Source organism: Neobacillus sp. C211, from assembly GCF_051842875.1.
GTDB lineage: Bacteria > Bacillota > Bacilli > Bacillales > Cytobacillaceae > Neobacillus.
Map to the genome: position 1 here is coordinate 115,343 of NZ_JBPXRO010000004.1, position 57,671 is coordinate 173,013.

Below are 57,671 nucleotides of genomic sequence, written 5' to 3' on the forward strand. Positions count from 1 at the left end.
CCTTACTGACACAAATCAAAGTCACTTTTTTGAAATGTTGGATGGTTATTGGAGGTTCCAGTAATATATTAAAACCATTATATAATAAATTACAGATTGAGATTGAATATGCTCCTTTTATATTGGCTTGCAAAATACCCGATACGGTTCACCGTAACGTATCTAAATCGATTTGGTGGGGAAGAGTAAGAGTCTCTTCCCACATCCTAACTATTATGTTTTAAGTGATTCCCTGGAATTCTCGGACCTGATGAAGGATAGCAGAGTTGAATAAGACGACATAAAAAAGATGATTTCATCATATTTATCATTAATGAGAGGTTAAAGAGGTGAATACATGTTACGCAATGTTGGCAGAAGACTCATCTGGTTTTTAATCGGAAGTACGATTTTTGCTACATTTATCGGATTTACCCTGTTTAAGGCTGGCCTCATATCATTTCCAGGTATTCCTAAATCCCAAAGTGCAATGAATAATAAACATCCTAATCGAAATAGAAGAGTTGGCAGAATTCGAGTTACTTAGAGATATGATATCGTTAGCTTCAATAGTGTGTGTCTATGTAGTATTTCCTTGTAGTATAAAATGCTGCACATTTTTCTTACTGTAACATTATTTCGGAAAAAACAAGTCAAACATTCGAAGACTGCCAGATTTTTAAAGTTCATAAGAGGTTTGGGCTTCTTGCATCGCATGTGCGAAAAGCCCAAACCTTTAATATATTTGTATCTTTACTCCTGTGATACAAAAACGTGAGTAAGAAAGTAATAGGCACAGTTATTTGGAAAGCCTTCAAAACCGTATCTATGCTCGTTGTTCTTCCCTTGGTTTTGGTTTTTCCGTAGCCTAGTCTTCTTAAGGTGCTTCCCCGGCAGTCAAATCCAAAACGAATTCATTAGGGATGCAGCGTGACCTCCCAGATGAACTCTGAAGCAAATCACAAATCTTTGGTGGATGCGGCGATTGAGCCACAAATTCCAATAGATTCTTGTGCACTTTTTCATACGAATATTTTTTGCAAGACCATATGCCAGCCATCCAGCTTCTTTTGATCGAAATGAAACTTTTCATAATAGACTTCAATTAGTTCCATTAAATTATAAATCTCTTTTTGATTCATCAAAGTTAAAATCCTCCTCAGACATTCTCTTCTTTCTTTCCTGTTGATTGAGATAAGATTCAAATTTTGTTCCAAACAACGTCTCCAGCCTTAGAAACTTATTCCAAGCAAACTTCCATTCAGCTGTCTTTAAATCAATGACTTTTTTAAATTCCTCAAAGGTAAAACCTTCTCTATTTCTCGCATGAATCATTTCCCTCGTTTTAATAGAACCTGGTTTAAAGTTCTTTCCTGTTATCTCATTCAAATAGTTGATAATTTCAGCATATGGTATCTCCTTTTTTACGGAAGAACTGACAGTTGTTACCTTCGTATTATTAGCCTCTTCCTCCGGTGTATTCTCCTCAATAGGCTTAGCTGGACGTTCCAAAATGCTATCCTCTAGCTCTTTCACTTTTTCATAGTCAATGCTGTACCATTTTGAGATTACTGAACACTAGAAAATACAAGGCGGTAAAAACTTGATATAACAGCATTTCCGGAAAATATTACAAATTTGTGACAACATTGGTTTTTTTTTCAATTTTAAGTAATAGTTTAGTAGAATTGAAACATAATAATTAATACTACCAGTTTGTAAGCTTCTGACTACAAGAGACATAATTATTTGCTGCTTAATTCACAAGAACCGGGAGGAGAAAAACGTATGGATGCTAATATTGGAAAGTGCCCGTTTCACGGCGGCGCTGCTAGTAACAATTCTAGGGGTACGTCTAATCGAGACTGGTGGCCAAACCAGTTGAACTTGAACATTCTCCATCAGCATGACAGAAAATCTAACCCTATGGGAGAAGACTTTGATTATGCAGAAGAATTTAAAAAGTTAGACTACTATGCCCTTAAACAGGATCTTCGCGATTTAATGACAAACAGTCAAGATTGGTGGCCAGCTGATTATGGACATTATGGTCCATTCTTTATCCGTATGGCTTGGCACTCCGCAGGTACATATCGTACTGGAGACGGCCGTGGTGGTGGTGGTACTGGCACACAGCGTTTTGCTCCACTTAACAGTTGGCCTGACAACGGTAACCTCGATAAAGCTCGTCGACTACTTTGGCCGATTAAGCAAAAGTATGGCAACAAGATTTCTTGGGCTGACTTATTTATTCTTACAGGTAATGTCGCTATTGAATCAATGGGTGGAAAGACATTTGGTTTTGGTGGAGGACGCGCAGATGTTTGGCATCCAGAAGAAGACATTTACTGGGGTACTGAATCAGAATGGTTAGGTGATAAGCGTTACACAGGTGATCGTGAGCTTGAGAACCCACTTGCAGCCGTTCAGATGGGCCTTATCTATGTTAACCCAGAAGGTCCAAATGGTAATCCAGATCCGATTGCAAGTGGTCGTGACATACGCGAAACCTTTGCACGTATGGGAATGAACGATGAAGAAACAGTAGCATTAATAGCCGGCGGCCATACTTTTGGTAAGGCACATGGTGCAGGAGATGCTGCTCATGTTGGTCCAGAACCGGAAGCTGCTCCAACTGAAGCACAGGGCTTAGGTTGGTTAAGCACACACGGCAGCGGTAAAGGGCGTGACACCATCACGAGCGGTATTGAAGGTGCTTGGACTACTAATCCAACACAGTGGGATAATGGTTACTTTGATTTATTATTTGGATATCAATGGTGGCTTACAAAGAGTCCTGCTGGTGCATATCAGTGGCTTGCTGTAAATCCTGATGAGAAGGATCTTGCACCGGATGCAGAAGATCCATCCGTTCGTGTTCCGACTATGATGACTACCGCTGATATGGCATTGCGATATGATCCAGAATACGAAAAGATATCTCGTCGTTTCCATAAGAATCCAGAAGAGTTTGCTGATGCATTTGCTCGTGCATGGTTTAAACTAACACACCGTGACATGGGGCCTCGTTCAAGATATCTAGGCCCAGAAGTTCCAAAAGAATTACTTATCTGGCAAGATCCTATACCGGCTGTTGAGTATGAGTTAACAGATACAGAAGTTGAAAAGATCAAATTTATGATCCTGGACTCAGGACTTACTATCAACGAACTAGTCACAACTGCATGGGCCTCAGCAAGTACCTACCGCGGCTCAGATATGCGTGGCGGTGCTAATGGTGCTCGTATCCGTCTTGCTCCACAGAAGGATTGGGAAGTAAATCAGCCTGAACAACTTACAAAAGTACTTACTGTACTAGAAAGCATTCAAAGTCATCTAGGAAAGAAAGTAAGCATGGCTGACTTGATTGTACTTGGAGGTAGTGCTGCAATAGAAAAAGCTGCAAAAGATGCAGGCTTTGATGTATCTGTTCCTTTCGCTCCAGGACGTGGCGATGCAACCCAAGAGCAAACTGAATTAGAAAGTTTTGCAGTGCTAGAACCTATCGCAGATGGTTTCCGCAACTATCAGAAGGACCAGTATCGTGTAAGTTCGGCAGAGCTGCTAGTTGACAAGGCACAACTTCTAGGCCTTACTGCACCAGAAATGACTGCTCTTATTGGCGGTATGCGTGTTTTGGGTACTAACTACGGTGGCACCAATCATGGGGTTTTCACTGATCGTGTAGGGACACTTACTAACGACTTTTTTGTTAACTTACTTGACATGGGGGTAGCGTGGACGCCTGTTGGCGGTGACGTATTTGAAGGACGTGATCGCAAGACAGGAGTAGTAGTACGTACAGCAACTAGTGTTGACCTAGTGTTTGGTTCAAACTCCGTTCTACGTGCCATAGCAGAAGTTTATGCTCAAGATGATAACAATGAGAAGTTTGTGCGTGATTTTATAGCCGCCTGGGTCAAGGTTATGAATGCTGATCGTTTCGACCTTAGGTTGAAGAAAGCTCAACTATTAGGCTTTTCAAAGTAACAATGCCCGGGACTTTACGTAAAGGAAGAAGTAGCAAAGGTAAATAACAGAAATGAATAATATAAAAAAATCTAATTAGAGTAAAAAAATAGGCTCATTCCTTTGAACACAAAGGGTTGGGCCTGTTTGGAGATATTATTACGTTTGAACGGACTTTTACAGTAAGGGATGTTGAATTATTTACAGAGATATCAGGTGATGAAGGAATACAACAAAAACCATCCTATATTGAATGGTTTTTATCTTTATCATAATTTGATGATGTACTTGAGTGTGTTAATATGCGGTCTAATACTTTTTCAGTAAATGGCATAAAGTAATTAAGTATTAGCCCCCCTAAACAAACGGTTAATATAGTCCCAACGCCAATTGGTCCATTTAAAAACATTGCCATTATTAAGAATACGAGGTAAATGAACGTTTTCGAAAAAAATATATTTGTTCTAGTTAATTCTTGTATGATTAAGGTTAATCGGTCAACTGGAATCGGTGCAATATTTGTGTGTAAATATGTTGCGGTTCCTAATCCTATAACAACTAAGCCGATTCCAAAACAAACAACTTTGCTGTACCATAGTTCAGGTGTTATCAAATTGTGCAATAAAAAAAGCCACATATCAATACCAATACCCGTTATAAATGCTGTTAACAACCCCAAAACTTCTGGTCTTTGTCTTTTTAAAAATGAATTACAACCTATCAATAGTAAAGCTAATATTATTTCCCAACTTCCCACAGTAAGCCCCACATTTATGGACAGTCCTACCAAAAGTGCATCAAAAGGTGAAGTTCCAAGGTCTGATTGAATAGTGAAAGAAATACCAAGGGTTAATATTAAAATTCCTAATACATAAAAAACATATTTCACTTTACTCGACCTCTTTATCAATATTTACTAGACAATTCTTTGAGCATTAGAATATGTGGGATACCATCTTCCATAAAGATATTAGATGAAGTACGATAACCAAGTTTTTTATAAAAACCTTCCGCCTGTGTTTGTCCATGTAATTTAACCTGCGAGGCTCCCCGTTCTTCCGCGATTTCTTCTAACGCTTTAATAATGATTTTTCCAAGTCCAAATTTACGATAAGGTTCGAGGATGCAGATTCTTTCCAATTTACCTACTCCATCAATAAACCTTATCCTTCCCGTTCCGACTGGATGTTCATTGTAATGGACTAATATGTGTTCGCAAAGTCCATTCAGTGTATCAAATTGATCAAATTCATCTTCTAGTGGTACGCCTTGTTCTTTCACAAATACTTCTTTCCTTATTGCAAATGCTACCCTTAAATTTTCATCAATTGTTGCTCTTTTTGCATTCATTTTTATCAGTCCTTTTAAATTAAATTATCTATCATCATTTTGTTGCAAATGCAATAAAATTAGGTTAAATTTAATTTATATCACTTTTATAGTAAATGCAACAAAAAGTATGGGTTAAGGAGTTAATTATGAAGGAAATTCTTCGTGAAATAGGAATGATAGCAAGGGCATTAGATTCTATAAGTAATATAGAATTTAAAGAATATGACCTTACAAAAGGGCAGTATTTGTACCTGGTGCGAATATGTGAAAACCCAGGAATCATTCAAGAAAAGTTAGCTGAGATGATAAAAGTAGATCGAACAACAGCAGCTCGTGCTATAAAAAAACTTGAAATTAATGGCTTTATTGAAAAGAAAGAAGATCAACATAACAAAAAAATAAAAAAACTCTTTCCAACAGAGAAAGGGAAAAATGTTTTTCCTTTTATAAAAAGAGAAAATGATTATTCCAATATCGTTGCATTAGAGGGATTTTGTGAAAAAGAAGTAGAAACCATTTTCAACCTTCTTCAAAGAGTAAGAAAAAATATAGAAAAAGACTGGGAATTTGTAAAAAAGGGAAACAAGAGAAATTATTGATTATATGAAGGAGCGACATATTTAAATGACTATAAATATAAAAAAGTGTACCGTTGAAGATTCACACAAACTTCAAGAAATTAGTTATGAAACATTTAATGAGACATTTAAGCATCAGAATTCACCCGAAAATATGAATGCCTATCTGGAAAGGGCATTTAACTTAAAACAATTAGAAAAAGAATTATCCAATATTTCTTCGCAATTCTTTTTTGTTTATTTTAATAATGAAGTCGCTGGATATTTAAAGGTCAATACCAATGATGCTCAGTCTGAAGAAATGGGTGATGAATCACTTGAAATCGAGAGGATTTATATAAAGAACAAATTTCAAAAACATGGGCTTGGTAAATATCTGCTAAATAAAGCTATGGAAATTGCGATGGAACGTAATAAAAAGAAAATTTGGCTAGGCGTATGGGAAAAAAATGAAAATGCTATTACTTTTTATAAGAAAATGGGGTTTGTTCAAACTGGAGCCCACTCTTTTTATATGGGTGATGAAGAACAAATGGACTTTATAATGACCAAAACACTCATATAACTTTTTTTGAAAGGTGGATTATTATGTATATTCCAAAATTTTTTAAGGTCACAAATGTTGATGAAATTTGGGATTTTGTTCAAAAACACTCTTTTGGAACGATTGTCACAACAGAACAAGGGAAACCAATTGCCACTCATTTGCCTTTGGGGTTAAATAAAAAAGGTGATGATTACTATATTACTGGGCATTTGGCTTATGGAAATCCTCAGTGGAGAACATTTGAAACCTGTGAAGATGGGCTTGTTATGTTTCAGGGACCGAACGCTTACATTTCTTCTTCTTGGTATGGTCATGAAGAAGTACCAACATGGAATTATCAAGCCGTCCACATATATGGTAAAGCAAGCATTTTAGAGAAAGATGAATTAATAGAAGAATTAACAATAATGCTGGAAAAATATGAAGAAAATCGTGAAAATCCAGTTTTATGGGATAAACTTTCTCCTGAACTATTAGAAAATCAACTGCAAGGTATTGTTGGTTTTAAGATTAAAGTTGAACAAATCCAGGCTGCATATAAATTAAGTCAGAACCGAAATGAAACGGATTATATTAACATCATTGATAAATTACAAAATGAAGGAAATTCAAATTCGAAACAAATGGCAGAACTGATGGAAAAGAGATTAAAAAATCACATATAAGCTCACTTTTATTCAACCCTTACCATTTTTTTAAGCAATTAGAGAGAGTTTAAACGAAAAAGAAAGAAAAGTATTTTATGTCTAAAAAGAATACAGGTGATCATCCCCCGTTTGTTCCGAATCAAGGAATGATGGGGGATTATTTTTTTGTTTTTTCGTGACAATCCTTTATTTTCCAACCTATAAAAAAACTTAAACGGAAGATTATGATTTTACACCGATAAAAATACAGCCAACTCCGATGAAAATCCAGACTATTTTGGCAAATGAAATATTCCCCGTCAATCCCAGAACACCAATTGTAGTCGTTAAGATGAGAATAATAGGGCCAACGAGTGCTAGAGAACTATTAACTAAAAGGGCCTTTTCAACTGAATTAAACTTAATCATGAGTATAGCTGCAAGTATTTCAATACTTCCTGAAAGTACTCTTAAAAAGGCCATTCCCAAAACGGCTATTTCAATAAAAATAAACATATTCTCCTCCTATGTAATACTGTTCATCACTCATCCGTATATGTTTATTATATGAATGGAGGGACAAGAACTTAACGAAATGCATATCCATGGGACGTCAAAAAAGACAAGATGAGGCCTATCCCTAGAGGACATAAATCCCTTGGTATCCAAAATATATACCCAACACGATTAATGAAACTCCGGAAACAATAGAGATAGCGATTAGACTCTTGTACATTTTATGAGAAAAATTAAGACTCATGCCAAAAAACGAATAACGGCAACCAATACGCCATACATGAACTGAGGTAATATAAATTTTTCCCTTAAGAATTTGTGGGCAATCTCTTACCATTGAAATCTTGTAACTGGAGAAAGCTATAAAAAATCTCATAACCTTATTAATGTAATTGTTAAAAAGGACACACCTGAAGAACAAATTTTGCATTTCGCACAAGAGCAAATTAAGAAACAATGGTTAAATTAAAAAAAAGTCCGTGATTTGGCTGGGGGTATTTGAAAAAAAACAGTTATTAATTAGATTATAAAACAGGTATTGACATTATCTCGAATCCGAGATATATTAATTAAAGATATTTAACTAGGAGGTGTGAATATGGAAAGGAAATGTAAAAACCATCCATTTTTGCTACTAATGCAAACCTCAAAAGGCATTCAGGAACGAATAAGAGACGAAATGTCCAAAAATAATCTTAGTATTACCGAGTTTTCTGTTTTAGAGGTACTTTTCTACAAAGGGAAACAAACCATTCAGCAGATTAGAAATAGAATCCTGATCTCTAGCGGCTCGATGACGTATGTTATTGATAAACTTGAACAAAAAGGAATCATAAAAAGGAATGACTGTAGAGAAGACCGGCGGGTTATTCATGTAACCTTAACAGCTGAAGGAATGGAAATGATGGAAAACATCATGCCGAAGTATCAAGACATGGTTAATTCTATTTTTGAAGATTTAACAGAAGATGAGTCCGAGTTTATGGTCCATTGTTTAAAGAAAGTTAGAAACAGAGTGGAATAATATATTTTTTAAATTAATATCTCGAAGTCGAGATAAGTAAAAATAGGAGGTAATAAAATGATGAGTATTGGATTATTAATTATAAGGGTAGTCGTGGGTGTGTCATTCATGGCTCACGGTGCACAGAAATTATTTGGCTGGTTTGGCGGTTACGGCTTAAAGGGAACAGGAGGCTGGATGGAGTCGCTCGGTATGAAACCAGGTGTGATGATGGCCCTCATGGCAGGATTAGCAGAATTAATTGGGGGATTATTGTTTACATTAGGACTTCTTACTCCCTTTTCAGGAATCATTATTGCAGCTACAATGGTAATGGCAATTGTAAAGGTTCATGCTTCTAATGGCTATTGGGCAACACAAAATGGATACGAATATAATTTGACGTTGATAGCGGTTGTAATTGGTATAGCATTAATTGGACCTGGAAAATATGCATTGGATTCTTTTTTATTCTAAAATATCTCGAATTAGAGAATCCCGATTTTTAATAGTATCAATAATTTAATTATTGAATAGAGATCATAATTTTAAAAGGAGTGTTTCAAAATGAGTAAGAAAACAATGGGTATTCATCATATCACTGCAATTGTAGGACATCCACAGGAGAATGTTGATTTTTATGCAGGTGTTTTAGGATTACGCTTAGTGAAACAAACAGTAAACTTTGATGACCCTGGAACGTATCACCTTTATTTCGGTGATGAAGGAGGAAAACCAGGAACCATCATTACGTTCTTCCCTTGGGCAGGAGCTCGTCAAGGAACCATTGGTGATGGTCAAGTAGGAGTTACCTCTTATGTTGTTCCAAAAGGTTCTATGGAATTTTGGGAGAACAGGCTAGAAAAGTTAAAGGTTTCATTTACGAAAATGGATCGATTCGGTGAGCAATATTTGGAATTTGATGATCCACATGGCCTTCACCTTGAAATTGTTGAAAGAGAAGAAGGAGAAGTTAATAATTGGAACTTTAGCGGGGTACCTCCAGAGGGTGCCATCAAAGGGTTTGGCGGAGCTACTCTATTATCAACACAGCCCAATAAAACGGCTGATTTGTTAGAAAATGTTATGGGACTTGAATTCGTAGGTAAAGAAGGAGATTTCGCCCGTTATCGTTCTTCAGCTGAGATCGGAAATGTTATTGACCTGAAATTAACTCCGATTGGACGCGGAAGAATGGGTGTGGGGACCGTACATCACATCGCTTGGCGAGCTAGTGATGACCAGGATCAATTGGAATGGCAAAAGTATGTTGCAGGAAATGGATATGGCGTCACCCCAGTACAAGATCGAAACTATTTTAATGCCATTTATTTCAGAGAACACGGAGAAATCTTATTTGAAATTGCAACAGATCCTCCAGGCTTCGCTCATGATGAGTCACAAGAAACCATGGGAGAAAAATTGATGTTGCCTGCACAGTATGAACCAAAAAGAGAACAAATTGAACGCGGATTACTGCCATTTGAAGTAAGAGAACTAGACTGATTATACGAAAAGGAATGATTTCTTTGCTTTCAATTGATCCAGCCTTAATGACTGAAAGAGAAAATTATAAGTTTCTAATAGGAAGCATCATACCTAGACCTATTGCTTTCGTGACAACCATTTCAAAAGATGGCGTTTTAAATGGTGCACCATTTAGTTATTTTAATATCGTCTCATCCAATCCGCCGATGATTTCATTATCTATTCAGCGTTCAGCGGGGAGTCAAAAGGATACAGCGAGAAATATCATCGACTCCAAGCAATTTGTGGTCCATATTGTTGACGAACAAAATGTTGAAAAAATAAATAAGACGGCTGCAAGTCTTCCTTCTGATCAAAGTGAAGTTAAGTTAGCAAACTTGACTTCAGTAGATAGTGTAAAAATTTCGGTACCAGGTGTGAAGGAAGCAAAAATTCGAATGGAATGTTCATTAGAGCATTCCTTAGAATTGGGAAGTTCGGATAGTCCTGGATGTGATTTTATTATAGGAAGAGTGGTTCAATTTCATATTGAGGATGAAATTTATGAAAATGGAAGAATTGATGCTAGAGGTTTAGCTGCGGTAAGTCGATTAGCGGGGAATAATTACGCCAAAATCGGTGAGATTTTTGAAATAGAAAGGCCTAAATAACTTCTTACCCACCAGGCTTTTCAGTGGATGAACCAGTCGCTAAACTTGGGGAAAAACTTATGTTGCCATCTTGGCTAGAGTCAAAAAGAGAAGAATTAGAAGAAACCTTACCGCCTGTAGAGGTTCGAGTTCTGGAGGGAGATAAATAATGAAACATATATTCAATAAGGGGCAAAATCAAACAAAACCCACGTTGTTATTGCTTCATGGTACAGGAGGCAATGAATTAGACCTGCTGCCACTTGCAGGAATGATTGATGATGAGGCAAATGTACTAAGCGTTCGTGGGAATGTATTAGAAAATGGAATGCCTCGATTTTTTCGCAGATTAGCAGAAGGGGTATTTGATGAGGAAGATCTTATTTATCGAACAAAAGAGTTAAACGAGTTTCTAGATGAGGCCTCCGAAAAGTATGATTTTGATCGAGATAATATTCTTGCGATAGGTTACTCAAATGGAGCCAATATTGCTGCGAGTTTATTATTTCACCATCAAAATGCTTTAAAGGGTGCGATTCTTCATCATCCCATGGTGCCGCGAAAAGGAATTGAACTACCTGATTTAACAGGGAAATCAGTATTTATTTCAGCTGGTACCAATGATCCTATCTGCTCGCCATTAGAATCTGCTGAATTACAATCTTTATTAGAAAAGGCAAATGCAAATGTAGAAATTCATTGGGAGAATAGAGGTCATCAATTAACCTCTCAAGAAGTTGAAGCCGCAGCTCAATGGTATCAAAAAGGTATAAACTAAAAGTAAAACTTTCTGTTGGTTTATTAGAAAATGGTCAAATGGCGGGATATGAGTTGGATTTAGCATTTTTAGCAATGGCAGTTTATCTTGCAATCAATGGAAGCAAGCTATTATCAGTTAGTTACTTGATTTTTCAAAAGGATTCAATTGAGTCAAAAAAAGCTGCTTAATATGGAATGATAATTTTACAAGAAAGCTAATCGGAACCTTTCGATTAGTTTTTTATTTACATAGAAAATACTTTTATACTCGAAGGAATAGTAAATACTACCTAAAGAAATAATATTCAAGAATTTATTTTTACTCTGCTTGGTTTGATGGAGTTTTACAGAACATTGTAAGGCGGGAGCATATCAAATTTTGATTCACATCGGAGGATGTTTTTATGGAAAAGAAACTGTTGAATTTACTTACTGCTTTGTGTGTGGTTTCCTTGCCATTTTTATTTAAAGGATCTAAAATGCGAGAAAATCTTGTTATTTTTTTCTCAAAAGGAGTCCTTGCAACTCTAATTGATGCTTTTGTGGTAGGTACCAAAAGACTAGAATATCCAGTTCGTCCTTTTCCAAAAATTTTTAAGACAAACATCATTTATGACCTCTTGTTTTTCCCGCTTTTAAGTGTTATATGGGTGAAACTGACTTATAACGATCATTTAGGCAAAATACTTTTGAAAAGTTTACTTTTTAGTGTTCCCATGAGTATCGGTCAATGGTGCTTTGAAAAGAATTCCAAGTTATTCAAATGGGAAAAGTGGACAATATTTCATACCTTTACCAGTGTAAATTTTACTTTGTTTACGATAAGAGGTTTCGTTGGATTATTAAAAAAATTAGATAAGGTAAAGAGTGCTTAAGTTTTTAGAGCTAATAAAATTCAAGAGATGGACGCTATTTTATTTGTAACTCCTGAATATAATCGTTCTGTACCAGCTGTAATAAAGAATTCTCTTGATGTAGGATCCCGTCCATATGGAGCAAGCGTATGGAACGGCAAACGGCAATGTTTCAGCATTATTTGATGAAAAGGGCAAAATTAAAGATAATGGAACGGTCCAAATCGTACAAACATTTGTCAATGTGTTTGTTGATTTGATTAAAAAATATCAAGCATAAGGAAATTCTAGGAAAGAAAGAGTTGGAGCATATAGCAGAAGAAATCCTGTTATATATTCCAACTTTTTGTTTTGAATGGAAAAAATATAGCTCGATATTCATGTCTAAGAAATTCAGATAAGGAGTGACGGAATTGATTCAAATTTGTCCTGCAGGTACACGATACACAGTAAAAAATGAATGGCTAGAAAGTAATTTAAGTTTTTCTTTTGGTGAGTATTATGACACTTCCAATATCCGATTTGGTCCACTGCGTGTGTTTAACGACGACACCGTCCAAGGTGGTCGCGGCTTTGGAATTCATCCGCATCGGGAAGCGGAAATTGTTTCTATCGTATTAAAGGGGCAGCTAAAACATGAAGACAACTTGGGGAACTCTGGAATTATCAGCTACGGAACTATACAGCGAATAAGTGCTGGAACGGGAGTGCTTCATTCTGAATTCAATGCTTCCAATGATGAAGAAGTCCGATTTTTACAGCTATGGTTTTCACCAAATGAAAAAAAGTTAACTCCCTCCTATGAAGATATCTCATATGATGTTGAACAATTACAAAATAACTTATTACCTGTAATATCCCATACTGCCTCCGAGCGGGTGGCAGGAATTCATCAAGATTTAACCCTTTATTTATCAAAGTTGGATGGAAATAAGACATTGAACTTTCAACAGGAAGAAGGCAGGAAGATTTACATCTTTACTATAGAAGGAGAAATTTCAATTAATAAGGATTCCATTTTACAATCCCAGGATGCGGCACGGATCACATACATCCATGAAATTACGATCCAGGCAAATCAAGATAGTTTCTTTTTATTAATTGATTTACCTGGGGGTGAATTTTAATGTTAATGATTCGTCACTCTATAGGCAGCCGATTGCTTTGTCAAACTACTAATTACCGTATTGAAAAGCAAGACGATCGTTGGCTGATCTCCTTATCTGTTGATGAAGAAACTGCTTCGACTGTTTTAGATTTTCAGGATGAGTTAAATATATTTGAAGCAAAGGAAAATGAAAAGACTTGGTATTACTCCTCTGATTCACAAATTAATTTTCAACCTAATGAAAAACAATTGGTGATCCTTGCTGATCATAAAACTGTCTATCCGACTCAATGATTAAAAGTCTGATGGGATTTAAAAGCTCCTTTATTTTTATTAGAAAGAAAGGATGTCTACAATGAATTTATATGAAAAAGGAATTTTAAAAAATCTTAGTAAACTTAAAGAATTAGCACCAGAACAGCTTGAAGCTTTTTCGGATTTTAATACGGCGGTCATGACAGATGGTGCACTGAGTAAAAAGGAAAAAGAAATCATAGCGGTTGCAATTGCCCATGCAACGGAATGCCCTTATTGTATTGATTCACATACACGACGTGCAAAAGCTGAAGGAGCATTACTTGAAGAATTAGTAGAAGCCATCTTTGTTGTAGCAGGAGTAGAAGCAGGTGGGGTAGTAACCCATAGTACTCATATACATAATGCGATGGATGCAGAAGCAGAGGATTCACTTTATAGACGTTCAAATCTAAAAAACCTTGGTCAATTAAATAAATTTTCTCCTGAAGGCTTTAAAGGTTATTCTACGTTTAGTAGAACAGCAATGAAGAAAGGCAAATTGAGTGGAAAGTTTAAAGAGATTATTGCTGTGGCAGTTGCTCATGCTACGCAATGCCCATATTGTATAGATGTCCATACGAAAAATGCCATGAAGCTTGGATGTACAAATGAAGAGCTTGCAGAAGCAGTAATGGTTACTTCAGCATTACTTGCAGGAGGAGCTTATGCACATATCGCTAATTTGATACAAAGCTATGGTGATTAATAAAAAGGTATGATAAAAAAAGCCGACTCTCATTCCTGATTAATGGAAGGTGGAGTCGGCTTTTTTCCTTTATTTATGCTCAAGGTATTTTTTACTCATTGTTGGTTTAATCAATGCCTCTTTAGGTGCCATGTACAGAAATATTTGAAGGGCATGTCATATTTCGAACTTTCTACCACGGAGATAGCAGATAGGGCATATATATAGACTTCAATTGAATTGCTTAAACCACCCGCTGGCGATTACCCATGTAATCTCTAAAATTTTATGTATTTATCTAAATTTATTGTCGGATAAGCAAATTAAAATGGAAGAAACTAATTTATATAAAATATTGAATTTTAAAAATAGGGGCGTAATAAATTATGATTGAAATGTGGACCATTCTTTTGGCAATTGCAGTTGGAGGAGCCTTTATAGCTGAAAAAATAAATCAGCCTTACCCAACCCTTCTTGTAATTGCAGGACTTTTCATAGGGTTGCTTAATATTCCGACTCTGGAAGGGATTAAGCATCATGTAACGAGTGATGCGTTTTTCCAAACTGCAATTATAACAATTTTCTTATCAGCATTGTTGGGAGAGGCTACCCTAAAAATGCCATTCAAAGAACTGACAAAGAACAAAACAACAATTTTATTATTATCTCTTCTTGGAACATTTCTTACCTTTCTATTAGTTTCAGCAGCCTCCGTATTCTTCTTACATTTATCCCTTCAAGAATCTCTTATATTCGGAGCTGTTATGTCAGCCACTGACCCCATTTCAGTTCTGACGATTTTTAAATCAATTAAAGTAAATGAAAAATTATCCATTATTGTCGAAGGGGAAAGTTTAGGGAATGATGGTGTGGCGGTTGTTCTTTTTAAGATTGCCCTTGTAACTACGTCTATAACAGCTACTGGTGTCTTTGAGGCTTCAACAGAGTTTCTAAGGGTTGTTTTGGGTGGAATAATTGTAGGTGCTGCATTTGGCTTTTTAGCTTCACGAATTACTCGTCTAATTGACCAGCATTTAATTGAGATTGGCTTATCCATTGTCCTCTTTTACGGAGCTTACGAACTAGGGGAACACTTTCATTTTTCGGGTGTTATTGCAGTAGTTGTTGCAGGTTTAATTTTTGGTAACTACGGAAAGAGAATTGGAATGTCTGAAAACACTCTTCGTGAAATGGATTCGTTTTGGGAAGCTATTGCATTTCTTTCCAATGCTTTGATTTTTTTTATGGTTGGATTAGAGATTGTTCGAATAGGTATTAATGGGAAATGGGCAGTTGTGATAGGAAGTATTGTAATTGTTGTTCTTTCACGAATTGTAGCTGTATTTGTGAGCTTAGCCTTTGAGGGAACAATTCCATTTTCGTGGAAGACTGTAATTGGTTGGGGAGGGCTAAAAGGGTCTTTATCCATTGCACTCGTTTTATCGATTACACCTAATTTTCAAGGAAAAGATTTGTTATTAGCAATGACCTTTGCAAATGTTCTGTTTTCCTTACTTGTGCAAGGAACAACTATTAAATTTCTTGTTAATAAATTAAAAATTTAGTTTATCCATAATTCATTATTTATATAGGAAGTTAAAGCTTGTGATTAAATTAAAGAAATTTCATTTTAATTGTATTCAGGTAATTATTTAGTTAACACCGTATACATAATTAAGCTTGATTGAATCAAAATAAGTTAAAAATATTATATATGCGGTGATTAAATGTCTTTGTTGGAATTAGAACGAAAATTTAACCTTACGACCGATTTTAAGAAAAGGATTTTAACAATAAAATCACTCTCTATTACTTGAGACAATCGTAAAAGTTTGTGAAGTTAAAACACATATCATTCAACCTATAGATCTGCAAATTTTAATTATTTATAGGGGACGGGTTTGGTTTTTAATCTGAGATACGCTTTCCTATTAGCAGGGAATTATTTCGGTTTCCCTGGAATAACCGTTCTTGCAACGATCTCATTCATTTATTTAGCACAACTAAAGTCTTTGGGAGTTCCTTATCTCTCCCCTTTCATTCCATTTAGGCCTACAGAGTTCCGAGATGTTTTGATTCGAGGGGACTTGCGAGAATTACACAACAGGAAACATATCTTTCCGAATTAAAGTAAATAACGAAGAAGTACAATAATAAAATGTAATTAGAGGGTGAGGTATGCCGAGAGTAAAACACACAACTGATGACGTAGAATTATTGGGAAGAATGATGAGAGCGGAAGCAGAGGGTGATGGCAAACAAGGAATGTTAATGGTTGAAAATATAAGACAGAAATGAAAGATTTTGATTTTGATGGAAAAGTAGAATCAAAAGAGTATTTAAGCTTAACAAGTGTACGGATTAATGGTGCAACTGTCACTGTCAATGATAATACAGTAACTGACAAAACAGGATCATTAGTTAAAATCAAGCCAGGTCAAACAAAAATGCTGACTGTTAATGTATCATTACCAGATTCCTTAAAGAAAAATAGTTTTGTAGGAGGATTTGTTCGTCTAGTTCCAGTAGCGAAGAACCAAGATAAAGCCGTACCTTTAACTGTTCCTTATACGGGCTTCTATGGAAAATGGGATGAGCCACGAAATATCGATGCTCCAGCATGGGATAAAGATGCATTTGTCGGATATACTGCTCTTTGGAATGATGACCAAGACTCTCCACTAGGATTCAATGGAAATGGTTTCGATCTTAACCATATTGCTTACTCACCAAACTATATTGGTGCTACAGGTATCTTTGGTTCATTCCAAGCCTTACGTAATTTAGAAAAAGTTGAAACGTATATTGAAGATTCGTCTGGAAATCTTATCAAAAATTTAGGTGATTTTAGCGAATATACTGGAAATGGACAACCATGGAAATTTAGAAAAAACGTTATGGCATTTGGAGATACTATGTATCAAGGATATAAATGGGATATGAAAGACCAATCCGGACAATATGTTCCTGACGGCAAATACCAATATGTGTTAAAAACAACAATGGATTATCCAAACGCAAAACCACAGATTGTTAAAGTGCCAATGTTGGTAGATTCCATCGCTCCGAAAATTTCCAATATAAAAGTAACACCTATTAACGGAAAATATGAAATTTCCTTCAATGCGGAAGATAATGCAAGTGACTTTAATTCTGCTGTTGTTTTTATTAATGGAAAATCTTATTCATTGCCACAAGAGCAAAAATCTTTCCTTGTCAATACAGAACCGAAAGGTATTGTGATTTTAGGCGTTGATAATGCAGGAAATGTATCTTGGACCACGTGGGGAGATCAAAGCTTTAATACTCAAGGTATGGTCATTCAAACAATCGCTGTTCTTACGTCTACAAATATTAACAAAAGCAATCCAGCAAAAATTGTAAGCTGGGCCCATAACAGAGTAGACTGAACCATTAATGTAAAAGATGCAAGTGGAAAGTTAATTGATTCATGGCAAGTGAAAAATGAACATACATTGAAAGAACAATGGGCACCTCAAGCTGATGTACCAAATGGTACGTATTTTATCACAGCTGATATCGTTACAAAAGACGGTTTTAAAGTAACAACAACGCCTAAACAAGTGACAGTTGTTCAGCAACCGTAAATAACTTATTAAAAAGCTATCCTTCCTATTTATTTTAGGAATGGGATAGCTTTTTTTTTATAAATCAATATATTCTCGACATTTTATTTTTTTTGATAAATTTCTAATATTCCCCCAAATGCGAATCAGCAGTTTACTAGATTTATTTAACATAGCTTCCTTTTCTTAGTCGACTATATTCGCTAATTACCTAAAGTTCTATCATTTATTAGCAATAAACCCAATGATTTGTTTTTTGGGGAAGAAAAACGTCGATTCGAAAAGGATAAATTCCCCCAATGTACGATTTATATGAATCCTATTAAAATGAAAATATATTTAAGTTTTTAGAAAATTAATTATACTTAAATATCTTGCGATAGTATGAGCAAGTAGAACATCTATTAGATTGCTCATAGTTTTATATTTTAAAAGGAGGGTTAAAATGAGTAAGAGAATGAGACAAAAAAAGAGAATGTTTTCCATCTCTGTGTTGATTGCAATGCTTTTAAACTTTGCACTACCTCAGAGTTTAACATTCGTACAGGCAGCTGATAAATCAAGTCAGAACAGTCCGTCCAGTGGAACGTTTAATGCAAAAGAAGTAAACCGTATTCTTGATGGTCTAACTCCTGAGCAAAAAGCAAACATTAACAAATTAACGGGTGCGGATATCGCGAACAAAATCCGTGTGGGCCAAAAAGACATAACTAAAAAATCGAACATTCAAGTCATTGTTCAATTTAAAACAGATCCAGCTAAAATCCAAATCATTAAAAACTCAATTGAAAAAGGTGGGGCAACAGCAAGCGCGAAAATCTTTGCGTCTGAATATGCAGCAGCTAAGCAAAAAGTGAAAGAGTCTCACACCACATTCCAAAGCTTTGTGAATAAACAGGCGAAAACACAAATCGTCGGTGGAAAGCAAGTCAAAACGGAAATGAGTATCACAACACAATACACCGATGCCTTTAATGGTGTAGCGTTAACTCTTCCAGGAAATCAAGTTGAAAAATTAGCGGAAAACCCTGAAGTCGCTTCGATTTGGTCATCAGTGAAGTATACGGTGCCGGAATCAGCAAAAGCATCCCAGACATCTGAACCAGGTTCTGTAGGTAAACCAACTGGTGGGCTGTCATTAATGGGAGTCGATAAACTTCAAGCTGAGGGGTACACTGGTATTATTAAAAAAGGACCTCGTGTAGGTCAAAAAGTAAAAGTCGGTGTATTAGATACAGGGATTGACTATAATCATCCAGACCTTTACAAGGTGACACATGATGAGAATGGGAACCTTTATGAAGGGCATGACTTTGCCAATCCTACGCTAGATGCGAAAGGAAATATCATTTTAATTGATGACCATGACCCAATGGAAACGATTTATCCGGATTGGGTGAAAGCGAAGGCTAATGCAAATCCAAGTCCTATCGATATGCCGGCTCCAGCAGATTACAAACACTATATCACATCTCACGGAACGCATGTTTCGGGGACGATTGCAGCTAACACAACGAATAATAACGGCGTGTTTTCAGCGAATGGGATGGCGCCAGATGTGGAACTTCATGGATATCGTGTATTAGGACCAGGTGGTTCCGGATTATCAGAATCCGTTTTAAAAGGGATTGACCAAGCCGTAATAGATCATATGGATGTCATCAATCTTTCGCTTGGGGCAACAAATAATGACCCATTTTACCCGACGAGTATTGCGATTAACAACGCAACGTTAGCAGGAGTTACCTGCTCGATTTCAGCAGGTAACAGTGGTCCAGGTGTCGCAACAGTCGGTTCACCAGGAACGTCACCACTAGCGATTACGGTTGGGGCAAGTAGTATACCAGAAGAAATCCCTGTGATGACGATTAAAAACGGAAATTCTTCCTACCAAGCTCGTTTATTCGGTAAAAGTTTTGCAGATGCCGATGATGCGCTAAAAGGACAAACCCTACCAATCGTAGATGTTGGATTAGGTAGTGCAGCGGATTTCCAAGAAAAAGATGTAAAAGGGAAAATCGTACTTGTCCATCGCGGTGGAGAGTTTTTGCAAACGAAAATGGCGAATGCACATAATGCAGGCGTAAAAGCGATGATCATTTGGGATAATCAAGACGATACGGAAACACAAGGCTATATACCAACCTTCTTAGGTGTAAGCCAAGATAATGTGTATTCGATTTCATTGACGCAAGCACAAGGTCAAGCCCTATCGAACGAGATTAAAGCAGATCCAGACAAAGCAACTGTTACATTCCCAACGACTCTTGATGAATCAATCAAGAAAGATGGCGATGAACTAGCAGGCTTCAGTTCAACAGGTCCTGTAAAAGATTGGACCATTAAACCAGACGTGATCGCACCTGGTGTGGATATCATGTCAACAGCTCCATATGATATTTGGGAATCACAAGAAAATGCGACTCACAACTATCAATCTGCGTATCAATCCATGTCAGGTACGTCGATGGCGGCACCTCATACAACAGGAGCAATCGCACTTGTAATTGCGGCTCATCCAGATTACACGCCAGCAGACGTGAAAACGGCTTTGATGAATACGGCGAAAGATGTGAACACCGATTCGAAAACGTATAGCGTCTATCAAGTCGGTGCAGGTCGTATTGATCCTGTAAAAGCGATCAAATCGGATGTGAAAGTCCAAGTATTAGACAAAGCAACGACAGTTGAATCAGTGGATGGAACAGATGTTTTAACACAAATTGATCAAATCACTGGAAGCATGTTCTTTGGCTTTAAAGGTCGTGGTGACGGTGCGACAAACGGAACGGATGATACCGTTTCGTCGAAAGACTTCAACATTGCAAACCTTGGAGATAGCAATAAAACCTTTAAGGTGAGCACGGAGTTTCTTTCAACGAAATTTGCGCAATCGAATAAAGTAGGACCTGGAACAGGAAATGATGTGAAAGTTGATTTTGCTGTCGGTGGTTCAAACACAACATCGATTAATGTAGATAAAAATAGCACAGTGAAAACAACGGCGACCATCACCATTCCGTCGAACGCATTAGATGGCAGCTATGAAGGGTATATCAATGTTGTCAATGCGGCGGATGCAAGCGAAACGTATCGTATTCCATTTACGATTACAGTAGCAGAAAAAGGAATTGATTCGTTTAAAGTCAACATCAAAGCAACGCCAGTGGGTAATCTATCAGCTTATACGTTCTCGGTGAATAACGAAATGGAAAACATCTATGTTGTGTTAAAAGACAAAGATGGAAAGTATATAGGGGTTACGAACACGTTACGAAGCGGCAGCAACTTTACCCCAGGTATTCACTACGGACCTATCATCACCCTTTTTAATGGAAGCTATCTTCCGTTTACGAAAGACTATGATGGAACGTATGACCAGTCCGGAATCTCAAATAAAATAGCCGTTTTACAAGAAGGCGCTTACTCTCTTGAGATGATTGCGACGGACAAAAAAGGAAAACGCTATACAGCAGAAGACACACTTTATGTTGACGGTACACCGCCAACGATGAAGATGGACAATGATTCAAAAGAAGGCATTTATGAAATCGATACCGCAGGGTACCTGCCAGGACAAGAAATTAAAGGGTTCTATGGTACTGTTTATGATTCGAACGTGGATGTCATGAAAAATAATGGCGAAACGTCCGTTCCAAGTCCGGAGGATGGGGTCACACCAGTCCCTGTTGACCAAGGATTGAACCACGTTTTCGGCTACCAAGATAGTTATCAACCAACTGTCATCTTCAAAACAAATGAGAATGGTCGTTTACATTTTGGTGTCACACAGGAGGATGTAGCGAACAAATTAGGTAGTGAATTTGTGATTAGTCCAATCGACTATTCGGGTGAAGAAGATATGGATACGACCAAACAGACGTATTACTTCATCAAAAAAGGTAATCCATATGTAACGTTAACCATGTCGAATGGGGTAGATGCAGGTCCAGGAAATGAAGATAAAGTGGTTGTCGATGCAAATAAACCGTTCAAAACGACAATTGCCACACATTATGGTATCGGCATGACGGGTGGAACTATTACGCTAAATAGTAATAACGTGTATAAATTTAGCAATATCCGACTAACCGATGAATATAAAAATTATCTCATCAGCAAAGGGATGTCCCAATCTGAAGTTGACCATGCGCTAACGATCGGTCAACCATATGTTCATCCGGTTTATCAAGTCGGCGAAAACACAGATGTAACCATCTCTGGAATTAGTGCAGCAGCTGCGCTAGACCATGATATGAATATTATCGAAGCAGATGTTACTTATTCGAACCCTGACCCAATTACGGGGCCATTTGAATTCCCGTTATTAAAATCGAATTTAACCTTGTCAGGTGTGGATACCAAAGTAGCATGGTTCCCAACGAATACACCTTTTGTGCGTCAGTCCACTTCTCTTATTCGAGGACGTGTGGCGGCGGAATCATTCGCAAGAAACAACATAAACAATAACTATCCTCAGTTCACAGTGGAATCAGGAGCGAAGGTAACGGTTACAGATGACAAGGGGAAATCGTTTACAACGGACAACCCAACGACACCAAATAATTCAATCAAATATTATTTTATCGATCCTTATTATGCCGTGACGGCGGATGTAAGTGATAAACCATATTCAATGGTAGCGAATGTGCCAGGACATTTCAAGGGATATGGAAAAACACCAGTCATTGGTGAAAATAAATTTGGTTATAATTCAGGTACCGTCAAAGATCTTCCGGGTCTTTTCCCAGTTCTATTAGGTGGAGATGTGAATGGCGATAACGTCATCGATATGAACGACTTAACGGCTGAAGTGAATGCCTACACGACTTACAAAGCACAGGTCGGTACTTTAGCGAAAAAAGACTGGTTAAATGCTCCAGCAAACCGAAATTACGATATCTATTGGATTCCAACTGTCAATCCAGGTGGTTGGGGAATCGATTACAATGATTTCTATTTCATCTTCAAAAACTTTGGGGCAGTTAACCAAAATGCCATCAATGCGGGAGTAGCGGTAGGAAACCCACAGTTGACGCTTACAGAGGATACGATGGTGAATGGGGTACAACTACACACTGGTGATGGTGTGAAAGAAGTAATGGCGGCTCTTAATTTTGCAGGTCCGCAGCAAACAACCTATGAAACAACGATTCCGAAGTTGATTGATTTACAAAATGGTTCAACAATCTCGATCGTGCCAGCTAGTAATGTATTCGTCGATGATACGGTATGGAGAAAGGCGATTACACAAGTTATGCTAGGTTCGACGGATGTGACAAGTAGCGTGACGATCGCACCAGCTTATCAGTATGCTGATGCACTTGGACAAAGGCAGACAATGCCTTCAAAAATCACGTTACCTGGTTCGTTATTCACGACCGCTACGAATTACACCGTGACGATTAAGGCAACTGGTTATCAAAATGTAACAAAGGCCTTTACGGTGTCATCGGTACCAATTCCGACTCCTACGATTCCATTGGTAACTGACCCGTCAAAAGCACATGTAGGTCATGATTTAACGTTTACCTTCCCAGAGGATGCGAATTGGCGTCAAGGGATTAATAACATTAAAGTGAAAACGTTGAATTCCGCTCTTGTGGACATTACAGATTTGAAAGATGGTAGTGGTAATAAATATTACGATATCAGCGTACCAGGACAAATTACCTTTAAGGCTGAATTATTTAAGACAAATGCGAATCCTGCGACTGCGACGTCCGTGATCGAACCTGGTGGAACCAATTGGTTGCCTCAGTTGTATCAGTTTAACATCAGCTCAACGGGTGAAGATAATACGATTTACCCACTTAAATCCATTGGTGTGGATTCAAATGGAAGTGCTGCACAAGCAGTTGGATATGGTATTACATTTGATTCGCAAGGTGGGTCTCAAGTTAGTCCGGTTGCAGTTGGATACAATCCAGCGAAATCCAAAATAGATGGCGCTTATATTGCGAACGGCGCTTATATTGGTGGAAATAAAAATCCTTCGACAACGAGACCTGGCTATGTCTTCATTGGCTGGTTTACTGATAAAGAAGGTACGACTACGTCTCAGTGGATTGTTGGAAATAATATAAACGCAGACCAAACCGTCTATGCAAAATGGCAAATGAATGCGACTCAAAACTATTCTCTTGTTGGTAAGGCAGACCCGAATGGGCCGAAATTCGACGGAAGTAATGGAGCAGTAAGCGGAACCGGTTGGGTTCTTGGAGAAGGCGATTTAAAAATCAACATCCCAGACTATTTAACCAATATCCCTTGGTTATCAGACAAGGCGCACATTGCTAAAATCGAGAGCACTTTCTATCAGATGAAGAGTGATGGCTCGACAGACACAAACGCAACGACCTATACGTTAGACCCAAGCACCTATGACTTGGTAACTGGTGCAAACAATAACGGTATTCTTTCGTTTAAAACCGCTACACATGATCAAGCTGTTCAAGCGGGACAAACGACATTAGGAGAAAAGTTTGCCTTTAGTGAAATGCCAACATTAGGAAATTTAGGAAATATCAAGGGGTATAAGGTTACATTAACCGCGACAACAGGCGAAACGGTGACGATTCCTGATATTAAACTAGGATACAGACGTCATATTGACTTAAACGGCGGAACATTAAAAAATGCAAATGACTTATTCCTGGCTGATCAGTTGATCAATGGAAAAGCGTCAGCGCCAACGATGTCAATGGTTCCATCACATGTCACAAAAGGCGATCTGACACCTGGTCCATACCTCTATTTGGACGCAGCTGGTTCAAGCGACAAGAAGTCCACTATTACAGACGGTCCTATAGTAGTAATGGATAATGTCAACTACTATTTAGGTTGGATTAAAGTACCACCTACCGTTTCAAAGGATACAGTTGGAAACATTGTAGGAAGCGATATTACGTTACCATTCACAGATGATGGAACATGGAAAAACAACATCAAAGCAGTGAAAATTGGTTCGAAAACATTAGTAGAAATCACAGATTACACGATGACGGCTAACAGCATCATTCTTAACCGTAACCTCTTCATAATCGGACAAAAGGTCAATGTGACGATTGTTTCGGAAGGATATCAAGATGCTATTGTGAGCGATCAAGTTATTGGTTATACAGTAACGTTTGAATCAAATAGTGGAGATCCTGTTCCAGCTCAAATCGTAGACAGAAGTGCTAAAAAACCAATTGATCCCGCAAAAGTTGGCTTTAAGTTCTACGGTTGGTATAGTGATCAAAACTTAACAACACCGTATGATTTTTCAAACATCGTAACAAAACCAATCACCCTTTATGCTAAATATGCGTTAGCTGGTTCTGTTGTGACACCAGATACAACAGATAACGCGATAGGAAATGATATGGTTCTTGAGTTCATTGATAAGGAATGGGCAAAAGCGAGTAGTAGTATCGCGATCAACGGTATTGCTGTCGACAAAACGAAGGTCAGCGTAGATACTGTTAACCGTATCATTACGCTAGGTAAGAGTCTGTTTTCAAGAGCAAGAGATTACACGATTCTTATCAAGGCAACGGACTATGCGGATGTGACACTTGTTCAAAAAGTAGTGAATGGATATAATGTACATTTCGTAGTTCAAGATAATGCACCATTTGCAGTACAGGACAAGATTGTAGTACGCAGAATCACAGAACCAGTTGTTTACGGATATGATTTAACTTGGTTCGCAGATGAGGCATGTACTCTTCCTTGGGAATTTACAAACTCTATCTATTCTGTGAGAACACTTTATGGAAAATGGACACCACATAAATTCAGCGTTGTCTTCGATCATCAAGATGGTGGCTTAGTAGATAGCAAGACAGGAGATTATTCTAAAACAATTACGGCTCCAACTACACCAACAAGACCTGGTTACGCATTCCTTGGTTGGTATAAAGATACAACAGGTAAAACTGCATGGAATTTTGCGACAGATAAAGTTACAGGCGACGTAAGGCTCTTTGCAAAATGGGCAACTGGTGTAGAAAACAATGGGCATTACAACAAGGATGTCATCATTACATTTAATGAAGCAACAGCTACATTAGATGGCAAAGCTTTCACAAGCGGAACGGCAGTTACTCGCGAGGGTAACCACACATTAGTGGTAACGGACGCATCTGGTAACGAAACAACGGTAAAATTTACCATTGATAAAACAGCTCCAATAGCACCAATTGTAAATAAAGTGACTTCTGCGACTCCAATAGTAACAGGTACAGCTGAAGCGGGCTCTACGATTTTAATTAAAGCAGGCACAATAACACTTGGGACAGGAACAGTTAATAGCTATGGTAAGTTCACTATATCAATTGTAAAACAAAATGTAAGTACACACCTTTACGTAACAGCTACAGACAAAGCTGGAAACGTAAGTGTAGCTACAAAAGTTACTGTTAGCAAATAATATAAAAGAAATATCCCTGAATTTTTTTCAGGGATATTTTTTTTACAAAAAGAAAAAGAAGGATGAATCATCCTCCTTCCAGACTTAAAATAAAGGGTTTTAAGCGTTGATTAATAAGTGTGCCATTTCCAATGCTTTATCCGGTAAATTATTATTAGCATAATGATGAAATAATTCCTTTTTAGAACGCTTTATCAAATAGGTATATCCAGATTGAATGAACATAGGTAATGCTTTATTGAGTAAATATTGATGATAATCTTTTTCTTTATATTTTAATAAATAAATCAAAAGTTTAAATAGATGGATATATAATGATTGTTTTATTCTAATTGCAGTCATTAATCCATCCTCTGCGTGTTGTATTAGTTGATCATTTGCAATAAGGTCCCCCTCAAACGAACTGCGAATAAATCCTTCTAAAGAAAGTAAATAGACAGGAGATTCTGGATTCTTAAGGGACATGGATTGTTTATAAAACTCACTTGCTTGCTCATAATTTTTTCTTCGAAAGTATTCAACAGCTAAGTTATGCAACACTTTTGACTTTCGATCAGGGGCATTACATAAATCACAGCTTTTAATTAATTTTTTAAACCGGTTTATGATTTCTTCATTACCATCATTATCTTCAACTTGTATGATCATAAGCATTTCTGCATCAATAACTCTAAGATAGTTATTCATATCTTTAAAGAATTGATGGGATTTTTCAGCATAATAATAAGTCAAAACGGGCGATTGTATAGTATGGTAAGCTTTTGCTAGGTGGTAGTAATATTCTGAATTATTATAAATCTCATTTTGTATTTCTTTTAATATTTGAATTGCTTTGAGGAAATCCTGTTTTTCTAAATAATAGATACCTAAAACATGTTTTAAAAGATTACTTTCATAAGGGGTTAATTTGTTTTCTATTTTTTGAATTTGTTGTATGATCTTCATTGCTTCATGAGCCCTATTATTCATTAGTAAATATCTTGCCCGAAGTAACTGATACATAAGTCTATATTCTGAGATTTCAATTAATTCTTCTCGTTCGATCTCGATGTTAATTTGTTCCATATCTTCAAATAATTGCATAATTATTGCATCTTGCCAATGAAATAAGTGTTGTTTAATATTTTTAAGTTTTTTTACTTCCAACTCCATATTTATTCCAAGCCGCTTGGATAATAAAGAAATGATTTCAGCTGAGTATGTTGTTTGATTACATTCAATTTTACTAATATGTGTGATAGAACATATATCTTTCCCTAATTGCTCTTGAGTTAATTTGTATTTCTCACGATAAAACTTGATGATTTTCCCCTCATACATAACTAATAGCCCCCCTGGCCAATTTACCCATAAAAAAACAACTTACCAGATAACATTCTACATTCTTCAAAATATTAAGTACATTTAGAAAAATGGAGTATCTTGTGAAGTAATACTTAAGAAGACATTCAAATGAAATATCCAAAAAATAAAGCTGCCACTCGATACAGCGAAATGTTCATTTCAAAAGCTTTAAAACGGAATAGGAAAAGAAGTTGAGGGTAAAATATGTAAAACTTTCCGATTTGGAGAAAAGAGGTACCTTCAATGAAAGCCGACCGATCATTAGACAAAAACGAGAAGTCGCTGCAGGAAATGCTATTCCATAGCTCAGACTTCAAATCGAGCGATTTCGTGGCAGGCGACCGACCTTTTCGGCTTTTTTATTTGGATACTATGATCGAGCTTGCTGTGGTACAGGAACACATTATCCGCCCATTGCTTTGCAACACGGACGTTAGCGTACGTGAAGCTGTGTCCATTCTAGAATATGGTGAGACCGATCTTATTACGGAAGCATCGACAGCGCTCGTCGCGGGGAAGACGGTTATTCAAATTGAAGGCGAAGCCAAGTTCTATTTGCTTGGAACCGAGCTTAATAAAGAACGCGCGATAAATTTTCCAATGAACGAACGGACACTGCGCGGTTCCAACCAAGCGTTGATCGAAAACCTGGATACGAATCTCAATTTGATGCGCAAGCAGATCGCGTCGCCCGATCTTGTCGTAAAGTTCTATCAGGTTGGCCGCAGGTCGAATACAAAAGTAGCCGTACTTTACTTACAGTCTCTCGCAAACGAAAATGTCCTAAAGGAGTTTGAACGCAGGATCGACAGCATCGACATTGATTCCGTCGAAGCGCCAGGGTTAATTCATGAAATGATTGAAGACAAAAAATTCTCAATGTTTCCCAAAATGCTTGTTACCGAAAGACCGGACCGAGTAAAATCTTACCTGATGGATGGGAAAATCGCGATTTTAACCGACGGTTCGCCAAATTGCCTGATCCTTCCGGTTTCGTTCTGGGCGTTCTTCCAAACCCCCGACGATTACCAAATCGGCTGGCTGTTCGGCAGCGCCTTACGGTTTCTTCGGGTCTTCTGCTTTCTTTTCGCGATCAGCCTGCCTGGCACTTACGTGGCCCTTGTCACTTTCGATCCACGTATTCTCCCGTTCGATATTGCACTGACGCTGCAAAGCTCTATGCAATACATCGCGTTGCCACCAGTACTCGAAGCGGTAAGTATGCTGTTCATACTTGAAATCTTGCGAGAAGCGACCATCCGTCTCCCAAGTTCTATCGGCAATACGATCGGCGTAGTAGGAGGTATTGTCATCGGTACCGTCGTTGTTGAGTCGAATCTGATTTCCAACATGATGGTCGTCGTAGTGGCGCTTACCGGCATTGCTTCATTTATTATTCCTTCCTATGAAATGAGTACCGCGGCCCGATTTTTGACGTACCCGCTCATTGTCATGGCCTCGATTTTCGGGCTGTTCGGCTTGGAACTTTCTTTCCTCTTGGTGCTGACGCATTTGGCCCGTTTAAACACGATGGGCATACCGTACTTTTACTCGGGGATTAGCGGTGATACGATTAAGGATACATGGTTCAGAGGACCAATCAAGAGCTTGAAAAAACGTCCGATGGAAAGCTTGGCAAAAGACGAAATGAAAAAAAAGTGATCGAAGGAGGGGGGGGGGACTGAATGATACACTTAGAAAAAATCTCTATCAACCAATTAATATGCCTAGTTATTCTGACCCAAGTCGGCGTTAGTGTTTTAAAGATCCCTTACGCACAAAACCAAACCTCGGGCAATGACTCTTGGCTGTCCATATTGATGGGGGGAGTGATTGCTCAAGTGGTCATCCTGATCATCTATCAACTTGGAAAGAGATATGCCGATCGGTCGTTGCCCCAGTATATATCTGCTATTGTTGGAAAGCCGTTAGGATCGGTCGTAAACTTCTTGATTGCCGCGTACTTCGCGCAAAATAGTCTTATGGTTATTATCACTTATTCTGATGTCATCAACCGCTGGCTGTTATTTGAGACTCCCTGGTTTGTGTTAATCGGAGTATCTTTCACAATGGGAGCGTATATCGCTTCATCTACTCTACGCTCAATAGCTAGCATTACGCAGATGATTATGCTTATGTTTCTGATATGCTTTGTGATCGTATTGATAAGTGGAATTGGAAAAGAAAGTGACTTCCGTAATCTTCTGCCAATTGGCACTCACGGGATCGGATCGCTTATAAAGGGTGCTGTCCCTTCGTTTTGGTTGTACTCGGGTTATGAGCTTCTCCTGTACGTTTTTCCATTTGTAAGATCCCGCAAGAAGAAGGATATCTTAATGGCAATTTCGGCTGCCAATGGATTTACAACCCTTTTTTACGTGATGATAACAGTCATTGTTTCGTCCAACTTCAGCGAAAATCAATTGAAGTCCATCCCGGAGCCGATGGTGTTCATTCTCCGTGTATTCAATTGGCCAGTCGTTCAAAGCCTCGATATTCTATTTATGTCGATTTGGCTATCTGTGGTTTTGGTAACACTGTATGTTTATTTGTTCATGTCGGCCCGTTATTTTGCGTTCATCGGAGGTAAGGAAATCCGCAACCATCCTCTTTTGGTATGGATTCTTGCAATCGTTTGTTTCGGGCTCGGATTATGGTGCTCTGACCGGCAATTGCAGTCCCGATTATTAGACTATCATAATATTGTTACTGGTATTATGATTGCCATTGTGCCGACATTTCTGCTTCTCATTTCTTTGGCACGGGGAAAGGTGGCGAGAGGATGAAAAAAGCGGCAATTGGAATTTTGTCGTTATTGCTCTTGACCGGTTGTTGGGATCGATTACCGTTGCGTAATCTTCAATTGGTGGACATCGCCGGGTTGGATTTGGACGAGGAGAGTGGGGACGTCGAACTAGCTTTTATTGTCACCAAGCTTAAAAGTGCGGGCCAAGGAGAAGGGAATCCGCAATCGGTGATAACGGTACTCAGAGGACCTAGTTTAGTTGAAGCGGTCGGCCAAGGAGAATACATCGATCGAGCCCCTTTCTTAACGGTCAACACGAGAATCTATTTTTTAAGCGAGAGGTTTGCATCGCATGATCCTGTTCCAAAACTCGCTTTTTTACTTAAGGCCCCCTATTCGTCGATCAACACCCCCGTAGTTGTATTTGAGGGGAGGATTTCGAAGATTTTTAAAACTAAATCGGGAAATAATGAAGCGTTTACGAAAAATCTGAATGAGTTTATTATGTCTTTGGATAGGAAAGGAATGATACCCACCGTTTCCATGATGCATTTTATTCTATCCCGGAAAGAACCATTGGGAGATATCGCGCTGCCCGTGTTGAGAGCATCCAAATCGGGAATGGAATTAAGCGGCGCTCAATTATTCCGTCAAGGTACGAATACAGGGGTGACTCTCAGCAAAGAACAAGTTCGGATGCTGATGATGATGTTAGATAAGGAAAAAGGAAGGCAAAGAATTACTGGACATATGTCGGAAAACGCTGAGGGACGTCAAATCGAATACGGGTTTTCCGTTAAAAAAGGGAATTCAAAGATCACAGTACACCCTAAATCAGGAGGTTTACCGAAAGTAAACATCGGAGTCCGATTGCAAATTAATGTATTTGAACTTGGCAAGTCAGTTAATATTCTTAATTCCGATTACGTTAATCAAATGGAAAAAGAACTGAGTAAGCATCTGGAAGAAAAAGCGGCAGCGACGATTGAGACTTTGCAAAAAGCGAATTGCGACATTCTCGGCATTGGAAAGGAATTTAAGGCATATCATCCGAACATTTGGAAGTCTTTGGATTGGCGCAAAGACTTTCCGGAAATGACGATCGAACCGAATTTCGACGTACAGATCCTTAACTCGGAAGAATAATAGCTCGGGTGGGCGCGTACTCAGATTGGGGAACGCGTCCTATTAATGACCAAAATTATTTATTTTATCTGAAATTCCTTGCAGAACAACTGTGTCTGGCGAAGCATAAAAATCAAGCGTAAAATGGTTTCATAGATCTTAATGTGGATCGGATCAGCTGAAGTTGAGGTGATAGAATGAATTTTGAACAAATGGAGTATATTGTCAATGTTGCAAATGAGATGTCAATTACAAAAGCAGCAGAAAAATTGTTTATTTCACCTTCAGGGATGAGTCAATCCATAACACAGCTAGAAAATGAGCTTGGAATAAAAATCTTTAACCGATCAAAACAAGGAGTTACTCCTACTTTTGAAGGTAAAATAGTTATTTCCAAAGCTATCGCTTTACTTAAGACCATTAAAGAACTGAACAAAGAAATTTATGCTTATAAAAATAGTAATCAAACTCATTTGAAAATTATTACAGCGCCCACCTTTTCTTATGTAATTCAAGAAACAATGGTTAAGTTTAATTCAAGAAATCCTGATATTACATTCGAATTTGTAGAGCAAAACCCTACAGATATTATTCAGAATTTCAACAAAGAAAACTATGACTTCGCTTTCATACATGCATCTATAAATGAATTAAAAAAAGAAAAAAATATTTGTTTTGAACATATTCATGAGGGTCACATATGTATAGCGGTTGGTAAAAATTCACCTTATTATTCATTTGATTATGTAACTCTTAGTGATTTAGAGAATTCAAAATTTGTTATATATAATTCATCGGATTATAAAAAGATATTAAAATTAATAAAACTGAATCCCCATCAAGTTTTAATTAGATCAAATAGCAGCGGCCTTCTTTTCGAGTTGATAAAAGAAAGTCAAGCCGTTTTATTTTTGCATGATTTTACTATTAACAATAGTCCAATGGTTAAAAATGGAGAAATAAAAATCATCCCTCTAAGGGAAGAAAATTATTTTCCAATTGATTTCTGGCTTATATATTTAGAAACAAAAGGTTTAACAAAGGTAGCGAAGGAATTTATTGATGACTTTTTTAAAAATCTAAAAAATAGTAAAAAAAGGCAGACTTCAAATTGAGCGATTTCATGACGGTGCTGTTCCCGGTACAAGTGAACGTAATTTGACATTGGAAGAGTATTTCGGTATTTTCCCTATTATTGAGGAAACTATGTTTCACCAAGGTGAAACACATGAAAATTAGGTGGAGCTTTTACTCCACCTAACCATAAAACTTTATGAATAAGATTTTTTAGTTAAATAGTAAAAAATGTTAGAAGTGATAAAAGAATAGATGTAATTACAATGGCAATAAGTGGACGTATTGCTTTGGTACGTAATTCTTTTAAGCTAATATTTAATCCTAAGCCGGTCATAGACATCGTTAAAAGAAATGAGGTGGAAACTGCAATATCTGACATAAGTTTTTTTGATACTACAATCTCCTTACCGATAATATAGCTCCCCACAAAACTCATAACAATAAAACCAATTAAAAACCATGGAAATTCGAATTTTGTCTCCCCCTTTATTTTTCCTTTCTTTTTCATCCAAAGCATAAGGATAAAGCAAACTGGAATTAATAGGAATACTCGTGCAAGTTTGGCAAGTAATGCTTGAGCAAGAGCATCCTGGCCTGCTGGGGCAGCAGCTAAAGCAACATGGCCGATCTCGTGTAGGCTGATTCCAACCCAATTTCCGTAGGTCAAAGGACCAAATGATAAAAAAGGAAATATTAACGTATAGATTATTGAAAACACTGTGCCGACTAATGCGATGATGCCGACTCCCATAGCTGTATCCTCATCTTTTGCTTTCATAATTGGCGATACGGCCGCGATGGCAGCCGCACCACAAATGCCTGTGCCGAGACTTAATAATAAAGAAAGATTTAAATCGGCCTTCAGCCATTTTGCAAGGGTCATAAGGACAACGATTGAAAAAATGATCGTTATTGACCCTCTTAGTAATAGTGGAAATCCCTGATGAAATATCACAATCATATTAAGCTTTAATCCATAAAGTATGATAGCCAATCTCAATAATTTTTTTGATGAAAACTGAATACCAGTACGTAATTTTTCTGGATATCCAAAAACCTGTCTATAAACCACAGCTAGTAAAATAGCACACGCAAGAGGTCCAATATGATTTAGACCTGGAAGCGCTGCCAAAATAAAACCTAACACGGCTATAATCAATGTAAAACCAATTCCAGAAATCAAAGAAACATCTAGCTTTTTTGCCGCTTTTTTTTGCTGATTCGGACTGGGAATTATTAATACTTTTTGTTCCAATGTTTTTCAACCCCTTATTTGGATTCTATATAATTTATCGTAACTAATAATTTACAATAAGGAAAATAAATGATTATTATAGTTATAATAAGTGAATACGATAGTAAGAAGGAGAACATATGGATCAACTATTATTTGTATTTATATCTGTAGCTGATAAAAGAAACTTTTCCAGAGCAGCGGAAGAGCTTCATATGACTCAGCCTGCAGTCAGCCAACAAATTCAACAATTGGAAAAATATGTAGGTGCAAAACTACTTCTTCGAACAAATAAAAGTGTGCAGCTAACTAAAGCAGGAGAAATAGTCTATGTGCATGCTAAAGAAATAACGGGTTTATATAAACGAATGTCGAAGTTAGTGAATGAATTAAATAACGAGCCAACAGGACCATTAAAAATTGGCGCCAGCTATACCTTTGGAGAGTATGTATTACCACATATACTTGCAAGAATGAAAAACCTATTTCCTAATATCATCCCTTCGGTACAGATTGGCAATACAAGGGATATTGCTAAAGCAATTACAAGTCATGAGATAGATGTAGGAATTGTTGAGGGAGAAATTTCTCAACGAAATATATATATAAAATCCGTTTCCACCGACCAGATGTATATCGTAGCAGGGGGTAAATATCCCATTTATTTCAATAAGGAAGTTACACGAAGACAGGTAGAACAAGAGAATTGGATTGTCCGTGAAGAAGGTTCGGGTACAAGAGAGGCAACAGAAACATTATTTCAAACTTTACAAATACGTCCTTCCAAGTTAATGGAGTTCGGCAGCACACAACTTATAAAAGAAGCAGTTGAAGCCGGCCTTGGCATTAGTTACTTATCTGAACTTACTGTAAAAAAAGAAAGAATGCTTGGTACCATTCAAGTATTAAATGTTAAAGGGACACCGATAAAAAGAAATTTTTCGGTTATAACAGAATCTGTGGAATTGCATACGAAATCTATGAACTTATTTATTGAGTTAATAGAAAAATATCTAAAGAATCAATTATCGCAATAGCTCTATTTTATAAATTAATCAAAAATATAAAAAAGACAAAGCTCTTTACTGGGGATTTGTCTTTTTATTTAGAAGTAGATGTAGAGATCATCGAAGTAGTCCTCCCGTTATCCTGAAGTCCCTTTTTAATATTAGTAATACTTACATACAATTTAAAATATTTAATTTTATTTAATTATTATTTATGAGTATACTTAGTGTAATAATATTTTTAATATTCACAATAGTAGGCATTCAAAGTCTCCTATGTGAGAAAAAGGGGGGGAATTCATTTAATGAATTATAACTTAAACGAAAATCTGAAGAGAAGTGCAAGTAATTTCCCGGAAAGTATCGCTTATATCTACAGGGATAAGAGTGTAACTTACAGGGAACTAAGTCAGCAGGTAAATCAATTCTCTGCAGGCTTGACTGCTCAAGGAATCGGCAAGGGAGATGGAGTGGCTCTTATATTAGGTAATAGCCCTGAATTTCTCATTGCGTATTACGGTATTTTACGGCTTGGTGCTTTTGTTGTTCCGATCAATCCTTTGTTTACCCGAGGGGAAATCAACTACATATTAGACAATAGTCAAGCCAAAGCGGTCATTGCTCATGTATCTGTAGAACCCAAATTGACAGTAGTAAAGAAGCAATTGGAAAATCTGAAGCTAGTGGTTTATACCGAAGCGGAGGATCAGGAATCGACTTGGGAGAATCTCATGGAAACAAGCACAAGCATTAATATTTATGGAAGCCCTTACATTGATGCGGAAACCCTTGCAGTCATTCTATACACATCAGGAACAACCGGGAAACCAAAGGGTGCAATGTTAACGCATCGGAACTTGGTTTCAAATGCGGACTCTATTTTAAAATTACTAGAACTCGATGATAAAGATCGTGTCGTAGCTGTTCTGCCAATGTTCCATGTATTCTGTATGACTGTTTGTCTGAATGCACCAATTGCTTGCGGGGCAACAGTCCTGATCCAGCCTAAATTCAGCCCTCATGACGTTGTCAGCACCATTCGAGAAAAAAAGGCAACCGTGTTTGCTGGAGTACCTACGATGTACAGTTTTATCTATCAATTACCTGAAGCAATTGCGGAGGATTGCCAATCTATTCGCATATGTATCTCTGGGGGTGCCTCGATTCCGGTCGAGCTGCTGTATAAATTTGAAAATAAGTTTAAAGTTTCTATCTTGGAAGGATATGGGCTTTCGGAAACCGCTCCTCTCGTCGCTATTAATCCTTTAAAAGGGACTCGCAAGCCAGGTTCCATCGGTTTGAATATTCCAGCTGTACAAAGCAAAGTTGTAGATGAGTTTGGACAAGAATTGCCGAGTGGAGAAGTCGGAGAATTAGTTGTCCAAGGGCCAAATGTAATGAAAGGCTATTTGGGGATGCCGGAAGCTACTACAGCTGCTTTTAAAGACGGGTGGTTTTACACTGGTGATCTCGCAACAATGGATGAAGAAGGATACTTCTACATCGTTGACCGCAAGAAGGACATGATTATTGTTGGAGGCTACAATGTTTATCCTCGTGAAGTGGAGGAAGTCCTGTATCAACATCCTGCCGTGATAGAGGCAGCCGTAATCGGAATTCCAGATGGGGAATACGGAGAAAGTGTTAAAGCTTTTGTCGTAGTTAACGATGAGCAGATCACCATGAATGACATTATCCATTTCTGTCAGGATAAGCTGGTAAAGTACAAGCTTCCTAAACGAGTAGAATTTTTTAAAGAGCTGCCTAAGAACTCAACAGGGAAGATTTTGCGTAGAGAGTTAAGAGAATTAACTGAAGTGAAGTAAGAAATGAACCAACATATAAAGGGGGATTAATTATGTCAACCATTTTAAAGGAAAAAGTTATAGGGCCAGTAGCATGGAAAGGCACTGACCTAGCTAAAGATGATTCATGGGTTTATTCTTTGTCTGAAAAAACGATTGCTTCACTTGAGAAAGCTTTAGTTCATGTTAAACAAAAGGGTTTAAAAGCACCTAATTTTGACAAGGAGGATTTCCCGATTTCAGATCTCTTAGATGAAATCGATTACTTTGTTGAAGAGCTGGAGAATGGGAGAGGGTTCCTATTAATTCGCGGATTACCAATTGAAAGGTATACAGATGAAGAAGCCAGCATTATTTACTGGGGTCTCGGCCTTCATATGGGAACTCCGGTATCGCAAAACGCTAATGGTGAACTTTTAGGGCACGTTAGGGATCAAGGTCTTAGCTTGGAAAATTCAAATGTACGCGGTTACCAAACGAAATTGCATCTTCCATTTCATGCGGATGGATCTGATGTTGTTGGACTATTAAGCCTGCGAAAAGGGAAATCTGGTGGCCACAGCAGTATCATCAGCTCGATGACTGTTTACAATGAAATTCTGGAGTGGTACCCAGAATATTTAGGAATTCTCTGCCGTCCATTCAACTTTGATCGTCGTGGAGAGGAAGCGCCAGGAGAATCTCCAGTATTTACATCACCAATCTTTAGTTATTATGATGGAAAATTGAGCTGCCGATATGTCCGTTTATTTATCGAATCAGCACAAGCGAAAACAGGTATCCAGCTGTCGAAAGTTGAAATTGAAGCATTAGACTTACTGGATTCCCTCCTTCATGATGAGAATTTACACTATAACATGATGATGGAGCCAGGGGATATGCAGTTCGTCAATAACTATACGGTTCTTCACTCACGTACTCAATATGAAGACTATGAAGAACTGGATCGAAAACGTCATTTATTAAGATTGTGGCTCACGATGCCAAATGGTCGGGAAATTCCCCCGGATTTCGCGATGTTTATTGATGAGAATACGGGAAAACCGGGTCGCGGCGGTGTACCTCCTCGTAATAAAACAGCTGGCGGTATTGTTGAAACCTTAAAGTAATTGTGCATCAGAAGCTTCGTTAAAACTAGTGGGAACACCCATTCTCATTTCAGGAAAAGGTGTTCCTTATATAGGGAAATGTGGGGAGATTTAAATGACAAGCACTCCAAAATATTCTTGGATTATCTTATTATTTCTAGTTTTTAGCGGGATGATCAATCAAGTGGATAAAATAATTATTGGTTTGGTTTCTGTTCCTTTAATGAAAGAGTTACATTTAAGTCCCTCGCAATGGGGAGTTGTAGGAAGTTCGTTCTTTTGGTTTTTTACCTTCGCCTCTATCTTACTTGGCGGCATGGCCGATTCCAAAAACACGAAAAAAATGTTAACATGGGTATCGCTTGTATGGTTGATTGTACAATTTGCCACGCCCTTCGTTTCCAGTTTGTCTCTGCTTTTGTTAACAAGAATGATTTTGGGAGCAGGTGAAGGTCCAGCCCCAGCTCTTTCTACGGCAATCATGGGAAAGTGGTTCCCGAAACATAGACACGGAATAGGCTTTGGTGCTGTTCTCTTAGGAACGACAGGGGGATCGGCGATTGCTTCTCCATTATTAATCTCTTTAATCGATAATTATGGATGGAGATCTGCATTTATTGCCATGGGTATACTGGGACTGATTGTTCTGGTTTTATGGATGATTTTCGGTAAAGAAAGTCCAAAAGAAATCGGGCTGACTGCCATTCATCAAAAGGAGCAACAGTCGTCTAGCCTTTCTAAGGTTTCATGGCGTCAGTTTCTTCCGCATCTTTTATCTAAAAATTTTATTTTGACCGTTTTGTGCGGTGGGTGTGCTTATTGGTTATTGTCCGTTCAAGCGGTATGGTTTCCAGCCTACTTTACCAAAGTTCAACATTTTAATGGTCAAACATTAAAACTAGCCGTGTCTTTACCTTTTCTTTTTGCAGCTTTTTGCCAATTTGGATTTGCTTTGCTATCAGATCGGCTTTATCGTAAAACAGGAGATATTCGTAAAGCACGAATTAATCTTGCTGGTTTCATGATGATGTTATCCGCTTTATGTATATATTTGGCAAATACCGTGAACTCAACGTCTTTGTCCATAATATTCTTTACCCTTGCACCTGGTTTTGCTTATGTCATTCTATCACTAGCCCCTGCCATATTGATGGAGTTTTTTTCTCCTCAAAACATTGGAAAGGCACAAGGGACGTTCATTGCTCTTGCAAGTATTGCAAGTATTATTGCTCCACTTGCTTTTGGCAATCTTATTCAAAATGCAGCGTCTGAAGCTATCGGATACGGATATGCATTTCAAGCCTCTTCTATAGGGATGCTCATTATCGGATTATTGTTTTGGATCGGTGTACGTCCCGCTAAGGAAAGCCTTACAATGATAGAAGCAGAGGAGCAAGTGAGTATTTAAGAGATATAAAGGTAAATCGGAAGATTCTTAGCGAAATTATATTAATCTAAATTAATTATAAGTTGTGAATGATAGTTTCATATTATTAATAATAATAATAATAAGTGTGCCATAAATAATAAATTCGAAATAGTCGGTCGATTGCGGCGATATAACAAAATAAAGGAGGAATATTAATGTCAGTCATTTTAAAGGAAAAAATTCAAGGGCGTTCAGCGTGGAAAGGTATCGAACTAGCAAAAGATGATTCATGGATTTATTATTTGTCAGAGATAACCCTTGCAGCTCTTGACAAGGCTGTATTACATGTTCAACAAAAAGGGTTAAAGGCACCCAATTTTAACAAGGAGGATTTCCCGATTCCTGACCTTGCTGAAGAAATTGCTTATTTTGTTGACGAGCTGGAGAATGGAAGAGGATTTCTATTGATTCGTGGATTACCAATGGATCAATATACTGACGATGAAGCTAGTATCATTTACTGGGGTCTTGGACTTCACTTGGGCCTACCCATCATCCAAAGCAAAAATGGTGACCTCTTAGGGCATATCAAAAACATAGGTAAAGACTTTAATGATAATACAAAAGTACGTGGTTACCAAACAAATGTGCATCTTGACTATCACACAGATCTTGCTGATGTAGTCGGATTACTATGTCTTCAGAAAGCGAAATCTGGCGGTTTAAGCAGTATAGCTAGTGCGATGTCTATCTATAACGAAATTCTGGAGAAGCACCCAGAGTACCTTGAATTTCTCTATCGTCCATTCGCTCATGATCTTCGTGGGGAAGAAGCACCAGGTCAAACTCCAGTTGTTCCATCACCGATCTTTAGCTATTACGATGGTAAATTAAGCTGTAGATATATGCGTCAATATGTCGAATCAGCACAAACGAAAACAGGTATCTCTTTGTCAAATGAGGAAATCGAAGCGTTTGATTTTATAGATTCCCTTACTCATAATAAAAACTTTCATATTGATATGATGATGGAACCGGGTGATATCCAATTCGTTAATAATTATACCGTTTTTCATTCACGTACACTATTTGAAGATTATGAAGAAGATGACCGCAAACGTCATTTATTAAGATTGTGGCTCATGATGCCAAATGGCCGAAAAATTGCTCCAGGTTTCGAGTTTTATATAGGAGGAGCACCTGTAATTAGATAAAAACCGGTGGTAGCACTAATCACCAATATTTCTTATATCAAGTTGTATGGTGATTTTATTCAACGAAAATGATGAATAAAATCACCATTTTATGTTTTTATTTTGAAGTTAATCTAAGAGTGTCGTGACAGGAATAATGGTTTCGCATATAGACTGGATAATTTAAGAATAACCTGAAGTGAGGATGATGTTTTATGGTAAATTTAGATCCGCAAGCAGAAAAATATTTACAAGCATTTAATCAACTGCCACCTATTCATACGATGGATCATAAGTCAGTAAGAGAGATGCTTTCAAAAGCGCCGCGTCCTGCTGTAAAATTAGAACCGCTTTCAAGAGTTGAGGATTTCATGATACCTGTAAGCGGGGATGAAACAATCAAATGCAGGGTATATATACCGGAAGGGCAAGGTCCTTTCCCTCTATTTGTTTACTACCATGGTGGAGGCTGGGTTCTAGGAGACATTGAATCAACGGATACAAGCTGCCGTATGATAGCGAATCGAACGGAAAGTATTGTTGTATCCGTAAACTATCGTCTTTCTCCAGAGTATAAGTTTCCGACGCCAGTAGAAGACGCCTATTCCGCATTGCAATGGGTTTATGAAAAAGGGACTTCATTTAACGGAGAAGTTTCTCGATTAGTAGTTGGAGGGGATAGCGTAGGTGGAAATCTAGCGACTGTAGTTACGATGATGGCGAGAGACAAAAAAGGTCCAAACATCACTGCACAGGTCTTAATCTATCCTGCGACAAATCTTGAGTTCAATACGGAATCCCATCGAACCTTTGCAAAAGGATTTGGACTTGATCGTGAACAGTTGATTTGGTTCCGTGATCATTATTTAAGGAATAATGAGGACAGGTGTAATGAGTATGCTTCCCCCTTGGTCGCTCAAGATCTAAGTAGTCTCCCGCCAGCAATTGTATTCACAGCGGAAAATGATGTGCTTCGGGATGAAGGAATGGCCTATGCTGAACGTCTGAAAAAATTTGGTGTTCAAGTTGAATATGAATGTGAATCCGGTATGGTCCACGGATTTTTTGCAAACATGGCCATTTTCTCAAAGAACATAGATTCGGTTGTTACTAGGATCGACAAGTTCTTGAGTTCCGTTAAATATAAAATAAAGATAGATTGAAAGAAAATGTTCTTATATGAAAAAATTATAAAAGAGGGATTATATTATAGCTGTGATTTTCAAGTGCATGTTAGTTATATTAAAACCTACATTTGATTACTTTAGAAAACCAATCTAAAGTAATCAGTCTTTGGAAAAAACAGGAGTTTCTCTGTCTATTATCTAATTTTATAAAGTGACAGATATATATAGGATATGATATGCGTTTCTACATAATATCAAATAATAAAAAGAAGAGGTTCTAGAATAATGAATAAGGCAGAATTAGTAAATGCTGTCGCAACACAATCAAAACTAACAAAGAAAGATGCCACAAAAAACTACCATATCTTCCGGACGAAGAAACTCTAACATTCGGTCCAAATCCGGTCGGTTCCGTTATGTTCCAGTTATTTTTTCAAAGAAAATACGATCACATCCAAATTCTTCAAGTTGTTTCTTTTGACGATCTAAATTTTGGTCAAATGTAGAAACACGCATATAGCCAAACTTCAAATTAATCCTCTCCTCTACCAAATATTGTACCAAAAATGATTCAAGAGGAAATATTGTTACAAAATTTTTTGTTACATATTTTTGTTACAGACATTATGGAAGTTTATTAGGTTGTGACTTTGAGAGATAAATTGCACACTTTTTAAACGCTAAAAGAAGGATTTTTGTAATTAAAACAGAATAATTATAGTTACCTCCAGAATTTGTAAGTAAGTTATTTGTCATTAGGTATCAATTAAAAAATACAAGATCATGAAAAAAAGGAGGAAATTTAAAATGACGTATCCGGCATTAAAAATGTACGACTACCATACATGGGCAAATGGAGTTATAATTAATCGTTTAAAAGAACTTCCGCAAGACGTTTATCATAAGGAAATTCAAACAGGTTTTTCTTCAATATCAAAGGTGTTGTCTCACATTTATGCCACCGATTACACATGGTTTGACATTATTTCAGGTAAAGACATGAAAGAAGCATTGGCGTATGCAGATCAATTAATAGAGCAGGTAGAAACAAAAAGTATTGAAGAAATGAAAAAGATCTTTTTAGACTTATCTGAACGTTACAAAGAACTTCTGAACAGCAAAGAAAATATTGAAAAGGTGATAGTGGTTGATAACCCCTATGCTGGATTACTTGAAACTTCTGTTTCTGAAACGGTGCTACATGTTGTCACTCACGGATCTTATCATCGTGGCAATATAGCTACCATGTTACGGCAAATGGGACACACCTCTGTGATGCAAGATTATGGACTTTACCTATTCATGCCCCAAACTTCATGATTACTCGTCTGGGGGTCTTGTATATTTTTATGAAAATTCTTCAATTAAAAGAGTGCTAATGTAGGGACAACTAATTAAGGAGGCGACCATCATGGTCATGACATTGGAGCAATTTCGCGAAATTTTGGATGAGAATCGTCGTTTAACCATTCGAACAATTGAGGCTTTTCCTGAAGACAAGTTATTCACTTTTGCACCGGTTGAACCGCTGCGGCCATTCTCAAAAATGATTTTAGAGATACTAGATATTGAACGCGGATATATACGCGGTATCGCTCTCGGTGAATGGGAATATAGCCAACCTTTTGCTGGTGTTTCAACCAAAGCGGAGCTTTTAGACGGTTGTCATGAAACAAAGGAGGATGTCCAAAAATGGTGGCGAAAAATCACCGAGGAACGGTTGCACACCGTAGAAAAAGATCCCTTTTTTGGTGGCGAAATGAGTCATTTCGAACGTCTACATTATGCGTTGGAAAATGAAATCCACCATCGGGGCCAAGGTTTTATTTACTTACGGTTACTTGGGATTGAACCGCCAGCGTTTTGGGAGCGACAATAAAAAGGGACAACATTTTCATTTAACCCGGATTCGTTCCGGTACCGGGGTAGTACCAGCGAAGCTGTGACTAGGCCAATTAAGTTACATTCTAAAGCCTAATTTCTCACTTACAACACAGAGAAATTAGGTTTTTTAATAATGAAAATTCCTTAACGTTATAAATACGCATTTTCCTGACGCTTACATTGAATACTGTAAAGTCACCTATTATGATGAGTTAAGATAACTGACACTACCCGCAAAGTAGATGGAATTAAATTAGAAATTTATTGATTACTTCGTTATTCATATGTAGATTTTATCTAACTCTTGGCTGCACCTTAATGTTACATTGCTATTAATACCTGTACTATTTTTTCACTAGGATTTGGCAAAGAGATTTATTCAAACGTTACAGGTTAATTTAGGGAATATAGACAGCGATGGCATAAGCTAATCGCTGTTTTTTCTTGGGGGAAAATTTTTCGAAATGGAGCATAAGGCCATGAGGCAGGTGTTTCAAATTGTGGAGGAAGGCTGGGGGCGCTGACAAGAGCGCCATTTCATGTCTTTAAGGGGAATCGAAATTCACCTAGGAAAATCATTTGACTCAAATTATTTTTCTAGTAAATCATTTTTAACCGACCCCATATATTCTATATCATATCGATATGAGTTATTTTCCAATGTTCATGCTTAATCAGGTGCTCCAAGCTTTCTTTGTCTTTATTCTTAAAGTAATCAATAATTTGTTTATGCTGTTCATTCATTTGTTCTAATGATGTAAAGAGTTTTTCTTCGTCTTTACTTAAATAAATCTGCCTGACAAAACTATTCTGTAAAGAATCAAGAAGATCAATTAATGTAGGGTTGTAACACTTATCAATGTATACTTTATGGAATTGGTTTTGGTATTTTTGATAATCTGTATAATTTTTCTGAGAAATGGAAAGGTCGATTTTCCTAACCAACTCTTCCATTAGTTCCATGTCATCTTCGGTCAAATTCTCCAGAGCTAAAGTGGCTGCAAAGGCATCTAGTACACCAACAACACTAAAAACATCGAGCTTTTTCTTGGTATCAATTTCCTTAACAATAAATCCTCTTCGAGGAAAGGACTCTAGTAAATTTTCAGAAGCTAGTTGAATTAAGGCTTCCCTCACAGGGGTTCTGCTTACTTCTAATTTCTCGCTTAGTGCTATTTCATTTATCTTTTGATTGGGAAGCAATGTTCCATTCTGAATTTCTGTGGCTATATAATCATATACATGATCTTTTAGTGATCGGTACCTCTTTTTGATAGTTATTCCCCCCTAAGTTAAAAAAAGTAGAAATTCTCGCTTTTTATATTAGCATGAGCATCCAAATTCTTCAATATGGTCCCAAAGTAACTCATTATCCTTTTAAATCTATTGTCTCTAAGTCTAATATGTTATGAATCGATGCATATTAGATTCCTATTTTAGGAAAATTAAAAGAATAGGGAAGAAGCGGAGCTGTGGTTTTTTAAGACCAGCCAATACAAATATATCTTAATTATTAAAACTAGACAGTTAGATTTTAAAATATATTTTTAAAGTTTTACATTGAAAATGGAAAAGGTCCATTATATAATCTTCATACAGATATTTTCAGATAATTCAGCGTATTATACATTATACATTATACAATATATTGTATAATTTAAAGCGTCTTAGTAAGAAGGTGTCCAAAAAACGCACTAATTAAAAATGAGAAGTACAAACAATTTAGCGTAAAGGGGGATTTTTTTTTAATGAAATTTAGTTGGGATACAAAAGGACATTTTCAAAATTATAAAAATGAGAGGGTTGTAGAAACATGAGTGAAAGAAACTTTAAAGATATACAAGACGGTACAAAAGCTGTATGGGCAGGAGAAAAAGAATCTCTTGCTTACAATGCAACCCAAGTTCCTGTGGTGCTTAGTGTAGCCTACAATTACGATGACGTGGATGAGTGGCAAGAGGTTGCTATCGGAAATAAACCTGGATATATTTACAATCGAATGACAAATCCAACTGTGCAAGCTTTTGAAGAAAAAGTACGAATTCTTGAGGGAGCGGAGGAAGCGATTGGTTTCTCATCAGGAATGGCCGCTATTAGCAGCACCTTATATACATTTTTAAGGCCTGGAGACCGGGTAATATCCGTAAAAGACACCTATGGGGGAACTAATAAAATCTTTACCGAATTCTTACCGAATATCAATGTAGATGTAACGTTATGCAACACTGGAAATCATGAAGAAATTGAAGCTGAAGTGGCCAAAGGATGTAAGGTTTTATATTTGGAGTCTCCAACCAACCCTACCATGAAAATTACGGATATTGAGAGAATGGTGAGAGCTGGAAAATCGGTGGGGGCATTGGTGATAATAGACAATACTTTTGCAACTCCTATTAATCAAAATCCAATTCAATTAGGAGTTGATATCGTCATCCATAGTGCCACTAAATTTTTAAGCGGACATGCCGATGCTTTAGGGGGTGTGGTGTGCGGCTCTAAAGAACTGATGAAAAGAGTTTATCACTATCGGGAAATTAATGGAGCAACCATGGATCCGTGGTCAGCTTATCTTATTTTAAGAGGGATGAAAACGTTAAAACTGCGTGTTCGACAGCAAGAAAAGAGTGCAATGGCGATTGCAAAGTATCTGCAAAAGAAAAAGCTTGTGGAAGCAGTTTATTACCCTGGATTAGAAACACACCCACATCACCAAATTGCAAAGAAACAGATGAAGGGTTTCGGCGGAATATTAAGTTTTGTATTGAAAGATGAAATGGAGGCGATCAAAATTTTATTGCCAAAATTACAATATGCAAACAAAGCTGGAAATCTTGGAGCTGTTGAAACGATATACGGACCGGCAAGAACGACTAGCCATGTCGAATGTACTCTTGAAGAACGGAAAGCTCTTGGTATTCCGGAAGGTTTGGTTCGTATCTCCGTAGGGATTGAAGATACAGAAGATCTTATTTCGGATTTAGATCAAGCTTTTTCCCATTTAGAATCGCAATTGCCTGTTAATAGCAGCAAGTGAAAATATAACAATGGAAGAGGTATTGAGTATGACACATAAAATTGCGTTGCTTGGTTTTGGTGTAGTTGGTCAAGGATTTGCAGAAATTTTAGAAGAAAAAGGTGAATTGTTACTCAGCGAACTTGCCTTTGATGCAAAAATTGTTGCCATTTCCGATTTTCTTAAGGGATCTCTTTATCATCCAGAAGGCTTAGATATTGCAAAAGCATTACAAGCTGTAAAGGAAACAGGGAAACTTGATCGTTACCCGGAAAGCCCTGGTTTGGTAAGAGGATGGGATAGTTTTCAGACAATCCGTGAAAGTAATGCGGACACCATTGTAGAAATTACTTTCACAGATGTCAAAACCGGCCAACCTGCTATCGATCATTGTAAGGCAGCATTTGAAAGCAGAAAGAATGTAGTAATGAGTAATAAAGGCCCAGTTTCTTTAGCTTACCAAGAGCTAGTTGAGTTAGCCAGAAAGAATCATGTTCGATGGGGATTTGAAGGAACCGTTATGAGCGGAACACCTGCAATGAGAATGCCCCTCGTTGCATTGGCAGGAAATAATATTTCTGAAATACGTGGGATTTTAAATGGAACGACCAATTATATTTTAACCAAAATGGAAGAAGGCTTGAGTTATGAGGCAGCATTGGCTGAGGCACAAACTATTGGCTATGCTGAGGCAGATCCTACAAGTGATGTCGAGGGGTATGATGCACAATATAAAGCTACTATTCTTGCTAATATTGTCATGAACGTTCCGATGAAACGAGAAGAAGTAGAATGTGAAGGAATTAGTCATCTTACACAACAAGATATCCAATGGGCAAAATCTGAGGGGAAAAAGTGGAAACTTATTGCTAAATGTATAAAAGATGGTGATAAAGTCATCGCAAAGGTAGGTCCCGAAGCGATACCGATTACAGATCCTTTATCTGGAGTCTCAGGTGCACAAAATGCGATTACATATGATTGCGATTTAGCCGGTCCTATCACGCTTATTGGTGCCGGAGCTGGCCGAAAGGAAACCGGATTCTCTATTCTTATTGATTTAATTAACATTAGCCGCGGTCAATTGTAATCTTTTGCACTATTAAATTACAAAATAAAAAATTAGTCATATGAGGTGGTTACATAATGACATTTATAGAGACACAGACAAAAGAAAATAAGATGTTTCTAGCTGGAAAGTGGGTATCCCGCTCCAAAAGCATTAAAGTCTTCGACCCCCAAGATAATCGTTTAATCGCAACTGTCCCTGCCGTATTAGTGCTGAAGAGGCAAGGAGAATGAATTGAGAAACGATTTTATTTGACCAAATGCCGGGAAGTGAAGATCGCATGGGATATTATTATCGTTTTCCTATTGGAATCATTGTGGCGATCACGCCTTTTAACGATCCATTAAACCTTGTTGCACATAAAGTGGGGCCAGCTATTGCTGCTGGAAATGCGATTATCGTTAAACCAGCACCAGCTACACCATTAAGCGCTCTTTTATTGGCAGAAGCATTTGAAAAAGCAGGTTTGCCTCCTAAAGTTTTATCCGTCATTACCGGTTATCCAAGTGATATGGGAGAAAGCCTGATTACCCATCCAGCGATACGAATGATATCTTTTACAGGGGGACTTTCCACTGGCCAAGTGATTATGCAAAAGGCGGGCATGAAAAAGATCAGTATGGAATTAGGATCGAACTCACCGGTTATCGTTCTGGAAGACGCTGATTTAGAAGAAGCCGTTGAATCAACTGTTTCCGGAGCCTTTTGTGCCGCAGGTCAAAATTGCCTCGGAGTGCAAAGAGTATATGTTCAAGAAGGGATTTATCAGGACTTTGTCGGAAGGTTCCTTACTCGTACTCTAAAGTATCGAGTGGGTAATAAATTTTCAGAGGAAACCGATATGGGGCCAATGATATCAGAAAAGGAAGCAAAGCGGGTGGAGAGTTGGGTTAATGAAGCCGTTGAAAGCGGTGCAAAATTGCTTTGTGGCGGCAAACAAAGGGATCTTTTTATTACCCAACTGTTTTAGAGAATGTACCAGCTGATTGCAAGCTGGCAACGGAAGAAGTCTTCGGACCAGTTGTTACCCTTTATAGTGTTCCTGATCTTGATATAGCTATTTTTCAATCTAACAATGTGTCTTTCGGCTTACAAGCAGGTATTTTCACTCAAAATTTAGATTATGCTTTGGGGGCTGTACGTAAGCTGGATGTAGGCGGGGTTATCGTAAATGACAGCTCCGATTATCGAATAGATGCGATGCCTTTTGGGGGGGGGGGAAAGGTTCTGGTATAGGTCGTGAAGGAATTAAATTTGCACTTTAAGAAATGACCGAACCAAAAGTTGTTTGTTTTAAGGTTGCCGTTAAAAGATAATAAGAAAATTTAGTGGTATAATGCTAGTTTAATAGGAATTGACCTAATAGGTTGGCCACGTGGTTACCTATACCAAAGGAGGAAACTGGATGCTACAGGCAAATAATTCTGATCAAAATCAGTTAAAGCGTACAATGAAAAGCAGACATTTGTTCATGATTTCGCTAGGAGGGGTAATTGGAACGGGCCTTTTTCTAAGCACGGGCTATACCATTAATCAAGCTGGACCAGGAGGGACGATTCTCGCTTATTTAGTTGGGGCATTGATTATGTATCTTGTTATGCTGTGCCTTGGTGAATTAACTGTAGCCATGCCGGTAACCGGTTCATTTCAAACGTATGCTACAAAGTATGTCGGTCCTGCTACCGGATTTACCATTGGTGTAATGTACTGGCTTACCTGGGTGGTAACAGTAGGATCGGAATTTACCGCATCCGGTCTATTAATGAAGAGATGGTTCCCTGATACTTCCGTTTGGATATGGAGTGTCATCTTTGCGATTACCCTTTTTCTACTAAATGCCTTTTCAGTAAAATTTTTTGCGGAAGCAGAATTTTGGTTTGCCGGAATTAAAATAATTACCATTATTTTATTTATCATATTGGGGGGAGCTGCGATGTTTGGTTTCATACCAATGAAAGGCCATGCATCTGCCCCGATGCTCTCACATTTTACTGGTGAAGGAGGTCTTTTTCCTAATGGGCTGCTTCCAGTTTTAATGGCTATGATTTCCGTAAACTTTGCCTTTTCAGGAACAGAGCTCATTGGAATTACCGCGGGAGAGAGCGAAAATCCGGAAAAAGACATACCCCGATCCGTTAGAAATGTAATTTGGAGAACCGTTTTCTTCTTTATCGGTGCTATATTTGTATTATCTGGATTAATCTCTTGGAAAGAAGCGGGAGTCATTGAAAGTCCGTTCGTTATGGTCTTTGATAATATAGGAATTCCTTATGCAGCTGATATCATGAACTTCGTTATTCTTACAGCTTTATTATCCGTAGCAAATTCCGGTCTCTATGCATCTACTCGTATGTTATGGTCTCTTTCCAACGAAAAAACAATAAGCCCCCTCTTAGGAAAGGTAACCTCAAAAGGAGTGCCGCTTAATGCGTTAATTGTAAGTATGGCAGTAGCCTGTTTGTCGTTATTCTCTAGTGTAGTTGCACCAGATACGGTTTATTTAGTGCTTGTAGCTATTTCAGGATTTGCCGTGGTTATTGTGTGGATGGGAATTGTGTTATCGCAGTATATGTTTCGTAAGCGTTTTATTAAAGAGGGGGGGAATATTACACATTTGAAATTTCGTACACCGCTTTATCCCTTTGTGCCCATCACTGCTTTTGTTTTGTGTTTCGCTTCTTGTGTAGGACTTGCTTTCGATCAAAGCCAACGAATTGCTCTGTATAGCGGAGTACCCTTCATTGCTTTATGCTATTTTTACTACTATATTAAAAATCGTGGAAAGAAGAATCTATTAGATTCTCATGCTGAACTCGATCAGTATATAGAGAATATTAAGTAGAGTGGGTCTGGTGTAAGAGATCCATTAAACTGGAATATACTACTGATACTATCGGGAGAGGTGTAAAAAACTGTAAATAAAATAAAAAAACGTACAAAATCTGCGGTTGTCAGACTGTTAAGCTATTAATCCAATCCATTGCTGAATGAATTTCACCTGACTTTGGACAGGCTTTCCCACAGGAGAATCTGTCCTTTCTAACCAAATTCATCGCTTCGACTCTACCTAAAATCAGTTTAACTTAAGTAACGGCCAAGACATTTTTCCAACTTTGGTCTATATTGATGAACTCAGACACTGATGATATAAGAAATAGAAAGTCCTCGTCCTTTCATCATTTCTACGGGATCACAGAAAATTGACTGTAGCGGAGGTACTACAATGAATCCTATTGAAAACATATTACAGAAATTCCCGCTAGTTATACTTGACGGTGCAATGGCAACTGAGCTTGAGCGTCATGGCTGTGATTTGAACGACAGCCTTTGGTCGGCAACCATACTTATGGAAAATCCGGAACTTATCAAACAGGTACATACGGATTATTTTACAGCGGGAGCTGACTGTGCTATCACCGCCAGTTACCAGGCAACTGTCGAAGGATTTGCCCGACGCGGTTTAAGTGAGGCTGAAGCGCTATTTCTCATAAAGAAATCCGTCCAGATAGCCTTAAAAGCACGCGATGAATTCTGGGGAAAATCCGAGAACCGGTCAAACCGGTCGAAGCCTTTAGTAGCCGGTTCAGTAGGGCCATATGGCGCATTCCTTGCTGACGGATCTGAATATCGAGGAGACTATACGATGACCGAAGATAAACTTATGAGTTTCCATAGGCCCCGTATGAAAGCCCTGATTGATGCCGGTGCCGATATCCTGGCCTGTGAAACTATTCCATGTCTGATGGAGGCCAGAGCAATCGTCAGGTTATTAGAAGAGTTTCCCAGAACCTATGCATGGATCAGCTTCAGTGCAAAAGACGGACTGCATATTAGTGATGGAACCCCGGTTGCTGAATGTGCAGAATGGCTGGATAAACATGATCAAGTGGCTGCCGTCGGAATAAACTGCACGCGGCCCCAGTACATTTCTTCGCTAATAAAAAAAGTGCACAGTCACACAGTCAAACCCATCATCGTATATCCAAATTTAGGCGAGCAGTACGATGCAGTCACCAAAACATGGCATGGGGCATCATCCGAAGAAACTTACAGCGACAGTACCCATCACTGGTATGAATGCGGTGCCCGATTGATTGGTGGCTGCTGCAGGACAAAACCGGAGGACATAACGACCATTGCTGCATGGGCGAGGTAAGAATAAAAAAGCAAGGATTTTGGTGTTAGAGTATTTTCTACATCCCTAACCTTTTCGCTAGTATCTGGTCATGGTGCAACAAAAATGTTGGTTCTGGTCAAAAAACTTCAAGATAAGTAAAGAGTCAGTGATGTAATAATAACGCACGTTGATTCAGAAGGAAATACGATTGATTTTTATTTAAGTAAAGCAAGAAATCATAAGGCTGCAAAGCGTTTCTTTAAGAAAGCTTTGCGGTCTTTTCATATTTTAAAGCTCCGCTTTATAACAGTAGACAAGAACCTCGTTGTCCTATATCGATTGAAGTGTTGGGGAAAGAGAAAAAGATGCCTATAGACATCCAAATAAGGCAAGTAAAATATCTTATAAAAATGTGGAGAAAGATCATCGTTTTATTAAAAAGAGAGTTTGTTCGATGGTAGGATTGAAATTTTTTCGAACAGCCTCTTGGGATTATAAGTGGCAGCGAAGTTTTGTATATAAAAGACCAAGGGTGGAAAATCAATGATGTTGAGTATATTAGACAATAATAGGAGGATAAAAAGGGAGGAAGGCAATCTAAAGTCGTATTCACGATTACATATTAACTTTCCGACAAATGTTTCAATCGTATTTACACAATGACCACAAGACATTCCGATTACTAAACTCCAATAATTAAATGATTTACCTTTATTTTAACAAAAAAACTCCCCGAAGGGCGTTTCTTCTAAAAAATGTAAGTGTTTTACAGTGTCCTCTGTAAGGGGAGAATTTTTTACTTTTCTTACTGTTTACCTGTTCGAAAAAGTACACTTTTACGAACGGTTTGTTTTTGCTCAAAAAGGGCCGTTTTTTACGTTCGTTTAAGTTTGAAAATCATTTGCGAACGTTTGGGATTTAACAAAAAGTGAAGAACTTATTCGTCAATTAAAAGAAAACGACAATGTTCATTTAGGCTCTGAACTGTTTTACCATGAAGGGTAAAACATTTAAGAACCATGAACTTATATCAAGTATAAGCTTGAGCTACTTTTTTCATTTTACTTCCTCCTCAAGGTTGAGTTAGGCAAACCAAACAAAAAAACTTCCTTATTAAGAAAGAATGCAAAATCTAAATTTTGTGGTGTCCTTTGCGGCGAGCCTCAGAATTTAGTGAGGCTCGTTTTTTAAATAGCGTAATTTTTTTAATAGAAAATTTTTGATAATCTACGAAACTGTAACAATATCAAGCCTTGGCTTTTAATAATAAACGGTATTTCCAATTCCACCGGTTACCGAAATGACATCTCCAGTTATCGAAGCGCCTAAAGGTGATGCTAGGAAGGTAACGACATAAGCAATTTCCTCAGGTGTAATCAAGCGGCCGAGGGCATTCATCGATGCTGCCTGGCGAATAGCTTCCTCATTAGTGACCCTGCCTCTAAACGTTTCCGTATCGACAATCCCTGGATAAACAGCATTGACAGTAATTCCGTGCTTTCCTAATTCTAATGAGGCGGATTTTGTCATATGGACAACAGATGCATTACGAGGACCTGAACTAAAATAATTGCCGCCAATTCTAGCTGCTAGACCACTTATATTGATAATACGTCCCCAATTATTATTGATCATATAAGGAGCAACAGCCCGGACACAACGAAAATAGCCCATATACTTTTCTTCAAAATCTTTCAAGATTAGTTCATCTTTAATGCTGTTAAAATCCTCCGGCTCATGGCCGCCAACACGGGCCCCACTGTTGATTAAAATATCAATGCTTCCCATTTCTGCTGCAGATTTTTCAACTAAATTTAGGATAGAGTCAGGATCATTGGTATCCGCCACAATTGGATAAATATTTCTGTTGGTTTCGTTGGCCAATTCTTCTGCTGCATTCTTTAGTGAAGATTCGTTTCTTGAACAAATCGTACAATCTACACCTTCTAAAGCCAACTGACGGGCAATAGCCTTGCCAATCCCCCGGCTTCCTCCAACGATAAGTGCTTTTTTTCCAGATAATTTTAAGTCCATAGTTCAACCTCCTGGTTCGAATTAACTTGTAATAGCCTCAGCTCGAAAGTGATTTATTAGAATATTTTAATCATTTCTATTTTGATTCTACCTATAAATTATACTTATATAAAATTAAAAATTTTAACTTGTAATTAAGTTTTATTAATATCATGTTATATGTTGTAAATTTTCCATGGATAAGGTTGTCGTATTTTTTCTTATTAGTAATATTTACTTGCAAATTAAAAATTTAAACTTTTTTAAACTGAAAATTATGAATATAATTAACATAATAACTATTATCACTATTATACCAGTCAGAAAGTTATTAAAAGCGCTTCCATCGAAATAAAGGGGGGGAACAAAGTTAAAGTTGCAATAGAAAACGAAGGAGGATTCTCGGTGCCGTCTATTTTAAAGGAAAAAATTCAAGGACCAGTAGCTTGGAAAGGTATTGATTTAGTTAAAGATGATTCATGGATTTATTATTTGTCAGAGAAAACTATTGAGATTCTTGAAAGCGCTTTATTATATGTAAAACAAAAAGGGTTAAAGGCACCTGATTTTAACAAGGACGACTTTCCAATTCCGGATCTTTCTGAAGAAATAGCCTACTTTATAGACGAGCTGGAAAATGGAAGAGGTTTCCTATTAATTCGTGGCTTACCAATTGAAAAGTATACAGATGAAGAAGCAAGCATCATTTACTGGGGTCTCGGAGTCCACCTTGGCATCCCGGTAACGCAAAACGCAAAAGGTGATATATTAGGACATGTTGTTGACCAAGGTCTCGACCTTAATGATTCAAATGTACGCGGTTACCAAACGAATGCCCATCTTCCCTTTCACCCAGATGGATCTGACGTAGTCGGATTATTAAGTCTTCGAAAAGCTAAATCTGGGGGTTACAGTAGTATCGTAAGTGCCATGGCGGTATACAATGAAATTCTGGATCAGTACCCAGAGTATCTTGGAATTCTCTATCTTCCATATTTCTTGGATCGTCGTGGTGAGGAAACACCAGGTGAATCTCCTGTTTATTCATCACCAGTCTTTAGTTATTACGAAGGTAAATTGAGCTGCAGATATAACCGCGGATATGTTGAATCGGCACAAGCGAAAACAGGTAGATATTTGTCGAAAGTTGAAATTGAAGCATATGACTTAATGGATTCCCTCCTACATGATGAAAACATGCATATTGATATGATGATGGAACCGGGTGATATGCAATTTGTTAATAATTATACTGTTCTTCATTCACGTACTGTATACGAAGACTATGAAGAACCCGAACGCAAACGTCATTTATTAAGATTGTGGCTCACGATGTCAAATGGGCGAGGAATTGCGCCCGACTTCGCGATGTTTATTGATGAGAAAACAGGTAAAGCGGGTCGCGGCGGTATTCCCGTACGTGAACAAACAGCTGGTGGTATTGCAGAAAAAATGAGGTAATGGATTTAATAAATATAAAGAGTTTAGGAGAGTTTAAACACGGAAGATTTACCTTTATAAACTATTAAGAACACCAATTGATTCATGTGAACGGGCGTGCCTTTATGGTTTCATCAAAAGGTTTTCCCAAAATAGTAGAAAATAAGGGGAGATTTTTAATTTGAAAACACCAAAATATTCTTGGATCATATTATTAATTCTAGTAGCTTCAGGTATGATCAACCAAGTTGATAAAGTTATCATTGGTTTGGTATCTGTTCCTCTAATGAAAGAGTTACATTTAAGTCCTTCACAATGGGGAATTGTCGGAAGTTCGTTCTTTTGGTTCTTTACCTTTTCCTCTTTCATTATAGGGGGGATGGCCGATTCAAGAAATACGAAAAAAATGTTTACTTGGATCTCGTTTGTATGGTTGGCTGTTCAATTTACCACACCTTTTGTTTCCAGTCTGTCTCTGCTAGTAATATCAAGGATGGTCTTAGGGGCAGGAGAAGGTCCTGCCGTTGCTATATCAACTTCATTAATAGGAAAATGGTTCCCTAAACATAGACATGGTATAGGCTTTGGCGCTGTTCTCTTTGGAGCAACAATCGGACCTGCGATTGCTTCGCCATTATTACTCTCATTGATCAATCAATATGGATGGAGATCTGCTTTTTTAGCAATGGGGATTGTTGGACTAATGGTGCTAGTTTTATGGTTGATTTTTGGAAAAGAAAGTCCAAAGGAAATCGGTTCGTATGCTTTTGAGCAAGAAGATAAGCACTCATCAATTTCTTCTAAGGTTTCATGGCGTCAGTTTCTTCCGCATCTTTTTTCTAAAAATTTTATTTTTACCGTTTTGTGTGCAGGTTGTGCCTATTGGTTATTGTCCGTTCAAGCGGTATGGTTTCCTGCATATTTTACCAAAATTCAACATTTTGATGGAAAAGTGTTAAAACTTGCAGTGTCTTTACCTTTTCTTTTCGCTGCCATTTGCCAAATTGTATTTGCCTTATTATCGGATCGGCTTTATCGCAAAACAGGAGATATTCGTAAAGCACGAATAAATGTTGCAGGGGTTACGATGGTGCTATCCGCTATTTGTTTATTCCTTGCAAATGCCTTTAGCTCAAGTGCTATTTCCATTCTATTCTTCATCCTTGCTCCGGGTTTAGCGATTGTAATTCTTTCACTCGCACCCGCAATGTTAATGGAATTCTTTTCTCCCAAAAACATTGGAAAGGCTCAAGGGGCCTATGTGGCTCTATCAAGTTCAACAAGCATTATAGCTCCACTCATATTCGGGTATCTTATCCAGTATGCAGGAACTGAGGCAATTGGATATGGTTATGGCTTCCAAGTAACTTCTTTGGTTATGTTCGTAATGGGAACATTGTTTTGGGCTATTGTTCGTCCCGCGAACCAAAGTCAAACAACGATAAAACCTGAGGAACAAGTTATTGTATAAAAATCATGAATAGGTGAATCAAGGAGGGAAATAAACTATGTGTAAAAATGAAAAGGCCGTTTCTGAGATGGATTGTTGTGTAGATTGTCATGAAGAATTAGCTATTATGGAGCGAAATCGCAGTAAGTGCTGGAATTGTCAGGATAAGATGTCCGAGACTTACGCTGATGATCATATTGAAGTGGATGAATTAAATTAGTTAGAATCGTAACATGATTTGAATTGTAAAAGGGCCTCCTTATTACGGAGGTCCTTAATTATTTTTAAGATTCTAGTTTTTTTGTATATAAACATTACTTACTTGAAGATTAGAAAGTTTAATTTTATTTAATTAATTCTTATGAGTATAATTGTTATCATAATAAAAAGATTCTAATAATTAAGATAATAATGCAGGGAGTGAAAATATTGGCAGTTCAAGGAAAGTTAAATACAACATTTTTTGAAGCGATTCAAGATATTCAAGATGGTGCAACCATCATTGTTGGTGGGTTTGGTTTGTCGGGTATTCCCGAGAATTTAATTCTGGCATTACGGGAAAAGGGAACAAAAGACTTAACGATTGTTAGTAATAATTGTGGGGTGGATGACTGGGGACTGGGTTTACTACTTGCCAATAAGCAGATTAAGAAAATGGTGGCAAGCTATGTGGGAGAGAACAAGATCTTTGAAAAGCAATTTTTAAGTGGAGAATTGGAAGTAGAGCTTGTTCCCCAGGGGACACTGGCGGAAAGAATTCGGGCAGGAGGAGCTGGCATCCCTGGATTCTATACGCCCACTGGCGTGGGTACACCGATTGCAGAGGGCAAAGAACAGCGATTTTTTAATGGCAGAGCACATATTCTTGAAGAAGGAATTGTTGGGGATTTTGCCTTCGTCAAGGCATGGAAAGGGGACACATTAGGAAATCTTGTTTACCGGAAGACAGCGCGGAATTTTAATCCACTTGCAGCAACGGCAGGCAGGATAACGATTGCCGAAGTGGAGCAAATAGTTGAAGTGGGTGGACTTGATCCGGATGAGATTCATACACCTGGGATCTATGTCCAAAGGATATTGGAAGGAAAAAATTATGTGAAAAGAATTGAACGCCGTACCGTCATACATAATTAATTACCTTTAAAGAGTAACTTACCACAAAAATTACAATGCAATTTTTCAGGAGGATTAACAGTA

52 protein-coding genes and 6 pseudogenes (2 of these 58 running past the window's edge) are annotated in these 57,671 nt (G+C 37.7%); 48 read left to right on the forward strand and 10 right to left on the reverse strand.

The features are described from left to right. Positions 1-64, forward strand: partial view of a VOC family protein gene (locus ACSU6B_RS05700; RefSeq protein ID WP_410883477.1) — the 3' portion only. It extends 749 nt beyond the left edge of the window; the window shows 64 of its 813 coding nt (coding positions 750-813); its start codon lies off the left edge, out of view; it ends in the stop codon at positions 62-64. 273 nt (positions 65-337) lie between these two features. After that, positions 338-526, forward strand: coding sequence for a hypothetical protein (locus ACSU6B_RS05705; RefSeq protein ID WP_215000588.1), 189 nt, complete (start codon positions 338-340; stop codon positions 524-526). A 475-nt stretch (positions 527-1,001) separates the two neighbouring features. Here ACSU6B_RS05705 and ACSU6B_RS05710 read toward each other — a convergent pair whose 3' ends face one another. Both ACSU6B_RS05710 and ACSU6B_RS05715 read right to left on the reverse strand, forming a co-directional pair. Further along, positions 1,002-1,124 carry a hypothetical protein gene (locus ACSU6B_RS05710; RefSeq protein ID WP_410883479.1) on the reverse strand — a complete coding sequence of 41 codons (123 nt, stop codon included), beginning with the start codon at positions 1,122-1,124 and terminating at the stop codon, positions 1,002-1,004. Next, complete coding sequence (locus ACSU6B_RS05715) at positions 1,099-1,491, reverse strand: conserved phage C-terminal domain-containing protein (RefSeq protein WP_410883481.1); 393 nt, start codon at positions 1,489-1,491, stop codon at positions 1,099-1,101. Before ACSU6B_RS05715 ends, ACSU6B_RS05710 begins: the two co-directional genes overlap by 26 nt. A 276-nt stretch (positions 1,492-1,767) precedes the next feature. Here ACSU6B_RS05715 and katG point away from each other — a divergent pair, with 276 nt between their 5' ends. After that, the gene (katG, locus tag ACSU6B_RS05720; protein WP_410883483.1) at positions 1,768-3,969 is read left to right on the forward strand and encodes a catalase/peroxidase HPI; all 2,202 of its coding nucleotides are present in this window, start codon (positions 1,768-1,770) and stop codon (positions 3,967-3,969) included. Positions 3,970-4,192: 223 nt separating this feature from the next. On the opposite strand, the gene ACSU6B_RS05725 is transcribed toward katG, so the two are convergent. Both ACSU6B_RS05725 and ACSU6B_RS05730 read right to left on the reverse strand, forming a co-directional pair. After that, complete coding sequence (locus tag ACSU6B_RS05725; protein ID WP_410883485.1) at positions 4,193-4,837, reverse strand: YczE/YyaS/YitT family protein; 645 nt, start codon at positions 4,835-4,837, stop codon at positions 4,193-4,195. Between the two features lie 17 nt (positions 4,838-4,854). Further along, positions 4,855-5,298: a GNAT family N-acetyltransferase gene (locus tag ACSU6B_RS05730; protein ID WP_410883487.1), complete on the reverse strand. Its 444-nt coding sequence runs from the start codon at positions 5,296-5,298 to the stop codon at positions 4,855-4,857. A gap of 128 nt (positions 5,299-5,426) precedes the next feature. Between ACSU6B_RS05730 and ACSU6B_RS05735 the strand changes: the two genes are divergently transcribed. The 3 genes from ACSU6B_RS05735 to ACSU6B_RS05745 are packed head-to-tail and all read left to right on the forward strand — an operon-like array spanning position 5,427 to position 7,070. Beyond that, a complete protein-coding gene (locus ACSU6B_RS05735) occupies positions 5,427-5,879 on the forward strand; it encodes a MarR family winged helix-turn-helix transcriptional regulator (protein ID WP_410883488.1) in 453 nt (150 codons plus the stop codon). Positions 5,880-5,904: 25 nt separating this feature from the next. After that, positions 5,905-6,423: a GNAT family N-acetyltransferase gene (locus ACSU6B_RS05740; RefSeq protein ID WP_410883490.1), complete on the forward strand. Its 519-nt coding sequence runs from the start codon at positions 5,905-5,907 to the stop codon at positions 6,421-6,423. A 23-nt stretch (positions 6,424-6,446) separates the two neighbouring features. Then, positions 6,447-7,070 carry an FMN-binding negative transcriptional regulator gene (locus ACSU6B_RS05745; RefSeq protein WP_410883492.1) on the forward strand — a complete coding sequence of 208 codons (624 nt, stop codon included), beginning with the start codon at positions 6,447-6,449 and terminating at the stop codon, positions 7,068-7,070. 204 nt (positions 7,071-7,274) lie between these two features. Here the strand turns inward: ACSU6B_RS05745 and ACSU6B_RS05750 are convergent, their stop codons facing one another. Continuing rightward, on the reverse strand, positions 7,275-7,547 hold the full coding sequence (locus tag ACSU6B_RS05750) for a YqhV family protein (RefSeq protein ID WP_410883494.1): 273 nt from the start codon (positions 7,545-7,547) through the stop codon (positions 7,275-7,277). Between the two features lie 391 nt (positions 7,548-7,938). On the opposite strand from ACSU6B_RS05750, the gene ACSU6B_RS05755 reads away from it, so the two are divergent. The 19 genes and pseudogenes from ACSU6B_RS05755 to ACSU6B_RS05845 all read left to right on the forward strand — a co-directional run bounded on the left by ACSU6B_RS05755 (position 7,939) and on the right by ACSU6B_RS05845 (position 26,373). After that, complete coding sequence (locus ACSU6B_RS05755) at positions 7,939-8,016, forward strand: hypothetical protein (RefSeq protein ID WP_168246037.1); 78 nt, start codon at positions 7,939-7,941, stop codon at positions 8,014-8,016. 129 nt (positions 8,017-8,145) lie between these two features. Next, a complete protein-coding gene (locus ACSU6B_RS05760; RefSeq protein ID WP_410883496.1) occupies positions 8,146-8,571 on the forward strand; it encodes a MarR family winged helix-turn-helix transcriptional regulator in 426 nt (141 codons plus the stop codon). Between the two features lie 57 nt (positions 8,572-8,628). After that, on the forward strand, positions 8,629-9,027 hold the full coding sequence (locus tag ACSU6B_RS05765) for a DoxX family protein (protein WP_410883498.1): 399 nt from the start codon (positions 8,629-8,631) through the stop codon (positions 9,025-9,027). Positions 9,028-9,117: 90 nt separating this feature from the next. Beyond that, positions 9,118-10,056: a ring-cleaving dioxygenase gene (locus tag ACSU6B_RS05770; RefSeq protein WP_410883500.1), complete on the forward strand. Its 939-nt coding sequence runs from the start codon at positions 9,118-9,120 to the stop codon at positions 10,054-10,056. 23 nt (positions 10,057-10,079) lie between these two features. Continuing rightward, positions 10,080-10,688, forward strand: coding sequence for a flavin reductase family protein (locus ACSU6B_RS05775; RefSeq protein ID WP_410883502.1), 609 nt, complete (start codon positions 10,080-10,082; stop codon positions 10,686-10,688). After that, a pseudogene (locus ACSU6B_RS05780) lies at positions 10,685-10,837 on the forward strand (ring-cleaving dioxygenase); the annotation flags it as partial. The gene ACSU6B_RS05775 and the pseudogene ACSU6B_RS05780, both read left to right, overlap by 4 nt. Continuing rightward, on the forward strand, positions 10,834-11,445 hold the full coding sequence (locus ACSU6B_RS05785; protein ID WP_410883740.1) for an alpha/beta hydrolase: 612 nt from the start codon (positions 10,834-10,836) through the stop codon (positions 11,443-11,445). The pseudogene ACSU6B_RS05780 and the gene ACSU6B_RS05785, both read left to right, overlap by 4 nt. Beyond that, positions 11,421-11,615 (forward strand): hypothetical protein, encoded by a 195-nt coding sequence (locus ACSU6B_RS05790; protein ID WP_410883504.1) that lies wholly within the window; start codon positions 11,421-11,423, stop codon positions 11,613-11,615. The genes ACSU6B_RS05785 and ACSU6B_RS05790 overlap by 25 nt, the downstream gene beginning before the upstream one ends. Positions 11,616-11,830: 215 nt before the next feature. Continuing rightward, positions 11,831-12,301 (forward strand): CBO0543 family protein, encoded by a 471-nt coding sequence (locus ACSU6B_RS05795; RefSeq protein WP_410883506.1) that lies wholly within the window; start codon positions 11,831-11,833, stop codon positions 12,299-12,301. Positions 12,302-12,331: 30 nt separating this feature from the next. Then, positions 12,332-12,560: pseudogene (locus tag ACSU6B_RS05800) on the forward strand (NAD(P)H-dependent oxidoreductase); the annotation flags it as partial. Positions 12,561-12,693: 133 nt separating this feature from the next. After that, positions 12,694-13,407, forward strand: coding sequence for a pirin family protein (locus ACSU6B_RS05805; RefSeq protein WP_410883508.1), 714 nt, complete (start codon positions 12,694-12,696; stop codon positions 13,405-13,407). Continuing rightward, positions 13,407-13,682, forward strand: coding sequence for a hypothetical protein (locus ACSU6B_RS05810; RefSeq protein ID WP_168242991.1), 276 nt, complete (start codon positions 13,407-13,409; stop codon positions 13,680-13,682). The genes ACSU6B_RS05805 and ACSU6B_RS05810 overlap by 1 nt, the downstream gene beginning before the upstream one ends. Positions 13,683-13,734: 52 nt before the next feature. Further along, on the forward strand, positions 13,735-14,391 hold the full coding sequence (locus ACSU6B_RS05815) for a carboxymuconolactone decarboxylase family protein (RefSeq protein WP_410883510.1): 657 nt from the start codon (positions 13,735-13,737) through the stop codon (positions 14,389-14,391). Between the two features lie 365 nt (positions 14,392-14,756). After that, positions 14,757-15,935 carry a cation:proton antiporter gene (locus tag ACSU6B_RS05820; protein ID WP_410883512.1) on the forward strand — a complete coding sequence of 393 codons (1,179 nt, stop codon included), beginning with the start codon at positions 14,757-14,759 and terminating at the stop codon, positions 15,933-15,935. Between the two features lie 336 nt (positions 15,936-16,271). Next, positions 16,272-16,499 (forward strand): spore germination protein, encoded by a 228-nt coding sequence (locus ACSU6B_RS05825; RefSeq protein WP_410883514.1) that lies wholly within the window; start codon positions 16,272-16,274, stop codon positions 16,497-16,499. A 49-nt stretch (positions 16,500-16,548) separates the two neighbouring features. Continuing rightward, positions 16,549-16,656 (forward strand): annotated as a pseudogene (locus ACSU6B_RS05830) (cell wall hydrolase); the annotation flags it as partial. 8 nt (positions 16,657-16,664) lie between these two features. Beyond that, complete coding sequence (locus ACSU6B_RS05835) at positions 16,665-17,780, forward strand: hypothetical protein (RefSeq protein WP_410883516.1); 1,116 nt, start codon at positions 16,665-16,667, stop codon at positions 17,778-17,780. A 48-nt stretch (positions 17,781-17,828) separates the two neighbouring features. After that, on the forward strand, positions 17,829-17,978 hold the full coding sequence (locus tag ACSU6B_RS05840) for a hypothetical protein (protein ID WP_410883518.1): 150 nt from the start codon (positions 17,829-17,831) through the stop codon (positions 17,976-17,978). A gap of 424 nt (positions 17,979-18,402) precedes the next feature. Further along, entirely contained in the window at positions 18,403-26,373 is a 7,971-nt protein-coding gene (locus ACSU6B_RS05845) for a S8 family serine peptidase (RefSeq protein WP_410883520.1), read from the forward strand. A gap of 99 nt (positions 26,374-26,472) precedes the next feature. Here ACSU6B_RS05845 and ACSU6B_RS05850 read toward each other — a convergent pair whose 3' ends face one another. Continuing rightward, a complete protein-coding gene (locus ACSU6B_RS05850; protein ID WP_410883522.1) occupies positions 26,473-27,693 on the reverse strand; it encodes a helix-turn-helix domain-containing protein in 1,221 nt (406 codons plus the stop codon). 267 nt (positions 27,694-27,960) lie between these two features. Between ACSU6B_RS05850 and ACSU6B_RS05855 the strand changes: the two genes are divergently transcribed. From ACSU6B_RS05855 to ACSU6B_RS05870, 4 genes are all read left to right on the forward strand, one after another. Continuing rightward, on the forward strand, positions 27,961-29,379 hold the full coding sequence (locus ACSU6B_RS05855) for a spore germination protein (protein WP_410883524.1): 1,419 nt from the start codon (positions 27,961-27,963) through the stop codon (positions 29,377-29,379). Positions 29,380-29,402: 23 nt separating this feature from the next. Next, on the forward strand, positions 29,403-30,503 hold the full coding sequence (locus ACSU6B_RS05860) for a GerAB/ArcD/ProY family transporter (protein ID WP_410883526.1): 1,101 nt from the start codon (positions 29,403-29,405) through the stop codon (positions 30,501-30,503). Continuing rightward, positions 30,500-31,609, forward strand: a complete 1,110-nt coding sequence (locus ACSU6B_RS05865; protein WP_410883528.1) for a Ger(x)C family spore germination protein — start codon at positions 30,500-30,502, stop codon at positions 31,607-31,609. The genes ACSU6B_RS05860 and ACSU6B_RS05865 overlap by 4 nt, the downstream gene beginning before the upstream one ends. 176 nt (positions 31,610-31,785) lie before the next feature. Beyond that, positions 31,786-32,703: a LysR family transcriptional regulator gene (locus ACSU6B_RS05870; RefSeq protein ID WP_410883530.1), complete on the forward strand. Its 918-nt coding sequence runs from the start codon at positions 31,786-31,788 to the stop codon at positions 32,701-32,703. Between the two features lie 176 nt (positions 32,704-32,879). On the opposite strand, the gene ACSU6B_RS05875 is transcribed toward ACSU6B_RS05870, so the two are convergent. Next, positions 32,880-33,899, reverse strand: a complete 1,020-nt coding sequence (locus ACSU6B_RS05875) for a YeiH family protein (protein ID WP_410883742.1) — start codon at positions 33,897-33,899, stop codon at positions 32,880-32,882. Positions 33,900-34,039: 140 nt separating this feature from the next. Here ACSU6B_RS05875 and ACSU6B_RS05880 point away from each other — a divergent pair, with 140 nt between their 5' ends. The 6 genes from ACSU6B_RS05880 to ACSU6B_RS05905 all read left to right on the forward strand — a co-directional run bounded on the left by ACSU6B_RS05880 (position 34,040) and on the right by ACSU6B_RS05905 (position 41,524). Then, on the forward strand, positions 34,040-34,936 hold the full coding sequence (locus ACSU6B_RS05880; protein WP_410883532.1) for a LysR family transcriptional regulator: 897 nt from the start codon (positions 34,040-34,042) through the stop codon (positions 34,934-34,936). 275 nt (positions 34,937-35,211) lie between these two features. Then, the gene (locus ACSU6B_RS05885; RefSeq protein ID WP_410883534.1) at positions 35,212-36,732 is read left to right on the forward strand and encodes a long-chain-fatty-acid--CoA ligase; all 1,521 of its coding nucleotides are present in this window, start codon (positions 35,212-35,214) and stop codon (positions 36,730-36,732) included. A 32-nt stretch (positions 36,733-36,764) separates the two neighbouring features. Continuing rightward, on the forward strand, positions 36,765-37,820 hold the full coding sequence (locus ACSU6B_RS05890) for a TauD/TfdA family dioxygenase (protein WP_410883536.1): 1,056 nt from the start codon (positions 36,765-36,767) through the stop codon (positions 37,818-37,820). 94 nt (positions 37,821-37,914) lie between these two features. Next, on the forward strand, positions 37,915-39,207 hold the full coding sequence (locus tag ACSU6B_RS05895) for an MFS transporter (RefSeq protein WP_410883538.1): 1,293 nt from the start codon (positions 37,915-37,917) through the stop codon (positions 39,205-39,207). A 176-nt stretch (positions 39,208-39,383) separates the two neighbouring features. Further along, positions 39,384-40,382, forward strand: coding sequence for a TauD/TfdA family dioxygenase (locus tag ACSU6B_RS05900; protein ID WP_410883540.1), 999 nt, complete (start codon positions 39,384-39,386; stop codon positions 40,380-40,382). Positions 40,383-40,576: 194 nt separating this feature from the next. Further along, a complete protein-coding gene (locus ACSU6B_RS05905) occupies positions 40,577-41,524 on the forward strand; it encodes an alpha/beta hydrolase (protein ID WP_410883542.1) in 948 nt (315 codons plus the stop codon). A 318-nt stretch (positions 41,525-41,842) separates the two neighbouring features. Here the strand turns inward: ACSU6B_RS05905 and ACSU6B_RS05910 are convergent. Then, positions 41,843-42,019, reverse strand: a pseudogene (locus tag ACSU6B_RS05910) (recombinase family protein); the annotation flags it as partial. A gap of 276 nt (positions 42,020-42,295) precedes the next feature. On the opposite strand from ACSU6B_RS05910, the gene ACSU6B_RS05915 reads away from it, so the two are divergent. Next, complete coding sequence (locus ACSU6B_RS05915) at positions 42,296-42,808, forward strand: DinB family protein (RefSeq protein WP_410883544.1); 513 nt, start codon at positions 42,296-42,298, stop codon at positions 42,806-42,808. A gap of 91 nt (positions 42,809-42,899) precedes the next feature. Continuing rightward, positions 42,900-43,367, forward strand: coding sequence for a DinB family protein (locus ACSU6B_RS05920; RefSeq protein ID WP_410883546.1), 468 nt, complete (start codon positions 42,900-42,902; stop codon positions 43,365-43,367). A gap of 635 nt (positions 43,368-44,002) precedes the next feature. On the opposite strand, the gene ACSU6B_RS05925 is transcribed toward ACSU6B_RS05920, so the two are convergent. After that, positions 44,003-44,653: a GntR family transcriptional regulator gene (locus tag ACSU6B_RS05925; protein ID WP_410883744.1), complete on the reverse strand. Its 651-nt coding sequence runs from the start codon at positions 44,651-44,653 to the stop codon at positions 44,003-44,005. A gap of 532 nt (positions 44,654-45,185) precedes the next feature. Here ACSU6B_RS05925 and ACSU6B_RS05930 point away from each other — a divergent pair. The 6 genes and pseudogenes from ACSU6B_RS05930 to ACSU6B_RS05955 all read left to right on the forward strand — a co-directional run. Beyond that, entirely contained in the window at positions 45,186-46,406 is a 1,221-nt protein-coding gene (locus tag ACSU6B_RS05930) for a cystathionine gamma-synthase family protein (protein WP_410883548.1), read from the forward strand. 28 nt (positions 46,407-46,434) lie between these two features. Then, positions 46,435-47,475 (forward strand): homoserine dehydrogenase, encoded by a 1,041-nt coding sequence (locus ACSU6B_RS05935; RefSeq protein ID WP_410883550.1) that lies wholly within the window; start codon positions 46,435-46,437, stop codon positions 47,473-47,475. Positions 47,476-47,531: 56 nt separating this feature from the next. Further along, positions 47,532-48,719, forward strand: a pseudogene (locus ACSU6B_RS05940) (aldehyde dehydrogenase family protein). 140 nt (positions 48,720-48,859) lie between these two features. Then, the gene (locus ACSU6B_RS05945) at positions 48,860-50,296 is read left to right on the forward strand and encodes an amino acid permease (protein WP_410883552.1); all 1,437 of its coding nucleotides are present in this window, start codon (positions 48,860-48,862) and stop codon (positions 50,294-50,296) included. Between the two features lie 381 nt (positions 50,297-50,677). Next, a complete protein-coding gene (mmuM, locus tag ACSU6B_RS05950; RefSeq protein ID WP_410883554.1) occupies positions 50,678-51,610 on the forward strand; it encodes a homocysteine S-methyltransferase in 933 nt (310 codons plus the stop codon). Between the two features lie 147 nt (positions 51,611-51,757). Then, positions 51,758-52,140, forward strand: a pseudogene (locus ACSU6B_RS05955) (DDE-type integrase/transposase/recombinase); the annotation flags it as partial. Positions 52,141-52,831: 691 nt separating this feature from the next. On the opposite strand, the gene ACSU6B_RS05960 reads toward ACSU6B_RS05955, so the two are convergent. Continuing rightward, positions 52,832-53,605 carry an SDR family NAD(P)-dependent oxidoreductase gene (locus ACSU6B_RS05960; RefSeq protein ID WP_410883556.1) on the reverse strand — a complete coding sequence of 258 codons (774 nt, stop codon included), beginning with the start codon at positions 53,603-53,605 and terminating at the stop codon, positions 52,832-52,834. 384 nt (positions 53,606-53,989) lie between these two features. Between ACSU6B_RS05960 and ACSU6B_RS05965 the strand changes: the two genes are divergently transcribed. From ACSU6B_RS05965 to ACSU6B_RS05985, 5 genes are all read left to right on the forward strand, one after another. Then, positions 53,990-55,045: a TauD/TfdA family dioxygenase gene (locus tag ACSU6B_RS05965; protein ID WP_410883558.1), complete on the forward strand. Its 1,056-nt coding sequence runs from the start codon at positions 53,990-53,992 to the stop codon at positions 55,043-55,045. A 160-nt stretch (positions 55,046-55,205) separates the two neighbouring features. After that, a complete protein-coding gene (locus ACSU6B_RS05970; protein WP_410883560.1) occupies positions 55,206-56,495 on the forward strand; it encodes an MFS transporter in 1,290 nt (429 codons plus the stop codon). A gap of 37 nt (positions 56,496-56,532) precedes the next feature. Continuing rightward, positions 56,533-56,694, forward strand: coding sequence for a hypothetical protein (locus ACSU6B_RS05975; protein WP_215003565.1), 162 nt, complete (start codon positions 56,533-56,535; stop codon positions 56,692-56,694). Between the two features lie 209 nt (positions 56,695-56,903). After that, positions 56,904-57,608: a CoA transferase subunit A gene (locus ACSU6B_RS05980; protein WP_410883562.1), complete on the forward strand. Its 705-nt coding sequence runs from the start codon at positions 56,904-56,906 to the stop codon at positions 57,606-57,608. 62 nt (positions 57,609-57,670) lie between these two features. Further along, position 57,671: a 1-nt sliver of a 3-oxoacid CoA-transferase subunit B gene (locus ACSU6B_RS05985; protein ID WP_215003561.1), read on the forward strand. It continues 680 nt past the right edge of the window; just 1 of its 681 coding nucleotides falls inside the window; the start codon is cut by the window's right edge — 1 of its three bases falls inside, at position 57,671; its stop codon lies off the right edge, out of view.

Excerpts from the sequence above, each read along its gene's own strand:
- ACSU6B_RS05905 (WP_410883542.1), top strand. The coding sequence starts at position 40,577 with ATGGTAAATTTAGATCCGCAAGCAGAAAAATATTTACAAGCATTTAAT.
- ACSU6B_RS05975 (WP_215003565.1), top strand. The coding sequence starts at position 56,533 with ATGTGTAAAAATGAAAAGGCCGTTTCTGAGATGGATTGTTGTGTAGAT.
- ACSU6B_RS05770 (WP_410883500.1), top strand. The coding sequence starts at position 9,118 with ATGAGTAAGAAAACAATGGGTATTCATCATATCACTGCAATTGTAGGA.
- ACSU6B_RS05900 (WP_410883540.1), top strand. The coding sequence starts at position 39,384 with ATGTCAGTCATTTTAAAGGAAAAAATTCAAGGGCGTTCAGCGTGGAAA.
- ACSU6B_RS05855 (WP_410883524.1), top strand. The coding sequence starts at position 27,961 with ATGAAAGCCGACCGATCATTAGACAAAAACGAGAAGTCGCTGCAGGAA.
- ACSU6B_RS05815 (WP_410883510.1), top strand. The coding sequence starts at position 13,735 with ATGTCTACAATGAATTTATATGAAAAAGGAATTTTAAAAAATCTTAGT.
- ACSU6B_RS05705 (WP_215000588.1), top strand. The coding sequence starts at position 338 with ATGTTACGCAATGTTGGCAGAAGACTCATCTGGTTTTTAATCGGAAGT.
- ACSU6B_RS05735 (WP_410883488.1), top strand. The coding sequence starts at position 5,427 with ATGAAGGAAATTCTTCGTGAAATAGGAATGATAGCAAGGGCATTAGAT.
- katG (WP_410883483.1), top strand. The coding sequence starts at position 1,768 with ATGGATGCTAATATTGGAAAGTGCCCGTTTCACGGCGGCGCTGCTAGT.
- ACSU6B_RS05915 (WP_410883544.1), top strand. The coding sequence starts at position 42,296 with ATGACGTATCCGGCATTAAAAATGTACGACTACCATACATGGGCAAAT.
- ACSU6B_RS05895 (WP_410883538.1), top strand. The coding sequence starts at position 37,915 with ATGACAAGCACTCCAAAATATTCTTGGATTATCTTATTATTTCTAGTT.
- ACSU6B_RS05765 (WP_410883498.1), top strand. The coding sequence starts at position 8,629 with ATGATGAGTATTGGATTATTAATTATAAGGGTAGTCGTGGGTGTGTCA.
- mmuM (WP_410883554.1), top strand. The coding sequence starts at position 50,678 with ATGAATCCTATTGAAAACATATTACAGAAATTCCCGCTAGTTATACTT.
- ACSU6B_RS05865 (WP_410883528.1), top strand. The coding sequence starts at position 30,500 with ATGAAAAAAGCGGCAATTGGAATTTTGTCGTTATTGCTCTTGACCGGT.
- ACSU6B_RS05960 (WP_410883556.1), bottom strand. The coding sequence starts at position 53,605 with ATGGACTTAAAATTATCTGGAAAAAAAGCACTTATCGTTGGAGGAAGC.
- ACSU6B_RS05750 (WP_410883494.1), bottom strand. The coding sequence starts at position 7,547 with ATGTTTATTTTTATTGAAATAGCCGTTTTGGGAATGGCCTTTTTAAGA.
- ACSU6B_RS05730 (WP_410883487.1), bottom strand. The coding sequence starts at position 5,298 with ATGAATGCAAAAAGAGCAACAATTGATGAAAATTTAAGGGTAGCATTT.
- ACSU6B_RS05850 (WP_410883522.1), bottom strand. The coding sequence starts at position 27,693 with ATGTATGAGGGGAAAATCATCAAGTTTTATCGTGAGAAATACAAATTA.
- ACSU6B_RS05845 (WP_410883520.1), top strand. The coding sequence starts at position 18,403 with ATGAGTAAGAGAATGAGACAAAAAAAGAGAATGTTTTCCATCTCTGTG.
- ACSU6B_RS05820 (WP_410883512.1), top strand. The coding sequence starts at position 14,757 with ATGATTGAAATGTGGACCATTCTTTTGGCAATTGCAGTTGGAGGAGCC.
- ACSU6B_RS05760 (WP_410883496.1), top strand. The coding sequence starts at position 8,146 with ATGGAAAGGAAATGTAAAAACCATCCATTTTTGCTACTAATGCAAACC.
- ACSU6B_RS05860 (WP_410883526.1), top strand. The coding sequence starts at position 29,403 with ATGATACACTTAGAAAAAATCTCTATCAACCAATTAATATGCCTAGTT.
- ACSU6B_RS05945 (WP_410883552.1), top strand. The coding sequence starts at position 48,860 with ATGCTACAGGCAAATAATTCTGATCAAAATCAGTTAAAGCGTACAATG.
- ACSU6B_RS05930 (WP_410883548.1), top strand. The coding sequence starts at position 45,186 with ATGAGTGAAAGAAACTTTAAAGATATACAAGACGGTACAAAAGCTGTA.
- ACSU6B_RS05810 (WP_168242991.1), top strand. The coding sequence starts at position 13,407 with ATGTTAATGATTCGTCACTCTATAGGCAGCCGATTGCTTTGTCAAACT.
- ACSU6B_RS05880 (WP_410883532.1), top strand. The coding sequence starts at position 34,040 with ATGGATCAACTATTATTTGTATTTATATCTGTAGCTGATAAAAGAAAC.
- ACSU6B_RS05870 (WP_410883530.1), top strand. The coding sequence starts at position 31,786 with ATGAATTTTGAACAAATGGAGTATATTGTCAATGTTGCAAATGAGATG.
- ACSU6B_RS05935 (WP_410883550.1), top strand. The coding sequence starts at position 46,435 with ATGACACATAAAATTGCGTTGCTTGGTTTTGGTGTAGTTGGTCAAGGA.
- ACSU6B_RS05835 (WP_410883516.1), top strand. The coding sequence starts at position 16,665 with ATGAAAGATTTTGATTTTGATGGAAAAGTAGAATCAAAAGAGTATTTA.
- ACSU6B_RS05885 (WP_410883534.1), top strand. The coding sequence starts at position 35,212 with ATGAATTATAACTTAAACGAAAATCTGAAGAGAAGTGCAAGTAATTTC.
- ACSU6B_RS05740 (WP_410883490.1), top strand. The coding sequence starts at position 5,905 with ATGACTATAAATATAAAAAAGTGTACCGTTGAAGATTCACACAAACTT.
- ACSU6B_RS05890 (WP_410883536.1), top strand. The coding sequence starts at position 36,765 with ATGTCAACCATTTTAAAGGAAAAAGTTATAGGGCCAGTAGCATGGAAA.
- ACSU6B_RS05790 (WP_410883504.1), top strand. The coding sequence starts at position 11,421 with ATGGTATCAAAAAGGTATAAACTAAAAGTAAAACTTTCTGTTGGTTTA.
- ACSU6B_RS05795 (WP_410883506.1), top strand. The coding sequence starts at position 11,831 with ATGGAAAAGAAACTGTTGAATTTACTTACTGCTTTGTGTGTGGTTTCC.
- ACSU6B_RS05920 (WP_410883546.1), top strand. The coding sequence starts at position 42,900 with ATGGTCATGACATTGGAGCAATTTCGCGAAATTTTGGATGAGAATCGT.
- ACSU6B_RS05745 (WP_410883492.1), top strand. The coding sequence starts at position 6,447 with ATGTATATTCCAAAATTTTTTAAGGTCACAAATGTTGATGAAATTTGG.